Below are 56,055 nucleotides of genomic sequence, written 5' to 3' on the forward strand. Positions count from 1 at the left end.
GGACCCTGCCGCGTTGAGGCCAAGCACTTCGTGAAGGTGGCGGAGGAGACCGCGGACCAGGGTGTCCAGTTCATCGGGATCAACGTCCGGGACCCGCAGAAGGACCTGGCGGTGAACTTCGAGAAGGACTACGGCGTCACGTATCCGAGCTTCCACGACCCGACCGGAAAGCTCATTCTCCGCTTCCCCAAGGGCACCCTGAACCTCCAGGCCATCCCCTCGACGGTCGTCATCGACCGGGACGGGAAGATCGCCGCCCGCACGCTCCAGGCCCTGAACGCGGAGAAGCTGCACACGATGATCGACCCGCTGATCGCGGAGAAGTGATCCGGTGATCACGCTCGCCGCATCCAGCGGGACCGTCGAGGGCGGGGCCCTGCTGGTGGCACTGCCGCTCGCCCTCCTGGCCGGGCTGGTCTCGTTCTTCTCGCCCTGTGTCCTGCCCCTGGTCCCCGGCTATCTCAGCTATGTCACCGGGGTCAGCGGCACCGACCTGGCCGAGGCCCGGCGCGGCCGGGTCGTCGCGGGCGCCTCGCTCTTCGTACTCGGCTTCACCGCCGTCTTCGCCTCCAGCGGAGCGCTCTTCGGCTACTTCGGCCAGGAGCTCCAGGAACACTCCGGCCTGTTCAACAAGATCCTCGGTGTGCTGATGATCCTCATGGGGATCTTCTTCATGGGGCTGCTGCCCGGGGTGACGCAGCGCGAGTTCCGCTTCCACAAGCGGCCGGTGGCCGGACTGGCCGGAGCACCGCTGCTGGGCGCCCTGTTCGGGATCGGCTGGACGCCCTGCATCGGCCCGACGCTCGCCTCCGTACTGACCCTCTCGTTCGACCAGGGCACCGCCGGACGCGGGGCGATACTGACCGTCGCGTACTGTCTCGGACTCGGCGTCCCCTTCGTCCTGGCGGCCGTCGCCTTCCGCAAGGCGCTCGGTGCCTTCGGCTGGGTCAAGCGCCACTACGCATGGGTCATGCGGATCGGCGGCGTCATGATGATCGTGACCGGAATCCTTCTGCTGACGGGCCTCTGGGCGACGCTCATGCAGGAGATGCAGGTCTGGTCCAACGGCTTCACTGTGGGGATCTGAGTTCATGAGCAAGACGAACACCACGGACGAGCGCGAGCAGGAGCGTGAACTCGGCGCCGCCGGGGAACAGCTCTCCACCGCCCCGCGCGAGGAGCGCCCCGAGCGCGAGTCCGGCAGCACCGTGCCCGCGATGGGCGTCATCGGCTGGGCCCGCTGGTTCTGGCGCCAGCTCACCTCGATGCGGGTCGCGCTGATCCTGCTGTTCCTGCTGTCGCTGGGCGCCATCCCCGGCTCGCTGATCCCGCAGAACAGCGTGGACGAACTGAAGGTGCAGACCTTCAAGGAAGCCCACACCACGGTCACGCCGATCTACGAGAAGCTCCAGTTCTTCGACGTCTACAGCTCGGTGTGGTTCTCCGCGATCTACATCCTGCTGTTCATCTCGCTGATCGGCTGCATCGTCCCGCGCACCGGCCAGTTCATCGGCCAGCTGCGCAGCCGCCCGCCGGGCGCGCCGAAGCGCCTGACCCGGCTGCCCGCGTACACGACATGGCGCACCGCGACCGACCCCGAGCAGGTCCGCGAGGCGGCCCTGGCCACCCTGCGCAAGCGGCGTTTCCGCGCGCACGCGGTGGGCGACGCGGTCGCCGCCGAGAAGGGGTACCTGCGCGAGGCGGGGAACCTGATGTTCCATGTCTCGCTCATCGTGATGCTGGTGGCCTTCGGCGCCGGGCAGCTGTTCAAGTCCGAGGGCGGCAAGCTGATCGTCGAGGGTGACGGTTTCTCCAACACGCTCACCCAGTACGACGACTTCAAGTCGGGCTCGCTGTACGACACCGACTCGCTCATCCCGTTCAGCTTCACCCTCGACAACTTCGTCGGCACGTACGCCAAGAGCGGCCCGCAGCGCGGTACGCCCCGGACGTACGAGGCCCGTGTGACGTACTCCGAAGGTGCGTACGGCAAGCCGAAGAAGTCCGTCATCAGGGTCAACGAACCGCTGGTCGTCGACCACACCAAGGTCTATCTCAACGCGCACGGCTACGCCCCCGTCATCACCGTCAGGGACGGCAGGGGCAAGGTCGTCTCGCGGGGCGCCGTGCCGCTGCTGCCGATCGACAACAACGTCACCTCGACCGGTGCGATCAAGGTGATGGACGGCTACCGGGACAAGAACGGCAAGAAGACCCAGCTGGGCTTCCAGGCCTTCTTCGTCCCGACCTTCGCGGGCGACGGCATGGGCACGATGTTCTCCCAGTTCCCCGCCGCCGACTACCCGGTCCTGGCCCTGAACGGCTACCACGGGTCCCTCGGCGTCGACTCCGGGCTGCCGCAGAACGTGTACCAGCTGGACAAGTCCGACATGAAGGAGTTCAAGAACGCCGACGGCGAGCAGCTCAAGGAGCGGCTGCGCCCCGGCGAGACGATGAAGCTGCCCGACGGCGCCGGCTCGATCACCTTCGAGAGCGTCCAGGAGTGGGCCAGCTTCCAGATCTCGCAGCAGCCGGGCACCGGCTGGGCGCTCACCGGAGCCATCGCCGCCATCGCCGGACTCGCCGGGTCGCTGTTCATCCAGCGCCGCCGGGTGTGGGTGCGGGCGGTCCGCGGGGCGGACGGTGTCACCGTCGTCGAGATGGCGGGACTGGGCCGCAGCGAGTCCGCGAAGCTTCCCGAGGAGCTGGCCGATCTCGCGGTCGAGCTCAACCGCACGGCGCCCATCGCGGCCGCCGTCACCAACGGCCCCGCCGTCGCAGACGACTCCGGGTCCGATTCCGTATCACCTGCCGAAGAACCTGCCGAAGGGGCTGAGAAGTGAATCTCGCCGCCGCAACCAACGAGAACCTGGCGCACACCAGCAATGTGCTGATCTATTCGTCGATGGCCGTCTACACCCTGGCCTTCTTCGCGCACATCGCGGAGTGGGTCTTCGGCAGCCGCAGCAAGGTCGGCCGTACCGCCGCGGCGCTGGCCGGGACCGGCGCCACGGCCGCGGACTCCACGGTGAAGGTGCGGGTCGCCGGGAAGAACGGCGCCACCGCCGTCCTGGAGCGCCCCGCGATCGTCACCCGCGCGGCCGCCGGCACCCGGGACGTCCCCGACGGCCCCGGCGCGGCCGGCGGCACGTTCAAGGGCGACATGTGGGGGCGGATCGCGGTCTCGCTGACCGTCGTCGGCTTCCTCGTCGAGGCGGGCGGCGTCGTCGCCCGCGCGCTGTCGGTGGAGCGGGCCCCCTGGGCCAACATGTACGAGTTCTCCATCACCTTCTCCACGGTGGCGGTCGGCGCGTACCTGGTGCTGCTCCTGCTGAAGAAGAACGTCCGCTGGATCGGTCTGCCGCTGGTCACCACGGTCCTGCTGGACCTCGGCATCGCCACCACCACGCTCTACACCAACAGCGACCAGCTGGTGCCCGCACTGCACTCGTACTGGCTGTGGATCCACGTCTCCACCGCCATCCTCTGCGGCGCCGTCTTCTACCTGGGCGCGGTCGGCACGGTGCTCTACCTGTTCCGGGACAGCTACGAGAACCGGATCGCCAGCGGTGGTACGCCGGGGAAGTTCGCCACCTCCGTGATGGAGCGGCTGCCCGCCGCGTCGACCCTGGACAAGTTCTCGTACCGGATCAACGCCGCCGTCTTCCCGCTGTGGACGTTCACGATCATCGCGGGCGCGATCTGGGCGGGCGACGCCTGGGGCCGCTACTGGGGCTGGGACCCCAAGGAGGTCTGGTCCTTCATCACCTGGGTCGCGTACGCCACGTACCTGCACGCCCGCGCCACCGCCGGGTGGAAGGGCCGCAAGGCCGCCTACCTGGCGCTCATCGCCTTCGGCTGCTGGCTGTTCAACTACTACGGCGTGAACATCTTCGTCACCGGCAAGCACTCCTACGCCGGGATCTGAGACCTCGCTACGCGAAACGGCTGCCCGCCCCCGTGCGAAGGGGGAGGGCAGCCGTTCCCGTGCGGGGCCGTGGGCCCGTGGGCCTGTGGAGGACCCGGGAGGTCAGGAGGAAGCCGGCGGGGCGGGGTCCTCCGGGCCGGCGCTGCCCTCGCGGCGCTTGATCTCCTCCTCGCGGCGGCGCAGGTCCGCCTCCCAGTCCTTGAGGAGCGACTCGTCCTTCTTGTTCTCGTCCTTCAGCGCCTTCAGGAACTCCGGATTGTCGTCCGGTGCCACCCACTGGGTGCGGTGGCTGCGGTGCCACTCGGAGGGCGTACGGCCCCCGGTCGGCGCCTGGCGCATCTTGCCGGCGGCGAGCCACACGATCGGACCGACGATCCAGAACAACAGGATGATGAAGACCCAGGCCACCTTGGGCAGATGCTTGGCCTCGTCCTCCGGAGTGTTCAGGCAGTCGATGAACGCGTAGATCGTCAGCGCCAGCGGCAGGAGATAGATCAAGGCCCTGAGCATGGTGGGACGTCCCCCTGGGAGCGGCGGCGGGGCCGGCGGGCCCCGGTGACGCGGCCAGGCTACCGGCTGCGGGTGGACTTGCCGGGCCCGGAGTCGGGGGAGCCCCGGCGGACGGCCGGGGCGGGGATGACAAACTGGACGGCATGGCTTACGACGATCTTCGCTCCCTGCTCCGGGCTCTTGAGCGTGAGGGCGATCTCAAGCGCATCAAGGCCGAGGTCGACCCGCACCTGGAGGTCGGTGAGATCGTCGACCGGGTGAACAAGGCGGGCGGTCCCGCGCTGCTCTTCGAGAACGTCAAGGGCGCCTCGATGCCCCTGGCCATGAACGTCTTCGGCACCGACCGGCGGCTGCTCAAGGCGCTCGGGCTGAAGTCGTACGCCGACATCAGCGACAAGATCGGCGGGCTGCTCAAGCCGGAGCTGCCCCAGGGCTTCATCGGCGTGCGGGAGGCCTTCGGGAAGCTCGGCTCGATGGTGCACGTGCCGCCGAAGAAGGTGAAGGGCGACAGCGCTCCGGTCCAGGAGGTCGTCCTCACCGGGGACGACGTGGACCTCGACCGGCTGCCCGCGCTCTTCACCTGGCCCGAGGACGGCGGCTCCTTCTTCAACCTGGGGCTCACGCACACCAAGCACCCCGAGACCGGCGTACGGAACCTGGGGCTGTACCGGCTCCAGCGCCACGACAAGCGCACCATCGGGATGCACTGGCAGATCCACAAGGACAGCCGCAACCACTACCAGGTCGCCGCGAAGCGCGGGGAGCGGCTGCCGGTCGCCATCGCCTTCGGCGCCCCGCCCGCGGTGACGTACGCCTCGACCGCGCCGCTGCCCGGGGACATCGACGAGTACCTCTTCGCCGGGTTCATCCAGGGCAAGCGGATCGAGATGGTCGACTGCAAGACCGTGCCGCTCCAGGTCCCCGCACAGGCCGAGGTCGTCATCGAGGGGTGGCTGGAGCCGGGCGAGATGCTGCCGGAGGGGCCCTTCGGCGACCACACCGGCTTCTACACCCCGCAGGAACCGTTCCCCGCGCTGACCATCGACTGCGTCACCATGCGCAGGCGGCCGCTGCTCCAGTCCATCGTGGTGGGCAGGCCGCCGACCGAGGACGGGCCGCTGGGGCGGGCCACCGAGCGGTTCTTCCTGCCGCTGCTCAAGATCATCGTGCCGGACATCGTGGACTACCACCTGCCGGAGTCGGGCGGCTTCCACAACTGTGCGATCGTCTCGATCGACAAGAAGTACCCCAAGCACGCCCAGAAGGTGATGAGTGCCGTCTGGGGCGCGCACATGATGTCGCTGACCAAGCTGATCGTGGTCGTGGACGCCGACTGCGATGTCCACGATCTGCACGAGGTCGCCTGGCGGGCGCTGGGCAACACCGACTACGCCCGTGACCTGACCATCGTCGAGGGGCCGGTCGACCACCTCGACCACGCCTCGTACCAGCAGTTCTGGGGCGGCAAGGCGGGCATCGACGCGACGAGGAAGTGGCCCGAGGAGGGTTACACCCGGGACGGGGGCTGGCCCGAGATGGTCGAGTCCGACCCGGAGACGGCGGCGAAGGTCGACCGCCGCTGGAAGGAATACGGACTGTGAGTGCCGCCGACGCAGCGCTGGGCTCCGGCTCCGGCTCCGCAGAGCCGAGCAGCAGGATCAAGGCGTTTCTGCGGCTCGTGATGATCGAGCACTCGGTCTTCGCGCTGCCCTTCGCGTACATCGCCGCGCTGACCGCGATGTTCCGGCTGGACGGGAACATCCACTGGGGCACGCTGCTGCTCGTCACCCTGGCGATGGTCGGGCTGCGTACGTTCGCGATGGCCGCCAACCGGATCATCGACCGGGAGATCGACGCCCGTAATCCGCGTACGGCCAACCGGGAACTGGTCACCGGTGCGGTGTCGGTGAAGTCGGCGTGGACGGGGGCGCTGGTCGCCCTCGCGGTCTTCCTCGGCGCCGCCGCGCTGCTGAACCCGCTGTGCCTGGCGCTCGCGCCGCTCGCGGTCGTGCCGATGGTCGTCTACCCGTACGGCAAGCGGTTCACGAACTACCCGCACGCGATCCTGGGCCTCGCCCAGGCCATAGGGCCGGTCGGTGCCTGGCTCGCGGTGACCGGCAGCTGGTCGTGGGACGCGGTGATCCTGGGGCTCGCCGTCGGTATCTGGATCGGCGGCTTCGACCTGATCTTCGCCTGTCAGGACGTGCAGGCGGACCGGGCCCACGGGGTGCTGTCGGTCCCGGCCCGCTTCGGGATCCCGGCCGCGCTGTGGGGCGCACGGGTCTGCCATGTGATCACGACCGGGATGCTGGTCTGGTTCGGGCTGGCCACGGACGCGGAGTACTTCTACTGGATCGGCATGGCGATCGTCGCCGTGGCCTTCGTCTACGAGCACCGCGTGGTGCGGCCGCACGATCTGTCCCGGCTGAACCGGGCCTTCTTCTCCGTCAACGGCTTCATCGGCATCGCCCTCTTCGCGTGCGCGCTGCTGGATCTGGTGGTGCGCGGCCTCACACCGTGACGGCCCGGGGTGTGCGGCGGGTGCGGCGGAAGGCGAAGGCCGCGCCGACCCCGCCGATCAGCCCGAAGAGGTGCCCCTGCCAGCTGATGCCGGAGTCGGTGGGCAGGACGCCCCAGAGCAGTGAGCCGTAGACCGCGGCGACGACGAGGCCGACCACGATGTCGAGCGGCCGGCGGTCCACGAAGCCGCGGACCAGCAGATAGCCGAAGAGGCCGAAGACGACCCCGGACGCGCCGAGCGTCACGGTGTCCGGCGGTGCGGTCAGCCAGACGCCGAGGCCGCTGACCAGGATGACCGTGAGGACCACGGCGGCGAATCTGCGTATCCCGGCGAGAGCCGCGATGAAGCCGAGGACCAGCAGCGGAACGCTGTTGGAGGCGACATGGTCCCAGCCGCCGTGCAGGAACGCGGACGGCACGATGTCGCGCAGCTCGGCCGGTTCGCGCGGGGTGACGCCGTAGGTGTCCAGGGCGTGTCCGGTCGCCGTGTCGATGCCTTCGAGGACCCACAGCAGGGCGACCCAGCCCGCCATGAGCGCGCCGGCCGTCCGCGCCCGTGCGCCGGTGGTCGTCGTGGTGGCGTTCGTACGGATGTCTCTCATGGCTGGTCCCTGCCCCCGGCTCGCCCGTCACCCTGGGAACGTCCCTCGCCCCCGCGCGGTTCCGGGCGGGGTACGCGGACGTGTTCCGGGTGCGGTGTACGCAGAGGCGCCGGATAGGCTCGCGGGTGTGAAATCCGGGACTTCAGTGACTCAGCGGCAGCGACGGCCTTGGATTGTCGGGGTGTCCGGCGCGTCGGGGACCCCGTTCGCGGCCGCGGTCCTGCGTGGCCTGCTGGCGGGCGGCGAGAGTGTGGACCTGGTGGTGAGCCGTGCCTCGCGGCTGACCCTGCTGGACGAGACAGGCATCGCCTTCCGCGACGCGCACTGGCGGCAGGACCTGCGTGGCTGGCTGGCGCGGGGGGCGGACGGGAAGCCGGACACCTTCGAGGTGGGCGCGGCGGAGCTGGACCGGGTGCGGTACTGGGCGGCCGGTGACCTGGCGGCCGGGCCGTCCTCGGGCTCGTACCCGGCGAAGGGGATGCTGATCGTTCCGGCGTCGACGGCCTGTGTGGCCGGAGTGGCGCTCGGTCTGTCGAAGGATCTGCTCCAGCGGGCCGCGAGCGTGACGCTCAAGGAGCGGCGCACGCTCGTCGTCGCGGTGCGCGAGACGCCGCTGAGCGGTCGGACGCTGAAGCAGATGGTGGCCCTGGACGAGGCGGGCGCCGTGGTGCTGCCCGCCTCTCCGGCGTTCTACGCGGGGGCGACGCACATCCAGGATCTGGTGGACTTCGTCGCCGGGCGGGTGCTGGACGCGGCAGGGGTGCCGCATCAGCTGTACCGCCGCTGGGAGGGAGAGCTCGGTGGCGGCTCTCGCGGCTCGGAGGACTGAGCGCGCGGCCGGCCGGGGAACCGGCCGGGCGGTCGCGCCCGGGGCTGATCCGGTGGGGTCAGCGCTTCTTGGCGGCGCGCGGGTTGCGCGTCTTGTCGACGCGGTGCGCGGCGGTGGGCTGGTGGGCACGCGAGCGGTTGGCCAGGTCCTGCAGCTCGCGCATCCGGGCGTAGGCCATCTCGATCGTGTACACGGTGACTTCACTCCTGAAGATTCGAAAGCGTTTCTTGGATGTTCTGAAAGATTTGCAGGGCGTCGACCCTGCATGCCTTAGATTCTACACGTAAACTCGCGGTACTGCTGAACAATGGAAGGTTCCAGTCATATGGACGCGGTGGACAGGCAGCTCATCCAGGCCCTCAGGGAGAACGGCAGGGCCTCGTACGCCGAGCTCGGGCGGCTCGTCGGGCTCTCCGGGCCCAGCGTCACCGACCGCATCAACCGGCTGGAGACCGCCGGGGTCATCACCGGATATCGCGCCACCGTCGACTCCGCCTCGCTGGGTCTCGGGGTCACCGCGCTGATCGGCATCTCGCTGTCGGACGCCGCCGACCACGAGGACGTCGCGCGCCGGCTGAAGGACCTCGCGGAGATCGAGGACTGCTGGTTCATCGCGGGCGACGACTCGTACATGCTCAAGGTGCGGGTCGGTGACGTGGACGGCCTGGAGAAGACGATCCGCAGGCTCAGCGGCACGAAGGGCGTCTCCCGGACCCGTACCACCATCGTGCTGTCCACCAAGTGGGAGAACCGGGTCGGAGAACTTCCGGAAGAGCCGTAGGCGTACGGTGGGCGGAGTCTGTTACACGGAGATATGGGAGGCGCCCTAGTGGACGCGGGACTCAAGCGCGAGCTGGAGGAGAAGGTCCGGGCCGGCGAGCGGCTGACCCGCGAGGACGGGATCGCCCTCTACGAGTCCGACGATCTGGCGTGGCTCGGCGGGCTGGCCCATGAGGTGCGCACGCGCAAGAACGGCGACGTCGTGCACTTCAACGTCAACCGTCACCTCAACATGACGAACGTGTGCACCGCGTCGTGCGCGTACTGCTCCTTCCAGCGCAAGCCGGGGGAGAAGGACGCGTACACGATGCGCATCGAGGAGGCCGTCCGCCTCGCCAAGGCGATGGAGAACGAGAACCTCACCGAGCTGCACATCGTCAACGGGCTCCACCCCACCCTTCCGTGGCGCTACTACCCGCGCTCGCTCAGCGCGCTGAAGGAGGCCCTGCCGAACGTAGGGCTCAAGGCGTTCACGGCGACGGAGATCCACCACTTCGAGACGATCTCCGGGCTCTCGGCATCCGAGATCCTCGACGAGCTGATCGAGGCCGGTCTGGAGTCGCTGACCGGCGGCGGCGCGGAGATCTTCGACTGGGAGGTCCGCCAGCACATCGTCGACCACGACACCCACTGGGAGGACTGGTCGCGCATCCACCGTCTCGCGCACGAGAAGGGGCTCAAGACCCCGGCGACGATGCTGTACGGGCACATCGAGGAGCCCCGTCACCGCGTCGACCACGTGCTGCGGCTGCGGGAGATGCAGGACGAGACCGGCGGGTTCCAGGTCTTCATCCCGCTGCGCTACCAGCACGACTTCGTGGACATGAAGGACGGCAAGGTCCGCAACAAGCTCCAGGCGCGTACGACGATGGCGACCGGCGCCGAGGCGCTGAAGACCTTCGCGGTCTCCCGGCTGCTGTTCGACAACGTCCCGCACGTCAAGGTGTTCTGGGTGATGCACGGTGTGCAGACCGCCCAGCTCGCGCTCCAGCACGGCGCGGACGACATGGACGGCTCCGTCGTCGAGTACAAGATCACGCACGACGCGGACAACTACGGCACGCCGAACAAGCTCGGCCGTGACGACCTGCTGGACCTGATCCGCGACGCGGGCTTCCGGCCCGTCGAGCGGAACACCCGCTACGAGATCCTGCGCGAGTACCCGGGTCCGGACGCCGGCCGGCGCGAGGAGCCGCAGCCGATGCGGGTCTGAACCATGTCCGCGTGAGGTGATTCCGCCGTACGGGATCACCGGCACGAAAGCCCCGGCCGCCGTCCCGGCCGGGGCTTTCTCGCGTTTCGGACGGGGTTGAGTGTCGACCCTGGTAATGGTTACTCTCGCCGAATGGCACTTACGTTTGAGCTTGACCCCGCGTTCGACCGGTCCCTGCGCGACGGCATCACCGAGCTGTGGGCCGATGTCACCGACGCGGGCGGCGCTGTCGGCTTCGTACCGCCCGCCAGTGCCGAGGAGATCCGGCCGGAGCTGCTCAAGCACCTCGTCTCGATCGTCGAGGGCCGCACCCGGCTGCTCGTCGGCTACGACGGGAACGGCGCCGTCGCCGCCACGGCCTTCCTCGCCCACAACGCGCACCGGCTGATGAACCACTGGATGTGGCTCTACACGGTCATGGTCCACCCCCGTCACCAGGGGCGGGGCTTCGGCCGGGAGCTGATGGCCGCGGCGGCCGACGCGGCCCGCGGGATCGACGGCATCGAGGCCATCCGCCTCACCTGCCGGGGCGGCACCGGGGCCGACCGCTTCTACGCCTCCTGCGGATACAAGGAGGTGGGCCGGGTGCCGGGCGCGATCCGGGTCGCCGACGGGGACGACCGCGACGACATCATCATGCTGCTCCCGCTCCACGGCTGAACCGCCGTGCGCCCGGCCGCCCGGCCCCGGCGGACCCGGCCGCGCGGCTACCCGGTAACCCTGTGAACCCAGTGAATTCGGGGCATGCTTCACTGGACGGGCAGGAATGTGCCGTGAGGCACGCACAACGTATGCAGAGAGAGGGTCAGCCGTGTCCGCTGCCAAGCCGAGCGCAACGATCCGGTACACGGCGTTGCGCCTGTTGATCTTCGTCGGCTGCTTCTTCGTCGCCGGTGTGGCCGTCCACTTCGGTGTGCTGCCGGCCGGGCTCGAAGGGTCCAACTTCGTGTGGGTCATCCTGCTGGGCCTGGTCCTCTCCGCCCCGCTCAGCTTTGTGCTGCTGCGCAAGCAGCGCGACGAGATGTCCGAGCAGCTGATCACCACGGTCGACCGGACCAAGGCCCGCCTTGAGGCCAACCGGACCCGCGAGGACGCCGTTCAGTAGGCGCGGCCGGGCAGTCGCCCCCGGCAGGCGCCCCGGCGCGAGCCGTGCGAGTGCCCCCGGTGCCCCCGGTGCCCCATGAGCGCGCCCGGTGCCGTATAAGCGCCGCGTAAGCTTCCTCACACTCGCGCCCCGCACGCCTCCCACGTGCGCACCGCGTAGGAAACCCCAGCCGGAGCAGACCGCTCCAGTGCTGGGGTTTTCCGCTTTCTCCGGGCGTGCGGGCAGGGGCCGTGCCGCATTCTCGGATCAAAGAAGGCCTTTGAGGTTCTCAAAGTTCAAGTGTTAACGTGTTCGACATGAAGACAGCAGCGCGCCCCTGCCACGCCGCGAGCATCCCGCTCGTGGCGCGCCTGCATGTCGACCTCTGCCGCTGTATGTCCGCGGTCTGTTGCCGCAACGTCTGAAACCGGCATCATGCAGCGGCGCCGCCCCCGGCGCGGGCGCCGCACCCCGTCCCCGTTCGACCGCACGACCGTACGTCTGTCCTCGTACGTCCCCGCTGCGTCCATCAGGAGTGTGTCCGTGTCCGCGAATTCCGCGTCCGCCGCCCCCGAGACCGGTAAGCCCGCCGGTTCCGGGTCCCGCATACCGAAGGTCCCGTTCTGGGCCCAGATCGTCGCCGGTCTGGTGCTGGGTGTCCTGCTCGGCTGGCTCGCCCGCAGCCAGGACATCAGCTGGCTCTACACCACCCTCGACAAGGTCGGCCACATCTTCGTCCAGCTGCTGAAGCTGGCCGTCGCGCCCCTCGTCTTCTTCGCGATCCTGGTGTCGATCACCAACCTGCGCAAGGTCAACAACGCCGCCAGGCTGGCCACCCGCACCCTGCTCTGGTTCATGATCACCTCGCTGATCGCCGTCGCCATCGGTCTCGCGATCGGCCTGATCACCAACCCGGGCTCCGGCACCGGCCTCACGCCGAAGGACGGCAAGCTCCCCGAGGGCAAGGGCTCCTGGCTCGACTTCCTGACCGGCATCATCCCGGACAACGTGATCACGCCGTTCACCGAGCTGAACGTCCTCCAGATCGTGTTCATGGCAGCCGTCGCCGGTATCGCCGCCCTCCAGCTCGGCGACAAGGCCAAGCCGATCCTCACCCTCAGCGAGGCGGTTCTGGAGCTGCTCCAGAAGGCCCTGTGGTGGGTCATCCGCCTCGCCCCGATCGGCACCATCGGCCTCATCGGCTACGCGATAGCGGACTACGGCTGGGACCTCATCGGCAAGTACGCGACGTTCACCGCCGATGTCTACATCGGCTGCGCCCTGGTGATGTTCGGCGTCTACCCGCTGCTGCTCGCCACCGTCGCCAAGGTCAGCCCGCTCCAGTTCTTCAAGGGCGCCTGGCCCGCGATCCAGCTCGCGTTCGTCTCCCGCTCCTCGGTCGGCACCATGCCGGTCACCCAGAAGGTCACCGAGCGCCTCGGCGTGCCGAAGGAGTACGCGTCCTTCGCCGTCCCGTTCGGCGCGACCACGAAGATGGACGGCTGCGCCGCGATCTACCCGGCGCTGGCGGCGATCTTCATCGCGCAGATCTTCGACGTGCAGCTGGGCATCGGTGACTACCTGCTGATCGCCTTCGTCTCGGTCATCGGATCGGCGGCCACCGCCGGCCTCACCGGTGCGACGGTCATGCTGACCCTCACCCTCTCGACGCTCGGCCTCCCGCTGGAGGGTGTCGGCCTGCTGATGGCCATCGACCCGATCCTGGACATGATGCGCACCGCTACCAACGTGGCCGGCCAGGCGCTGGTCCCGGTGATCGTCTCGGCCCGCGAGAAGATCCTCGACCACGAGGCGTACAACTCGGCCTCCTCGTCCCCGGTCGACGAGCTCGGCACGGCCGACGTCCGTGACGCGGAGCAGAAGGTGAGCCTCCCGGTCACCGCGTGACGCCGACGCCCGTACGACGGAGCGCCCCCGGACCCGACGGTCCGGGGGCGCTCCGCTGTCGTCAGGGGGCGTGGAAGACCACCTCGGGGTTGGCCGGGGTGGGGCCGTTCAGCAGGGGGCGGTTCCGGTCGCGCAGGTTCCGGTCGAAGAAGGCGGTCACATAGCCCCGGGTGATCTCCGTCGAACGGGTCGCGGAGATCGGTACCGCGGGGTCCTCCAGCCCGAGCTGTTCGGAGAGTTCGGGGGTGTCGGTGAACGTGAAGTGGCCGGAGCCCGTGACGGTCAGCCAGCGCTTCCAGCCGTCCAGCCGCGCGAAGTCCTCCTTCCAGCTCGTGTCGGCGCTGCCCGGGGAGTGATCGGCGGCGTTGCCGAGCAGCATGAAGGGACGGCCACCGAGACCGGATTCGGGAACGCGCCCGAAGAACGTCCCGTCCATGTTGATCCCGGCGTCCACCCGGAGGTCGGTGGCCATCGTGGAGACCGCCGCGCTGCCGCCGATGGAGTGCCCCGCCGTGCCGACCCGGTGCGGGTCGATCATGTCCGCGTGCCGCCAGGCCCGCGGGTGCGAACCGTTCCGCCGCTCCCCGGTCATCCGGTCCAGTACGAAGGAGAGATCGGTGCCCCGTCCGGCGGAGACGGTGGCGAGGAGTTTCTTCTTGGCCTCCGTGTCCGGTGCCTTCTCCAGGGTGTCGCACGCGGCGCAGGTGAGCACCCGGCCGTCGGGCAGGGACGTCCCGGTCGACTCGTAGGCGTGGTCGACGGTCGCCACGACATAGCCGCGGCTCGCCAGTTCCTCGGCCAGGCCGGTCAGCGTCGCGCGAGGCGTGCCGAAGCCGGGGGAGAGCAGCACCAGCGGGAACCTGCCGCCTGCCGGGCGGGCGTCCTCACGGGCGTGGGTGCGGGTGGCGGCCACCACGGCGGGCGGGATGATCTTGTCCAGATCGCGCTGGGCCAGGAAGAGCCTGGCCTCCTCCGTCGTCATGTACGGGGCCGGGGTGCCGCCGCCGTGCCTGCGGGCGGGGTAGTCCACCGACACCATCAGCTCGCGGGCACCCGCTTCGGGCACCCAGGGATCCTGGCGGGAGTGATCGGTCAGGAGGAACGTGTCACGGCCGACGGAGTACGTGCCGGTCGGACGGGGGAGCGTCGGCGGCGTGACGCCGGTGCCGGTGCCGGTGTTGGTGAGGGCACTCGTGTCGCTCGTGGCGGTTGTCGATGCTGGTCTCGCCGCCGCCGCGGTGGCGGGTGCGGCGAGGGCCGCGGCGGTCGCTAAGGCCATGACCATGACTGCCGTACGGCTGCGAAGGCTGGTCTTCATGCCGTGAACGGTAGGCGGGAGGGGGCGGCCCCCACATCATGCGACGGTGGGACCCGGTGTCAGACCTTGGGTGTACGGGTTCCCTGGGATGTCCCTGGTCGCTGCTGCGGAGGGAGGAGTCGAGAACCGGCCTCCCGGGACCCGGACGCCCGGTCGGCGGACCCCGTTCCGTACGCACGGGGGGCGGACTCCGTTCCGTACGACGGGGGCGGGGCCGCGCCGTACTCTTACCGAGGAGTAGGGCAGCGGGGCGGGAGGAAGTCGGACGTGGGTGCTGTGAAGAGCAAACGGATGCCACGCGCCGTGCGTGAGCAGCAGATGATGGACGCCGCGGTGCGGATCTTCGGGCAGCGCGGATACCGGGCCGCCTCGATGGACGAGATCGCGGAGCTGGCCGGGGTGTCCAAGCCGTTGGTCTACCTGTACCTGAATTCCAAGGAGGACCTCTTCACCGCGTGCATCAGGCGCGAGGCGAAGGCGCTGGTCGACGCGGTGCGGGCGGGTACGGAGCCGGGGCTGGCGGCCGACCGTCAACTGTGGTCGGGCCTGCGGGCGTTCTTCACCCACACCGCGGAGAACCCGGACGGCTGGTCGGTGCTGAACCGTCAGGCGCGTACGCACGGGGAGCCGTTCGCCACCGAGGTCGCCGTGATGCGCGGCGAGATCGTTGCGTTCGTGACGGGTCTGATCGGGGCGGCGGCCCGCGAGGCGCACCACGACCCGGCGCTCCCCGACCGGGATGTGGCGGGGCTCGCGCAGGCTCTGGTGGGTGCCGCGGAGGCGCTCGCCGGCTGGGCGAACGACACCCCGGGAGTCTCGGCGAAGGAGGCCGCGGCCACCCTGATGAACTTCTCCTGGGCGGGCCTGGAGAACCTGATGAACGGCAGCCCCTGGCAGCCGCCTTCGTAGCCCGTGGCCCGTGGCCCGTGGCCCGTGGCCTGTCGGCGGTCGGCGGTCGGCGGTCGCGGCGCCGTGCGCCGTTCGCAGCCCGTCGGCCGCTGGTGGCGTCCTACGCCTTCGGCCTCCGGGGCGGAACACGGGTCCTCACCCGGCCGGCCCGGGACTCCAGGTAGCGCCGCTCGGCGAGGCTGGCGGTGGCCTTCGCGGCACGCCGGTAGTGCTCGTACGCCCCGGCCGTGTCGCCGGTCTTCTCCAGCAGGTGCGCCCGTACGGACAGCAGCCGGTGATGCCCGGCCAGCCGCGTGTCGCCGTCCAGCGTGGACAGCAGGGCCAGCCCGGCCGCCGGGCCCTCGGTCTCGGCGAGCGCGATGGCCCGGTTGAGGGTGACCACCGGATTGGGCGCGATCCGTTCCAGGATCAGATAGAGGGCGTGCACCTGCGGCCAGTCGGTCTCCTTCGCCGTGGCCGCGTCGGCGTGCGTGGCGGCGATGGCGGCCTGCAACTGGTAGGGCCCCAGCGCCGGGACGGCCAGCGACGCCTTGACCAGCGCTGTGCCCTCGTCGATCAGCGCGCGGTCCCACCGCGTACGGTCCTGTTCGTCCAGCGGCACCAGGTCGCCGGCCTCCGTCGTACGGGCCTCGCGGCGGGCGTGCGTCAGCAGCATCAGCGCGAGCAGTCCGGTCACCTCACCGTCCTCGGGCAGCTGTGCCCGCACCGTCCGGGTCAGCCGGATCGCCTCGCGTGCGAGGTCGGCGCGGTGCAGCTCACTGCCGGAGGAGGCGGTGTAGCCCTCGTTGAAGATCAGGTAGAGCACATGCAGGACGACCCGCAGCCGCTCCTCGCGCTCCTCGCCGTCCGGCAGGCGGAAGGAACTTCCGGCGGCCTTGACACGCTGCTTGGCCCGGCTGATCCTGGCCGCCATCGTGGCCTCCGGCACCAGGAACGCATGGGCGATCTCGGCGGTGGTCAGGCCGCCGACCGCCCGCAGCGTCAGGGCGGTCTGGGAGGCCGGGGTCAGCGTCGGATGGCAGCACAGGAACAGCAGGACGAGTGTGTCGTCGGTGTCCGGCACCTCCTCGGGCACCACCTCGGCGGCCGTCGCCGTCTCCCGTTCGCGGCGCGCGTGGTCGCTGCGCATCTGGTCGATGAGCCGCCGGGACGCGACCGTCACCAGCCAGCCGCGCGGGTTGTCCGGCACCCCCTCGGCCGGCCACTGCACCGTGGCGGCGAGGACGGCCTCCTGCACGGCGTCCTCGCATCCCTCGAACTGGCCGTGCCGGCGTACCAACGTGCCGAGGACCTGCGGCGTGAGTTCACGCAGCAGGTCCTCGATGACGGGTGCTCTCATGCCTCCAATTGTCCGTCGGCGAACATCACCTGGCGCACCTCGATACCGAGCCCCTCGATCGCGGCGTCCGGGATCTGCGCCGCCAGCTCGATCGCCCGCTCCTTGTTCTCGCAGTCGATCAGGTAGAAGCCGCCGAGGTACTCCTTGGACTCCAGGAACGGCCCGTCGGTCACCACCGGCTGGCCGTTGCGCACGGACACCACGGCGGCCTGCGACGGGTCGACCAGCGCCTGTGTGGTGATCAGCTCGCCGGACCTCTTCAGCGCCTCGATGAACGTGCCGTGGCCTTCGCCGATCGCCGCCTTCTCCTCGTCGGTCAGCGCGTCCAGCACGGCCGGATTGATGTGCATGCTGAGCAGGAACTTCATCGCGTACTCCTCGTACTTGTGGGGGCCCTTCGACCGTTGGTCGGAGCCGCTGCCGTCGTCTTGACATCCCCCGCCGAGATTCGCACGGGTTTCTTCTTCCGCTGCGACTCGGCGACTCGGCGATCCCGGCGATCCCGGCGATCCCGGCGATGTCAAGAAGCGTCGCGCCGCTCCGACCAACCGGTGACATGTCGAGCGAGCCGACAGAACAGGGAGTTTCGAAGATGCGGGTCAACCGGGCGTGGCTGGGGCTGATGGTCCTCATGCTGCCGAATTTTCTTGTCGCGATGGACGTGACGGCGTTGCTTCTCGCGCTGCCGCGGCTGAGCGCCGACCTGGGGGCCGACAGCGTCCAGCAGCTGTGGATCAGCGACAGCTACGGCCTCATGGTGGCCGGTCTGGTCATCACGATGGGCACGCTCGGCGACCGGATCGGCCGCCGGCGCCTGCTGATGATCGGCGGTGCGGCGTTCGGGGTGCTGTCGGTCGTGGCCGCCCTCGCGACCGACCCCCTGACGCTGATCATCGCGCGTGCGCTGCTGGGCGTCGCCGGGGCGACCCTGGTGCCGTCCACCCTCGCCCTGATCACCAATATGTTCCGCGACGAGCGGGAGCGCGGGCGGGCCATCGCGATCTGGGCGACCTGCCAGTTCACCGGGGGCGCGCTCGGGCCCGTACTCGCCGGATTCCTGCTCCAGTACTTCTGGTGGGGGTCGGTGTTCCTGGTCGCCGTTCCGGCGATGGCGCTGCTGCTGCTCGCCGGCCCGGTCCTGCTGCCGGAGTTCCGCAGCGACAAGGCCGGCCGCGTGGACCTGGCGAGCGTGGGGCTGTCGCTCGTGGCGGTGCTGCTGATGGTCCACGGCGTCAAGCAACTGGCCGTGGAGGGCGTGACCGCTGTGCCCGCCGTGGCCCTCGTGACCGGTGCGGCCGTCGGATTCCTGTTCGTGCGCAGGCAACTGCGGCTGGATACACCATTGTTGGACCTGCGACTCCTTCGTAACCGCCCGTTCACGGCCGTACTCGTGGCGCTGGCCTTCGCCGGTATGGCCATGGCCGGTACGGGTCTCGTGGTGACCCAGTACCTCCAGAGCGTGCTGGGCTTCTCGCCGGTCGAGTCGGCGCTGCTGTTCGCACCGATGGGCCTGGGTGTGGCGGCCGGCACCATGGCCGCTCCGCTGCTGGGCCGGTGGATGAGGACGACGACCGCGATCGCCGGCGGGCTGGCGGGGTCGGCGCTGGGCAGTCTGCTGCTGGCCGGCGTCGGAGGGCCGCACTCCCTGCCGCTGGTGATGACCGGTATCGCCGTACTGGCACTGGGCACCGGCCCGCTGTTCGCGCTGGGCACCGGGCTGGTCGTCGGGTCCGTACCGCCGGAGCGCGCGGGTTCGGCGGCGTCGATGTCGGAGACCAGCAACTACCTCGGTGGCTCACTGGGGCTCGGGCTGCTCGGTGTGGTGGCCGCGGTGGTCTACCGCGGCCGGATGGACGGCACGTCCGACTCACTGGCCGACGCGGTCGCCGCGGGCCGGGACCTCCCCGCGGACCGGGGCGCGGAACTGCTGCACGACGCACGGGAGGCGTTCACCGCCTCGCTGCACGTCACCGGCGTCGTCTCCGCGGCCGTCTTCGCCGGGCTCGCCGTGCTGGTCCTGACCATGCGCCCGGCCGCACGGCCCGCCCAGGCCGTACAGCCCGAGTACGAGGAGACGCGCTCGTAGAACTCGTTCGGCGATCCCTCGGCGGTCCTTCGGCGGCCCCTCGGCGGTCCTTCGGCTACGTATCCCTGGTGAGCGTCCCCGTGAGGTGGAGGCGTCCGCCGCTGCCGCCCCGCAGCTCGAAGGCGCCGCCCGACGCGTCGGCGGCGTACGTCACGGTGGCGGGCAGCAGGACGGGGGCCCTGAAGTCGGCCCGTACGTGCCGGATCAGCTCCGGCTCGCCGGCCTCGGCGAGACACCGGGCCACCGTCCACATGCCGTGCGCGATGGCCCGGGGGAAGCCGAACAGCCGGGCCGTGAGCGGGTACAGATGGATCGGGTTGCGGTCGCCGGAGGCGGCGCCGTACCGGCGTCCGAGATCCCCGGGCAGCCGCCACTCGGCGACCGGGGGCAGGCTGCCGGTGGCCGGTGGAGAGGGACGGACGGCTGGACTCCGGCCGCCGGCATCGGCTTCGGCTTCGGCTCCGGCCCTGGCGCCGGCTTCCGCACCCGTCCCCGTATCCGCATCCCTCCCCGCTCCGGGCGGAGTCGCGTGCCGTGACAGATAGCCGCTGCGCGACTCCCACACCAGCGCACCGGCGACCCGCGCCTCCGTCACCATCGTGACCTCGGTGCCCCTGCGGTGCGGCGTCAACTCCGCGGCGTACGCCGTGAGTTCAAGTGGTTCGTCGGCGCGTGCCGTCCGGTGGCGGGTGATCTCGATCCAGGTGTGGACGAGCCCGACGACGGGCAGCGGGAACGCCCGGCCGGTCATCAGCCGCATGGCGAGCGGAAAGGCCAGGACATGCGGGTACGTGAGCGGCAGCGGGTGGCCGGTGGCTGCCCGGCCGCTCCCGGCGGTGCTGCCGGGCTCGGTGAAGCCGCAGATCCCGAGGTACGTGGCGAGGGGGCCGGGCGCGACGGGGGCGGCCGGGAGGGTGAGCCGGGCGGCGGGCAGCGTGGCGCCGTTCCGCCCGGCCCGCTTGAACGGGGAGGTGACGGCCCCGCGTACCAGGGAGGCGCTCAGGCTCGGCATCGGTGTCACGCCCCCAGCAGGCTCTGGCCGCAGACGCGCAGGATCTGGCCGTTGACGGCGCTGGACGCGGGCTGGGCGTACCAGGCCGTCGCTTCGGCGACGTCGGCCGGAAGGCCGCCCTGCGCGAGGGAGTTCATCCGGCGGCCCGCCTCGCGGATGAGGAGCGGCACGGCGGCGGTCATCTTCGTCTCGATGAACCCGGGAGCGACGGCGTTGACCGTGATGCCGTGCTCGGCGGCGGCGCGCGGCGCCATCGAGCGGACCAGGCCGATGATGCCCGCCTTGGCGGCCGCGTAGTTGGTCTGGCCGTTGTTGCCCGCGATGCCCGCGATCGAGGCGGTGGCGACGATCCGGCCGCCGCGGTTGACCGTGCCCGCCTCCAGGAGCGCGTCCGTCGTGCGCAGCACGCTGTCCAGGTTGACCTCGATGACCGATGCCCAGCGGTCGGCCGGCATGTTGGCGAGGCGGCGGTCGCGGGTGATGCCCGCGTTGTGGACGAGGATGTCGAGCCCGCCGGGGGCCGCGGCGGCGATGCGTTCGGCGGCGTCGGGCGCGGTGATGTCCAGCGGGAGGGCGGTGGCACCGAGCCGGTCGGAGGTGCGGACCAGTTCGTCATGGGCCCGGGGGACGTCCAGGCAGACGACCCGGGCGCCGTCGCGGGCCAGTACGGACGCGACCGAGGCGCCGATGCCCCGGGCGGCGCCGGTGACCAGGGCGGTGCGGCCGGACAGCGGCGCGGCCCAGTCGGCCACCGGATCGGGGGCGGCCGCGGTCAGCTCGATGACCTGGCCGCTGATGTACGCCGACTTGGGGGAGAGCAGGAAGCGGAGCGTGGACTCGGCGGAGGCCACCGCCTGCGGGGCGATGCGCACGAGCTGAACGGTGGAGCCCCGGCCGATCTCCTTGCCCAGGGAGCGTACGAATCCCTCCAGCGCCTGCTGGGCAGCCGCCCGGTGGTGGTCGTCGGGGGACGGAGCCGTACCGAGAAGGACGATGCGGCCGCAGGGTGCGAGGGAGCGTACGACGGGGTGCAGGGCGGCGTGGACATCGCTGAGCCCGGCGGCGGAGGCCACACCCGTCGCGTCCAGGACGATGGCGGCGGGCCGTTCGGCGCGGTCGACGGTCTTCGGCCCGGTGGCGCCGAGCAGCGCCCGGAGCTCGTCCGTGATCGTGGACTCTCCGGCCGTGAGGTGCAGGAGAGGGCCGTCGAGGTCCGGTGTCTCCAGGGTCCAGCGGCGCAGTGGGGCGGGCTGCGGCAGGCCGAGCCCGCGGGTCAGGAAACGGCCGGGTGCTGTGCCGGTGAAGTGCAGATAGCGGTCGGCCATTGTCCGGACTCCCTGCTCGGTCGTAGATTTACTCTTGAGTAAGGTTACTCAAGAGTCAGGAGTAGGTCGAGATGAACCGTCCGGGATCGACCGGCACGAGGCGGTCGCGATGACCGCACGTATCCCTCTCGCTCTCGGCAGCGGGCCGGCGAGTTCGTCGCGGGCGCCGTCCTCAAGCACAGCCGGGACTTCAACCTGGCCCGCGAGACCGTACTCGGCTCGGCCCTGGACCCGCGCACGCCCGCGTACGACATCCAACAGGCCTGCGGAACCGGGCTCCAGGCAGTGATCTCCGCCGCCAACAAGATCGCGCTCGGCGCCGTCGACTCCGCGATCGCGGGCGGCGCGGACACCACCAGCGACGCCCCTCGGGGTCAACGACCAGCTGCGCCGGCTCCTGCTCGCGGCCCGCCGCGCCAGGAGTACGGGAGGACGGATCAAGGCACTCGCCGGCGTACGCCCCCGGCACCTCGTCCGGCGCCACACTCCCTGCCTTCGGTCACCGGCCCCTTCCCCCTTCCGCCTTCCCCCTCCCCTCCGCTTCCCTTCCTGAAGATGCCGGACGGACGACCCGGCGACCGACCCGCCCGACCCCAGTTGAGGAGCCGCACGTGTCCACGCCACCCGCCACACCCACTGCCCCGGTCCTGGTCGAGCCCACGAAGACCAGGGCGGCCGACGGGACGGTACGAGAGGTCTCGGTACCGGCCTTCGCGCCGCGCGTGCTGCGCGGTTCGCTCGCCGAGATCCCCTTCGACAACGCCCGCGAGGCACCCGCCGACGCCGTTCTCAGCCGGAAGCGGACGGACGGAAGCTGGCAGGACGTGACGGCCGCCGAGTTCGCCGAAGAGGTGCGGGCGGTCGCCAAGGGCCTGATGGCGGAGGGGCTCCGGGCCGGGGACCGGATCGCGATCATGGCCCGTACGACCTACGAATGGACGCTGCTCGACTTCGCGTCCTGGGCCGCCGGGCTGGTCACCGTACCCATCTACCCGACCTCGTCGGCCTTCCAGGCCCGCTGGATCCTCCAGGACTCGGGCGCGGTCGCGTGCGCCGTGGAGTCGAAGGAGCAGGCCCGGCTGATCAGCCAGGAGCGCAAGCAGCTGGGCGGTCTGGCCCATCTGTGGCAGCTCGACACCGGGGTGGTCGGCCGGCTCAGGACGCTCGGCAGGGACATCCCCGACGAGGCGGTCGCCGCGCGCCGGGCCACGCGGGAACCGGACAGCCCCGCCACCCTCATCTACACCTCGGGCACCACGGGCCGCCCGAAGGGCTGTGTCCTGACCCACGGCAACTTCTTCGCCGAGGTCGACAACGCGATCGCGCTGCTGCACCCGGTGTTCACCTCGGTGTCCACATACCCGGCGTCCACCCTGCTGTTCCTCCCGCTCTCCCATGTCTTCGGCCGGATGGTGGCGATCGGCTGCATGCGCGCCCGGGTCCGGCTCGGGCATGCCCCGTCCATCGGGACGGAGGACCTGCTCGCCGACCTCGCGGGCTTCAAGCCGTCGTTCCTGCTGGCCATCCCGTACGTCCTGGAGAAGGTCTACAACACGGGCCGGGCCACCGCCGAGAAGATGGGCCGGGCCTCGTCCTTCGACCGGGCGGCCCGGATCGCCCGGCGTTACGGGGAGGCGGTCGAGGCCGCCCAACACGGCGGGGGCCCGGGGCCCGGCCTCGGCCTGCGGGCGGCCCGAGGGCTCTACGACCCGCTGGTCTACCGCCGTATCCGCGCGGCGCTCGGCGGCCATGTCCGGTACGTGATCTGCGGCGGCTCCCCGCTGGGGCACCGGCTCGCGGCGTTCTACGCGGGCGCGGGCATCGAGATCTTCGAGGGCTACGGTCTCACCGAGACCACCGCCGCCCACACGGTGACCCCGCCCCTCAAACCCCGCCTCGGCACGGTCGGCTGGCCGCTTCCGGGGACCTCGGTACGGATCGCGGACGACGGCGAGATCCTGCTGCGCGGCGGCCAGGTGTTCCAGGGCTACTGGAACGCCGAGCGCGGCGGGCCGGTCCCCGTGCTCGACGACGACTGGTTCGCCACGGGCGACCTGGGCGCGCTCGACGAGGACGGCTACCTGACGATCACCGGCCGCAAGAAGGACATCATCATCACGTCCGGCGGCAAGAACGTCACCCCGGCCCCCCTGGAGGACTGGCTGCGCGCCCATCCACTGGTCAGCCAGTGCATGGTGGTCGGCGACAACCGCTCCTTCATCACGGCCCTGATCACCCTGGAGCCGGACGGCCTCCAGCACTGGCGCCAGATGCGCAAGAAGCAGGACATGCCGATGCGGGACCTGGTGAACGACGAGGAGCTTCGGGCCACCCTGCAACGCGCGGTCGACGAAGCCAACCGCCTGGTCTCGCGCGCCGAGTCGATCCGTAAGTTCACGGTCCTGCCCGGCGACTTCACGGAGGCCGGCGGCCATCTGACCCCGTCCCTGAAGCTGAAACGGGACGCGGTCGCACGGGACTTCGCGGCAGAGATCGAGGAGCTGTACCGGAAATAGCGGTTCGCCGCGCGTGCGGGGCCGGCACTCTCGGCAGCCGCGGTCACGCCTGCCGAGAACCTGTCCATGGAGAGGGCTACTTGGCCGTCTGCTCCGGGTCGTAACCGCGGAAGGGGCGGTCGAAGAGCCAGTTGTAGAGCATCTCCCGGCAGATCTCCGGCTGGAAGGCAGGCACCTGATGCCCGGAGTCGGGTACGGCGACCTGCGTCAGGTTTCCGACCCTGCGGACGAATCCCTTGGGGTCCCCCTGCGCCTGGGTCCAGATCAGCCGAGGGGCGCCGCGCCACTCCGCCTGCTCGCCGCGCTGTTTCATCAGGTCGTCCAGGATCTCCTCGGTGCTGCGGTACCCACAGGCGGTGTCGAAGTTCCCGGTGTAGAGCAGGGTCTTGTAGTTCTTCTCGACAAGCTGGGCGTACAGCCCCGAGGCGTCCGCCATGTTGTCGTCCACGAGCGCCTCGGTCACCGGCCCCTTGTCATCCGCGTTCTCCCAGGTGACGTGGGCGGGTACGTTCAGGGACGCCTTCATCTCCGCGCTGTTGAGGTAGGTGCTCAGCGCCCCCATGGGCAGATCGTCCCAGCGCCGCACGTCGTAGACGTCGAAGTTCCCTCCGTACGCCACGGTCCTGTCCACCAAGGCGTTGCCGAGCCGGTTGGCCTCCTTCATGTCCTTTCCCTCGTGGAGGACCTTCTGGAACTCTGCGTAGGAGTTCTCCAGCGATTCCTTCTGGTCCATACCGAGGAACCCGGTGGTGTAGGCATAGTCGATCAGGACCCGGAGGGACAGTTCGGGCTTGATCCAGCCGTTGCCCACGGAGATTCCCATGAGGTTGAGATTCAGCCCCCCGGGTTCGACGGCGTTCTGCTTGTCGATCTCCAGGGCGATCGCCGGGACGTACTTGCCGGCGTAGCTCTCACCGCAGACGTACAGCGGGCACTTCGCGTACTCCGGGTGCAAGCGGAAGAACTCCTGCAGTCCCTGCCAGAACATGTGGCTGAGGGTGCCTTCGTCCGGGACGTACTCCTCCGGCTCGTCGGAGTAGCTGTATCCGGTGCCGATGGGCTGGTCCCAGTAGACGACGTGCGCCTCCTGGTTCCAGGCGGTGGAGGTTACCGACACCGTCCCGGCGGCGTCGTCACCGATGGACAGCGGCCCGTTCTCCAGGAACAGCCCCAGCAACGAGGAGGCGCCGGGACCGCCGTTGAGCCAGATCACCAGGGGCGTCCGTGCGATCAGGTCCTGCTGCTCCTCGACCGGGATATGGGGGTTGCAGGACTGGCTCTCGAAGAACCAGTAGAAGAGGTGGTTCTTCTGCTTCTCCTGCTTCATGCCATCGACGTGAACGTGCCCGGCGTAGGAGCGGACCTTCTTGGTGCCGCCGGTGAAGAGATCGATGCGCTGGGTGTTGAGGATGTTCGACGGAATCGAATCGACGAGGTCTGGAGACATCTTCAGTATCCGTTCATGAGCAGCAGCGGGATCAGGCGTTCAGCGGACGGCGCCGGCCGGACTGTGTGTGGTAGGAGCCGGTGAACAGCCCGTTCGTACGCTCCACTTGTTCCAGGACTCCGATGCGCTGCCCCTGGAGCATCTGCAACGCGGGGAACCGGTTCTTCTCGAACAGCAGGATGTTCAGCGACCCGCCGTACTTGAAGTTCCCGATTTTCTCGCCCTTCGTCACCGGGACCGGACCGTTGACATTCCTGAATTTGTCCAGGTAGTTCACGGAGGCGATCGAGTTGAGGCCGACGGTCACCATTCCGACATAGCCCTCGACCGGGTCGCTTTCCGTGCTCTCCGGGTACTGCGTCTTGATGATCACGTATCCCCGTGGAGTTCGCTTTCGGCGCATGGGAGGAGTGCGCGGCGTGCGCGAGTATCCCCATTTGATTGCCGAGCGGACCCAAGCCTAGGTGGAGCGTGATATTCGAAATGCCGTCGGAGGGGGTGCAGTTGTGGCAGAACCGGGAGCGCGGGGGGCGTACTGACCGACGGTCCGGCGTACCGGCAGATGCTTGGGGGAACAACGCTTGGAGGACACTCGCGTGCGTGCGGGTGGCCCCGGGGCGGAGCGGCTCGGCCGGGCTGCCGGTCCTGCCTCCCACGCGCAGTGGTACCGCAGGGCGCGGGTGGAGATCGGACGGATGGCCGGCCCGCTGCCGGGGCTGTTGGAAGCGTGGGAGTTGCGGCACTCTGGTGGCGTTCAACTCGCGTAGATTCCACGGCACTTCGCACGACGCACCCCACTGCTCGGTTGTCGACCGGAGGATTCCTCACCCATGCGCTCGATCCGCATCAGCCTGCTCGGCCTGCTGTCGCTCCTCGCGGGCCTGCTCGCCGTCACGGCCACCGCCACCCCCGCAGCCGCCGCGCCCAACTTCAAGGCCCCGTACCCCTGCGGCCAGCAATGGACCTACAGCCACCACTCCGCCGAGGTCAGACAGGCCCTCGACTTCGTGCGTACGGATGGCGGCTCCACGGCCGGGTCGCCCGTTCTGGCCTCCTCGGGCGGTACGGCGTACCGCTACTCCCAGCCGAGCGGCGCGGGCAACTACATCGCCATCGATCACGGGGGCGGCTGGCAGACGTACTACTTCCACCTCGCCTCGTACTCCGTGGCCAATGGTGCCCAGGTCGCCCAGGGGCAGCAGATCGGGGTGACCGGCTCCACGGGCAACAGCTCGGGTGCCCACATCCACTACGAGCAGCTCTACAACGGCGTCGGCCAGAACATCGCCATCAACGGCCAGTCGCTCGCCCCGTACCCCGGCTCGTACTACAGCAAGTACCTGATCAGCGACAACGGTTGTGGTGGCAGCGGTGATGGGAAGTACTGGGTCGACACCTTCGCCAACGCCACGGGGTACGCCGCCGCCGACACGGGCGACGCGCAGGGCGTGCTGAACGCGGGTACGAACTACGTCTACTGCAAGGTCTGGGGCGCCCAGGTCGGTTCGGGCAGCAGCTTCAACCACTGGTGGCTGCGGACGGACCTGGACACGGTGTACGCGGGGAAGAGCGGCCGCAACGCGTACGTGTCCGCCTACTACCTCTCCCGCTGGGGCAACGACGAGGCCCGTGACAACAATGGCGCCGTGATCCCGGACTGCTGACTTCACGGGCTGCCTGCCGGTCTGCCCCCCTCTGCCGGGAAGGGGGGGGCAGACCGTGCCGGGTGTTCGGCCCGCACTCGGCAGCGGCGGCGGCAGCGGCGGCGGCGGCAGCGGCGGCGGCGCCGTGCGAGCCCGGCGAAACCCGGTGGACGGGACGGCCCGAACCGTGCGATGTTCCGGCCGTGACCGCGACCACAGCCTCACCCGCGCCCGAGCCCGCGCCCGTGTCCCTCGCCGACGGCCTCGTCCTGCGTCAGGCGCGGCCCGCGGACCTGGAGCAGATCGGCGCGCTCCTCGCCCGGCGTGGCGACCCGGAGGACGCCCTCGATCACCGGCTGGTCGTCATGGACCCCGACGCCGGCTGGTCCGCCTGCGCCGTCGTCGTCGATGGTGACCGGGTCGTCTCCACGGCGACGCTCCTCGACGAGGAGGTACGTATCGGCGGTGTCCGGCTGCCCGCCGGGCAGGTCGAACTGGTCGCCACCGACTCCGCGTACGAGGGACGAGGCCTCGTACGGGCGCTGATGCGGTGGGCCCACGCCCGTTCCGCCGCCCGGGGCCATGTCGTCCAGGCGATGATCGGGATCCCGTATTTCTACCGGCGGTTCGGCTACGAGTACGCCGTCGACATCCCCCGGGCGCTGAGCGTGCGCACCCCGCCGCCAGGCGACGGAACCCCCGTACTCCGCGTCGCCCGGCCCTCCGACATCCCTGCCATGGCCGCTCTCCAGGACATGGCCCAGAACAGCTTCGACGTGACCATGCCGCACCCGGCCGCCCGCTGGCGGTGGCTGCTGGACCACGAGGCGAGCGACGTGCGGGTCCTGGAGCGCTCCGGCGAGGTCGTCGCCACCGGACGCACCACACCCCCCGGCGAACAGGTACTCCTCGCCGAGGCGGCGGCCCTCGACGACGCCGCCGCACGGGACCTGCTGCGCGGGGTCGCGGCTCTGGTGCCGGACAGCCCGCTGCGCGTCGTCGACCGGGCCGGCACCGTGACCGCCGCCGCCTGGCGGGACTTCCTCGACCACGGACCGCGCGATCGGGCGGAGCAGTACTACGTGCGCATCCCGGACACCGCGGTGCTGCTCGACCGGCTGCGGCCGCTGTTCCGGCAACGCCTCGCCGCGGCCGGGACGGACCTCACCGGCCGCGACATCGTCATCTCCACCTTCGGCGCCCACTACCGCATCCCGGTCCGCGCGGACGGCCTCGGCGAGGTGGTGAGCGGCGGCGCCCTGCAGGGTCCCGGATCGGTGGGAGGCGCCGGAGTGGCCCCCGACCAACTGCCCGCGCTGCTGTTCGGTCCGCACGGAATGGAAGGGCTGACCCGGCTCCGGCCCGACGTCTACGCGAGTGACGAGGAGCTGTTCCGGACGCTCTTCCCGCCGCTCACCGCCGACATGCTCACCTACTACCTGCCGTACTGAAAAGGCTGGTCCACCAGGGACTGCGGGCCTGCCTTCAGTGCCCTTCCCGGCGGCCCTGCGGCTCCGCGCCTCCGCCGGCGAAAGGGCCCTCGGTGCCGAAGGCCAGCCGGGCGAAGCGCTCGCCGATACGGCGGTGGGCGGTGGCGTCCGGGTGGAGTTCGTCGGGCAGGGGCAGTTCGGCGTAGTCGGCGGCACCGTAGAGCTCGCGGCCGTCGAGGTAGTACAGGTTCGGGTCCTCCGCCGCCCGCTGCTCCACGATCCTGGCCAGCTCGTCCCTGATGACGTTCAGGGTGAGCTTCCCGGTGGCCGTCTCCGCGGGGTCGCCCGTGGCGCGGAAACTCATCCTCCCGGTGCTCAGGGCGGAGAGGTCCGGCATGCTGGGGCCCGGGGTGTCCTCGTGGATCGGGCACAGGACGGGCGAGACGACGAGCAGCGGTGCGGTCGGGTGGCCGTCGCGGATCGTGTCGAGGAACCCGTGCACGGCGGGGACGAACGCGCGCAGGCGCATCACGTCGGTGTTCACCAGGTTGATCCCGAGCTTGACGCTGATCAGGTCGGCAGGGGTGTCGCGCATCGCGCGGGCGGTGAACGGGTCGAGCAGGGCGCTGCCGCCCAGCCCCAGGTTGATCAGATCCACACCGCCGAGCGAGGCGCCGAGCGCAGGCCATGTGGTGGTGGGGCCGGCGGCGTCGGAACCATGGCTGATAGAACTGCCGTGGTGCAGCCACACCCTGCGGTCCGATGGGGGCGCGGGCTCGACGGGGGAGTCGGTGCGCAGGGCGACGAGTTCGGTGGTCTCGTTGTGGGGCAGCCAGATCTCGACGTCTTTGTCCACGGCCGGCAGCCCGTCGAAGCGGAGCGTGCCGACCGGACCGGGCTGCCGCTCGGCGGTCCTGGCCATCATGTCGATGGTGAGGGTGTTGCCGCCGGTCACACTGGCCCGGTCGGTGAGGCGGCCGTCGATGAGCAGGTCGTACACACCGTCCGGACGGGGCGGCGCCCCCACGTAGACCCGCTTGGTGGGCAGTGCGTCCAGCTCGACGACGGTGGCCCGGGTACGGAAGACCAGGCGTACGCCGGAGGGCTGGGACTCGACCATGGCGAGCTGCCCATCGGCGTACTGCGCACGGGCGCGGGCGGGCAGCCGGTGCGGCAGCAGACCGTGCGCGGTGCGCTCCAGGTCGAGAGCGCCGCGCACGAGGTCAGCGGTGAGGGGAGTGGTGGTCCAGTTGTGCCCGGTGCTCATATCTCAGCCTTGATCAAGGTGTCCGAATCGTTCGTGTGCGTGGCGTGCGGTCGCGGAGCGCACTCATCTCGCGGTCGCGCGGCGGCGGTGATCACGTCGCGGGCCGGTTCCGCAGCAGCGCGTCGAGGCGGTCCACGATCCACTCCCAGGACTCCTGGGAGTCGGGAGCGCTGTGGCTGAAGCCCCCGGCCAGCTCCAGGCTGACGTAACCGTGGAAGACGCTGCCCAGCAGCCGCACGGCGTGCGTCCGGTCCGCCTCCGTCAGGTCGTAGCCGCGCAGGATCGCCCGCATCATCTCGGAGTGCCTGACCCCGGCGCTCGCCGCCGCCGTCTCCGGATCGAGCCGGAACTGTGCTGCGGCGTATCGCCCCGGGTACTCCCGGGCGTAGTCGCGGTAGACGTTCGCGAAGGCTGCCAGGGCGTCCTTGCCCGCTCGCCCGGCCAGGGCGGTCGCGCCCCGGTCGGCAAGCTCCGCCAGCGCGAGCAGCGCGATCCTGGTCCTGAGGTCCTGGGAGTTCTTCAGGTGCGAGTAGAGACTCGCGACCTTGACGTCGAACTGTCTGGCCAGTGCCGAGAGGGTCACCTGGTCGAATCCGGCCTCGTCGGCCAGCTCCGCCCCCGCCAGGACGAGACGTTCCGTGGTCAGCCCCGCGCGTGGTGACATGCCTGCTCCTTCATCTCTGCCTTAAGCGATCATGCATCCACCTAATGCTTATAGGCAACTGGGTCCGGAGCAGGGTACGGCACGGCACGGCACGGCACGGCGGGCATGGCGCGGCAGGCAGGGCAGGTACGGCAGGGCAGGTACGGCAGGGCAGGTACGGCAGGCAGGGCAGAGCGGCGCAGGGTGCGCCGTGGCTAACGGCCGGCGGCAGCCCTGCCGAGGAGCGAGGTCAGGATCTCCTCGGAGTGCGTCCACAGCAGGGCGCCGCCGATCCCCGGTACGACATGGCGATGGGCGCCGGGGATCCGGCCGGCGAGGAACTCCCCGTTGTCGGGGGAGTGGCTGGTGTCCAGCTCGCCGTACCAGATGTCGACCGGGACACCGATCTCCGCGAGGGCGAACGGCCAGCGCCCCATGGCCAGGACCGTATCGCGGGCGTAGCCGGCCGAACCCCGGGCGAAGCCCTCTTCCAGGGCCCGGCGGTACGCGGCCGCGAAGTCGGGCTCCCGGAACACGGCGAGGTCGCACTCCGGACTCCCGCCCATCACCATGCCCCACATCGCGTCGGCGCCGAACCCGGAGAAGAACTCCTCGGCACCGGCCGGATCGGACGCGGCCCGCTCGACGAGTCCGAGCAGATCCGGGGGCAGGACGCTCGCGAACTCCGGGGCCGCGACCTCATCGGCGCCGGACACGACGGCCAGCGCGGAGACGGCACCGGCCTCGGCGCAGGCGATGGCGAAGGGCGCGCCCTGCGAGTTCCCGATCACGGGCGGGCGCCCCAGCCCGCGCAGCTCGGCGAACCGGCCGAGGTCGTCGGCGAAGTCGGAGAAAGTGCGGCCGGGTACGGGGGTGGAGGCGCCGAGCCCCGGACGGTCCACGGAGACGAGGCGCACCCCGAGTGCCTCGGCGACGTCCGGGCCGATGCCGAGCCATCTGCTGGTGGCCGCCCCGGGGCACAGCAGTACGGGCGTGCCGTCCGGTGGCCCCCACTCGGACCACCCGAGCGACCGCCCGTCGGGCAGCCTCACTTCACCGAGCCTGGCGGGACCTTCGCTGTACGTCTTCTTCATGATCGCCATTCTGATGGTGCACACAGGGCATTGCCTGACATTTTTGCCGTGTGCGAGGGAGGCTCACTCCCGTAGCCAGAAGCCCGACCGCTCCACCCACAGGTCCAGCAACCCCGCGTCACCGTCGACCTCGATGCCCGTGTCGGTGGGCGTGCGCCGTCGGTACAGGAGCAGAAGAAGGTCGCTCATCGTGGCGCGTACGGTGACGGCTGCGAGGAAATCCGCCTGTCGTACGACCCGGACAACGCCGTGGCCGAGGGCCTGTACACCGGTCGGCCGCCCTGCCCTGTCCTGGTCAGCCGCCCTGGCCGGCGCTGCCGATGGGGCCGACCGTCACCGGGGAGCCGGAGCCGTCGGTGACGGGGAGCGTGGCGGCGCCGGGCCAGTCGATGGTGACGGACTTCGTCTCGTCCGGCGGGGTCACGACCAGGCCCGTGATGCGGACGCCGGAGCCGCCCGTGTCGTTGAGGGGGTAGGTGATGCCGAAGAACGTGGACTCCCCGTCCTTGAGGGTGCCCGGGCCGGTCTGCTGACCGGCGCGCTCCGCCGACAGCGGCCCCTCGCTGGTCTTCAGGTCGACACCCGCGTACCCGGAGATCGAGCAGTCCCCGCCACCGCTGTTCTTGAACTCCACCACGACGGTGCCCTCGGACTCGTCACTGATGCTCTGGTCCGACGCCGTGATCTCCAGCTCGTCGGTACGGCACTTCCCGGTCCCGTTGGCCGTCTTGGCATCGCCCCCGGCCGTATCCTTCCCGCCGGAGCTCTTCCCGGCGGAGTCCGCCGCGCCGCCCTGATCCGCACCGCCCGAGCCCGAACCGCCGCCCGCCGACGCCGCGTTGGAAGCGGACGACGGGGCGCTCTGTCCCGTGCCGTCCTCGTCGCCCTGGCAGGCGGTCAGCGAGAGGCTCGCGGCAACGGCGAGGGCCGCGAAGGTGAGCTTGTGAACGCGCATCGTTTCTTCCCCAGTATCGGTCGGCGGTGCTGGACAGCCGCCCGCTCGTTCAGGCCGGTACGGGCCGGTACGAGCGGGCATTTCTGATCACCAAGACCCACCGGGACCGGCCCGCCGTTCCGCCCAACCACCCCCTAAGACACGGCTGTTACACGCACAGCCCGGCACAGCACACACCAGCACCCGGCACACCCCGCCCGAAGCCCGCCCCGGGCCCGCCAGGACAACGGTTCCCCCCACCCCTCCCCCGTTCCCCCGTGACCACCGCCCGCTGGGACAGACCCGTGACCCGGCGCACCTTGACCGCGACCGACGGCACACCGGCTCTCAGCCGGCCCCGCCTCCTGCCCCACCTCCGGCCTCACCTCCGGCCTCGCGCCCGTCCTTCTGCCCCGGGGCGGGGTGCGAGGAGGCGGGCGGCGACGAAACGGGCTGTGAGGGGGCGGGCGGCGTCGGAGGCGGTTGGTGTGTGCCGCTGGTGCCGCTGGTGCCGCGCCAGGCGGCGTACAGGCCGGAGACGGCGACCGCGATCGTCGCCAGCGACTCCGGTGCGACGCCGCGCAGGACGAGGGCCGTGCCGGTGCCGAGTACGGCGAGGAATACGACGAGATCCTGAAAACCCTTGGTGCGGTGAGGCATGGTGAAGTCCCCGTTCCTGGTGCGTGACGGCGGATGCCGGTGCCTGACATGGCGTACGTTCACTCTCCGCTGGGCGCGGGGTGCTGCGGGAGGTGCAGCAGTGCTGCCAAGTGACCGGCAGCAGGCGCGGAGAGACGGGGGCGGAACGCGATGAGTGAGCTGAAGCGGGTCGATGAGGGTCTGGAGCCCGAAGTGGCCGCCCTGGCACAGGCGTTGCGCGACCTGTTCCTCGGCATCGGTATCTCGACGCGCCGGTACGCCGCGCGGCGCGCGTACGACTCCTCCACCGTCTCCCGCTATCTCGGCGGGCGTCGGCTGCCCCCCTGGGAGTTCGTGCTGAACCTCCTGAACGACGTGGCCGAGGAGCGTGGCACCGTACCGACCGAGCAGACGATCGGCATGCTCCGCGAGCTGCACACCACCGCGCTGAGAGCGGGGAACAGCCCGGTCCACAAGATGCAGTTGCTGCAACGGCAACTGGCCGAGGCCGACCAGGAGGCCCGGCGGGCCGCCATGCGCGAGCGCCTGCTGGAAGACACCCTCCAGGACCGCGAGCACCGCATCCGCGACCTCCAGATGCGCTACCGCGAACTCCAGGCGGCCCCGGCGCCGTCGGCGCGGGAACCGGGAGACGGCGGCTCGTCGGGGGAGACGTCCGAGGAGCGCGACCGGCTCCGGGCCGAGATCCACGGCCTGCAGGCCGAACTGGGTCGCGTACGGGCCCTGCACCGTCAGGCGGAGGAGCGCTGCGAACAACTGGAGCGCCAGCTCACGGAGGCGGAAGCGGAGGCACAGACGACGGCGGCACAGACGGCGGCGGCACAGACGGCGGCGGCACAGACGGCGGCGGCGCAGACGACGGCGGCGGGGCGCACCGGGGGGCCTGCGCTCGTGTCGGAAGCGCTGGGCCCGAGTGTCTGGAGCGGGCACACGACGGGCAACGTCACGTCGGAGACCTCGCGGAGCAACAACTACTTCGAGGCCGTGCACGGTGACGTCAACGTGGTCACCAGCGGCTGGATGGTGGACGAGGAATACGTCGACTCCCTGACCGTCCGGGTGATGAACGAGGGGAACGGACTTCTGGGGCACGGCTTGCTCGTCGACGCCAGGACGGTGGTCACGTTCGGCTTCGGGCTGCCCTCCGAGCAGCAGCCGGTTCCGGGGACCGTGCTGACCGTGCGGAGCGGTGAGCGGGACGTCCGGGCCGTTCCGACCGAGGTGCATGTGGTCGCCCTTCAGAGGTACCCGATGCGTGTCGTGGCGCTGCGTCTGTCCGATTCCCTTCCCTTTCCCGAGCGGCCGCTGTTCGCCGACCTGCGCCCCGCGCCCGGCAGCCAACTCCTCGTGAGCGGCTACCTGAGGGACGACCGCTACTCGTGCCTCCTGGACGTCAAGGGCCGCACGGGGGAGTCGCTGCGGGTGTCCGGGGAGATCGTGAAGGGTCTTGCCGGTGCCCCCGCGTTCTCCAGCACGGGCGGACTGGCGGGTCTGGTCGCGCTGGGGAACCCGGAGAAGAACGTCGGGCACGTGCTCCGCGCCTCGGCCCTGCTCGACCTGCCCACGGTCGGCATGAGCGCATGGGCGAGGACCGGTGATTGATCAGGCGCAGGCTCAGGGCTGTGACGGGCTACGAGGGTGAGGAGGTGCCCGCCGGGCTCGTGGTCGGGACCGGGCGGTCCAGGTGCTCGCGGGCACGGGGGACGACCGCCGAGTACGACGGGTACCGCGCCGAGGCGGCGGCACTGCCCGGCGTACGAGGTGCCCGCCGGAAGCTGAGGGCCGGGCCTACTGGCGCTTGACCTTGTGGCCGCGGGCGATGGCGAAGCGCTCCCGCCAGGTGGCGTCTTCCGGATACTCCGGGGTATCGGGGTGCTCCGGATATGCCGAGGCGCTCGCCTGCCAGGCCTCCCAGGCCGCCGCCTGTCGGCAGTCCGCGCACTCGGTCTCGTCGCCCGCAGGCCGGAACACGTGCTCCTCGCCCGGCCCCGCGCACGTCATCAACTCCCGTACGGGCGGGGCCGCGGGGTGCCGGGGTGTGACCGCCGGGCCGGACCCCCACCCGGCGGCACCACCACTTCCCGCGGTCTCCCGGCCGCCCGGGGCCTCGGGGAGTTTCTGGGCCAGGCGGTACCGCAGGAACCCCACGGCCGAACGCACCCCGCCCTCCGGCCGCTCGGCCAGCATCGCGTGCCGCAGGTCGCCCGTGCTCAGCCCGCGCTCCAGCCACTTGACGGCCTCCACGGCCAGCGACCGGGCCTCGCGCACGCCGAGGTGCAGCTCGCGGCGGGAGTGGCGCAGGGACAGCAGGACCCCTTCGGCGCGCTGGAGTTGGTGGGCGCGGAACATGTCACCGGTCCCGCCGGGGGCGGCGGGGGGTTCCGCGGCGGGCGCTTCGGAGGGTGGGTGGGGAGTGGTCATATCTCTGTCGTCTTCTACCGGTTGATAGCCACCAGCCTGCCGAGGGGTCGGCCGACCGACCGTCGGAGACTGCTCACTCGGTGGCGAGGACGTGGAGGGCCCCTCTCTCAGGGCGGCTGCCTCGGCGCTCGTCAGGGGGATGTTCGTGAACAGCTGCTCGGTGGTCCAGCGGCCGCCCTCGACCTGGCTCCTCCACTCGTGCACGAAGCCGTTCTCGATCAGCTGCCTCTTCGCCCGCTGGTACGAACGGCCCGTCATGTCCAGCCGGTTGGCCAGCTCGCTCAAAGGGCGGTTCCTGGCGGACTCGGGCAGGCCCTGGACGTACAGGAGAAGGATCTTCGCATCGCTGCTCATCCGCCGCGTACGCACGACGTTGTTCGATGCCTTCGTATAGCCCGAAGAGGGCGCGATAACATGACGCAGCATTTCCGGTTGCCTCGCAGTGGCACTGGTGGTGTAGGCCCTCGCGTGGTGTTGTCGCACCGCCGGGGGCCGCCCCATGCTAAGAGCGCACGGAGCGTGATGACGCCGTTACCGTACCGCATGATTTTCGACGCTTTCCCCATATCCATCCTTTCGAAGTACACCCCTGTACCGGTGTGTACGCCCCTGTGCCTCCGTGGGGCGCCGGACGGGCGGTGGGATACGGTTGCTTCGCAACACAGCGTGGAAGGGACCCCATTGACGCGCGTTGCAATCGCCGGTGGCGGCATCAGCGGCCTGGCTTCGGCACTGTTCCTGGGACGCAGAGGTCACGCGGTGACCGTGTTCGAGCGGGACGGCCACCGGCCGGGTGACGACCTCGACCGGGACTTCTTCGCCTGGCACCGTCCCGGCGTTCCCCAGGCGGTCCAGCCGCACGGCCTCCTCGCCCCCGTGCGCGATGTGCTCCGCTCCGAGACGCCGGATGTGTACGAGGCCATGCTGCGCAGGGGAGCCGGTGAGCGGGACGAGTTGGCGTGGTTCCCCGAGAGACCCCCCGTACGCCCCGGTGACGGGGACCTCGTGACGGTCCTGGCCCGGCGCATCGTGCTGGAAGCGGCGCTGCACGAGGCGGTGGAGCGCGAACCGGGCATCGAGCTGCGGCGCGGGGACCCCGTGGCCGGACTGGTCGTCGAGCGGCCGGGTGACATCCCGAGGGTGACGGGAGTGCGGTCGGCCTCCGGTGCGTACGACGCCGATCTCGTGCTCGACGCGAGCGGCCGGCGCTCGAAGGTGAACGGGTGGCTCGCCGAGGGCGGTTGCCGGGACGCCGTGGTGGAGAACCAGCGGATCGGCATCGCGTACTTCTGCCGCTGGTACCGGCTGCGCGCCGACGCGCCGAGGAATCCCGGGCGGATCATGAACGGTTCGGCCTCGTCCTTCGCCGTCGGCGGGGTCTTCCCCTCGGACAACGGCACCTTCGCGGTGTCACTGACGGTGTCCACGGCGGATCCGACGCGGGCGGTCCTGAAGGACCCGGACGCGTTCGAAAGGGTCGCGAGGACGTTTCCCGCCGTCGCCGCGTGGCTGGCACTGGAGCACGAGGCGCTGTCGGACGTCCTCGCGATGGGCGGCCTCGACAACCGCTGGACATCGCTCGTGGACGGGACGGGGCCGGTGGTCGCCGGGCTCGTCGGCGTCGGGGACTCGGTCATGCACACCAACCCCACGTTCGGCCAGGGGGTGGCGCTGGGCCTGCGGGCAGGACAGTGGATCGCCCGCCACGCCGATGACGCGGCGCGGGACCCGGTGTCGTTCACCGAGGAGTATCACCGGTGGACCGTACGGGAGTTGCGCCCGTGGTTCGATACCCAGGCCGCGTCCGACCTGGCCAGTGAGGCCCAGCTCGGCAGCCCCGCATCCCGCGACCCGGAGCCCCCCACCGGCGCCGCCCGCGAGCGGGCCGCCCGCGCCGCCTGCGCGCTGGAGGACCCCGTGGTCATGCGGGCGCGGGCCCAGGTCCGCCATCTCGTGCTGACGGAGGAGCAGGCCTACGGGACCGAGGAGGTACGGGCGCACGTGGCCCGCTGGCTGGAGCGGCACCCGGACTTCGTACCCGGCTTCGACGGACCGGAGCGCGAGGAGTGGGAGTCGGCCGCGGGGCTCTCCGCCACGAAGGCGGCACGGTCCGCGTAGCTCCGTACGAGCGGGGCGGCCCCGGTCGAGGGCGACCTCGTTCGCGGGCGGCCCCGCTCGAAGCGCCGCCCGCTCGAAGCGCCGCCCGCTCGCAGCGCGGCCTGCTCCCTACTCCGAGTCCAGCACCGCCTTGATCCTGGTGACGGTGTCGCGCAGATGGGGAATCCCGTCCATCTGGACGGCCATGATGCCGCTGGACGTCTTCGTGCCGTCCTTCGTCTTCACCCGGCCTTGCACTCGGTCGCGCCCTTGCGAAGCGCCTTCAGGGCGGCTTCCCAGGGGACCTGGGCGGTCCTGTCCGGTATCGCGTCCAGATCCTCGGCGGCGGGCAGATGCTTCAGGAGGTCCTCACAGGCAGGCCCCATCTGGTCGAAGGTCCCCATGCTCACCTCGTTGACCCGCGCGGCGTCCTCCCGCATCTGCTCGATCTGTTTGTCACCTGGGAAACGATCTCCTTGACGCACAACGTGACGTCGCGGCCCGAGTCCCGAAGCCGCACCCACCGGCCCGCCCGCACCGGCACCGTGTCGTAGACGTAACGGCGCATGAGCCGTTCACCCATGTGCTTGCCACCGGCCTCCACGATTCGTTCGGCCATGGCGACTGGATCGATCTCCAGAGCCTTCGCTTCGTACTCGATGGTCGGCATCCTTGTCTCTCCTTCTCGGTGTCCGGGCTCTGTGTTCCGCGTCCGGAGCCGAGCGCAGGGCTGTCGCCGTGCATCAACCATCGGGCGCGGGCTGCCGTGGCGCGGATTCGTGCGCCGCGCCACGTGAAGCCGGAGGCTGCATAGGATCCAGCTCATGGGCTTCTACGATTCTCGCTGCGCCGTCACCGGTATCAGCCTGCGCGGGACGGATGCCGTGGCCGTCGGGCTGATGGCGAACGAGGGCGGGTACCGGCCGGTCACTCTCGGCATCACCGGCAACTACAACCGGCTCGGCTCCATCGACGGCATCGAGCGGGACCGCAACAGCGACTCGGTGTTCGAGTACTTCTGCCGTCGTGCCTGGAGCGGTGACTTCGTGATGGCCAAGCAGTACGCGGACGCGTACGGCGATCCGCCGCACGACATCGACTCCCTGCTGAGCTATTTCGAGCGGAACGTCAGCGACTCGTCCGAGGAGCGGCCGGCGGCGACCCTGTACGGCCGCCGTGTCTTCTCCGTGCTCATCGCACGGCCGGTGTGGAACGCGCTGGCCGCAGGTGAGTTCGCGCCGGGCGGGGATGCGCCCGAGGTCTGGTTCACGGAGGTCTTCGGCGACGCGCGGGAGCCCGGGGAGCTGTACCGGGGCTGCCTCGCGGAGGTGGCCCGCGACATCCGTGCCCTGGCGGCGGTGAACGGCTTCCTCGGCGCCCGGGGAACGGGCTGGTCGCTCCCCGATGAGGACGAGATCGGCGGTCAGCACTACGCACCCGAGATGCGGGAGTACCTGAGCGAGGCCCGCACGGGCTTCCAGGACGTGCCCTCGGTGCTCCGGGCTCTCGATGTGTACGCCGAGGCGGCCGGCGAGCTGCTCGAAGACGACTGAGGCCTGTGGGAACCGGGGAGAACCCGGTGATCCGCGCCTACCCCTGTGACGGCAGCCCGAGCCTCTCCCGCTCGGCGTAGTAGAGCCGCCTGTGCATGTCTTCCGGGGCAGGGTCGGCGGACAGTTCGGCGAGCTCCTCACCGGAACCGGCGGCAATGGATATGTGCAGGGGTGCGAGCCCCGCGGCCACCTCCACGAACAGTTCGTCATCGTCGAAGGCGATGTCGTACAAGCATGCTTCGGAGAAGGTGCGCCCGCCCAGTTCCCAGTACGTCAACTCCGTGTCGACCTTGATGACCGGAGGCGGCTGCTGGTCCTCCCGCTGCCGCGGGTGCAGCCAGTACCCGTAGAAGTTGCCGTCCTCGTCCTGGGCCACGGCCTTCAGATACATGGCCATCTGCTCGGATGCCGCGCAGTTGGCCATGATGTCCGGATCGGCGCGCTCCTTCTCGCTGAGATAGCTGGTGTCGGTCAGCGGGTGCTGGGCGCTGGGCTCCAAGATCGTGATGCCGAACCGCTCGAAAGGGTGCCCGCGTCCCTCCCACTGCGCTGTCGCCAGGAGCCGTACGTCCTCCGGCACGGGACGTCCGCCCAGCCGCTCCTGCGAGAACTCCTTCAACCGCTCGTCATGCACAGATGAATCCTCTCGCTGCCCAGTGCCACCTCAAGGTTAGGAGGTGCCTCTGACACCTGGTGATCCGCTGGGCGCGAAGTGGCCACGACGGTGAGGTGGCGGAACCGCTGGGGAGCACGTTCGCCCTGGCCACCGGTGGTGGCACCGTCGATACCGTCGATATCCGTACCGGAAAGCGCGCCGGAACGAGTGGAGTTGGGCGCCTTTGGTGCGGGTACGGCGCGTCGGCTGAGGGGCGCGCTCCGGTTCTGATCCCGCGCGCCCGAAAGCGGGCGCAAGCGCCCTCCCGTAGGGCCGTATGTCGGATACCGTCCGAATGTCTGCCAACACAGCGAGGTACGGCGGTCTCCGGGTCGGTCCACGCCTTCGGTCCGTGAGCCTGCCCCGCCGTCATCGCTCTCGGGAGGGAGGGGTTCACCCATGACGCTGGCGAGCGAGGGCGAGGCGCCGGGGCCGGTCCGTTTCTATCTGGCCTGCGACTGGCCGCACTGTGACACCCACACCATGTTCGACCTGGTGGTGGCCGAGCCGGCTCCGCCCATCGAGGAGGACTTCCTGGGCCACCTCATGCATACGGCTCAGGCGTCCGTGGGGCGGGTGAGGGAGTTGGGCTGGACGTATCACGAGGGGATCGGGCACTGGTGCTCGCGCTGCTCGGACCCGGTGGACCGGGCGAGATGGAAGAAGCCGGACTGACCCGGGGCCACTGGCCGACTCGGTGGATTCCTGGGCCGGCCGCCCGTTGGACTCCTGGGCCGATCCGGTGGACTCCTGGGCCGGCCCGGTGGGTGGGCCGGGCTGACCCGGTGGTCTCCTGGGCTCGCTCGGTGGGCACCACCCGGGCCTCTTCCGGTGCCCAGGCCGCCTGGCCGGCGACTCCGCTCGGCCCGCGTGTACGGGGTCGCTGTTCCGTGGCGATCACGGCCCGGTGATCCGGCCGCCCGGTCGGGATCAACGCCGGTTCCGGCGAGCGGAATTGGCCAAGACATGACACCGACTCGGTCTGTAGTCTGAGCGGCTCCACGATCTTTGCGAGCCAGCAGGAGGACCCAGCGTGTCCGACCCCGGCGGTCAGCACCGCCCGACCCCGCCCAGGCCCTCTGACCTGCCGCCCTCTGACCCGCCGCCCTCTGACCCGCCGTCTTCTGATCCGTCGACCGTGACGCCGCCGCGGCCGCCTCATTCGCCGACTCCGCCCCCGTCGTCGACTCCGTCCCCGACCCCCACCCCGCCTTCTGACCCGCCGCCCCCACCGCTGCCTCCCGACCCGCCGACCCCGCAGGGTGGGGGTCACCGAGTGCCGATCATCGCCGCCGTGATCACTGCGGTGGCGACGATCGCCGCCGCAGTGATCGCCGCTGTCGCGGTATCCGGTGGGGATTCCGGCCCGGAAGTGCCGTCGTCGGCCGTATCGCCGGAGACGTCCACGACGGCCTCGGTCACGCCCGATGGGTCGAAGGCGCCCGCGACCGCGTCGGACCCGCCGGTCGCCAAACTGCCGAGCGGGGCGGCGAACACGCCCACGCAGGACGCCCCTCCGCGCGTGATCGCCTCTCCCGACATGGCCGCCGAAGGGGCCGTCGTGACGATCAAGGTCAGTGGCTTCGCCCCGGGCGAGCAGGTCCGTATCAGCTTCCGGGACACCAGCCCGCAGATGGAGGTGGACCTGCGCAATGTGACCGCCGGGCCCGACGGGGGCTTCGTCGCGGAGGTGAAGGTTCCCAGGGACAGGGGCGACGGTTTCGAGGAGTCCAAGTTCCGTGCCTGGAGCGTGGATGACGTGGACGCCAACAACACGGCCGACACCCCGTTCACGTACATCGACTGAGCGATGGCCCGCGCCTCCGCTCCCCGGGGAGTGACACTCCGGCCTCCCGGCCGCGACTGGTAGCTTCACCCACGCACGGTCGGCCATCGCCGGTACCAGGCCCGCCGGAACGGCCGGCCGCCCTTGCCGGTCCACCGGGCGCTGGACCGAAGGACGGAACGGGAGTCTGTCGTGACCACCGCACTGATCATTGGCGACATCCAGCAGGGCATCACGAGTGGCTACCCGTTCACCAGGAGTGTCGTGCCGCCGCTCACCGAACTGCTGCCGCGTGCCCGCGCGGCCGGCGCCCTCGTGGTGTTCGTGCGCTTCGCCCTTCGGCCCAACGGGGCCGACCTGCCCCCGGGCAACGCCCAGCTCCGGTCGTTCCATGAAGCCGGGGACGCCTTCCACGAGGGGGCGACCGGAACCGGGATCGCTCTGCCGGTCGCCGACGAGGACGTCGTCGTGCTGAAGCGCCGTGCCAGCGCGTTCGCCGGCACGGATCTCGACCTCGTCCTCCGCGCGAGCGGCGTCACCGGTCTCGTGATCGCCGGAGTCGCGACCAGCGCGATGGTGGCCGCGACGTGCTACGACGCGGCGGACCGCGACTACCGGGTGACCGTACTGCGGGACGGTTGTGCCGACGGTGACGCCGCCATGCACGATTTCTTCATGGACACCGTCTTCCCCAGCCGGGGATTTGAGGTCATGCCCTGCGCCCGCTGGAATGGCGGACAGGGCTGACCGTGATCACGGTCAGCCACTGACGACGGGGCCACGGTGGCGGTGGCGGCGGTCCGATGTCTTCCGGTCAGGACGACCGTCCGCCGAACTGCCAGTTGTGCACCTCGATGTCGGCGTACCGGTCCGGGGTCAGGACGGCGCGTGCCGTTTCCGGGTCCGGCGCCCGGACCAGCACCGCCGTGCCCAGCCAGGTGGCGCCGTCGTCCGACAGCAGCGGCCCGTAGGCGATCAGCCCCTCCCGGTCGAGCGGCACCGCGAGGTCGGCGGCCTCTCCCGTACCGAGGCCGAGCACCAGGTACCGGTTGCCGTCGTCCGGGCCGCCGGGGAAGTCCCACATGGTGCGCCCCAGGGTGTTGCGCCACCGCCGCAGCAGTACGTCCCGGTAGGCGCCGGCCTGGTAGTTGGGCTCGTCGAAGGCGAACGCGCGGGCGGCGGCGGCATCGGGCAGGTCGACGATGTGCACGCTTCCGGTGGGCGTGTCGCCGTCGTCGGCGAGGGTCGGCCCCCGGGCGATCATCTCCTTCGCGTACCCGTCCATATAGGACCAGTGCTCTTCCAGCAGCTCTTCCCGCAGGGGGAGGGATCCGGGCCGGTCGCGGTGGTAGCAGAGGAACTCCATGCCCAAAGCATCTCTCAGCGGGTGACCGGGTCGAGCGGGTTTGCCGCGATGGCCGCTCGGCAGTTCCTGCGATGGCGCGCGGCAGGCTCATGGGGAAGCGTTCGGCCGTCTCCCGCGGAAGCGCGCGGCAGCCTCATGGGGAAGCGCGCGAGAGGCAGTAACCCTGGCTGCCGATATACTTCGTAGCTCGATATATGCTCGACGTATGACGCGACAGAGCCCGTCCTTGACGGAACCGCAGTACTTCATCCTTGCCGCGCTCATGGACGGCCCGCTGCACGGCTACGGCATCATCAAGGCCGCCGAGCGGGCCACCGATGGGCGGCTCCGCATCGCTGTCGGCACCCTCTACGGCGCGCTGGAGCGGTTGGAGCGGGCCGGGCTGGTGGCGGCCGGTGACGAGGAGATCGTGGACGGGCGGGCGCGGCGCTACTACCGGCTCACGGAGGGCGGTACCGAGGCGCTCGACCGGGAGGCGCTGCGGATGCGGTCGGCGGCGGCTGTCGTCCTCGGGCGCGCGCGGGATGCCGGGGCGGCCCCGGCGTGAACCGTCTGTTGCTCGCGGCCTACCCCGAGCCCTACCGCTCCCGGCAGGGAAAGGAGTTGCTGGCCTGCCTGTCCGAGGCGTACCCCGGCCGTTCCTGGCCCCCGCCGCGCGAGGTCGTCGCCGTGGTGCGGGCCGGGGTGCGGGCCCGCGCCCGTGCCGTCGTCGACGACACGGGCCGGCCGTGGTGGCTGGACGGCATCCACCTGGCCGCTCTCGTCCTCGCCGCGCTGGCGCTGGTGCCGTATCTGCAGGACGTGTGGCACTGGGCGCTGCACACCGATCCCGGCCGTCATGCCATCGCCTTCGACTTCTCCGGCTGGTACCCGTGGGCAGAAGGTCCCGGTACGCGGACACGGCTCCTGCCCTACGGGCTGCTTCCGCTGGTCTGTCTGATCGCCCTGCTGCGGGGCCGGCCGTGGATCGCCCTGCCGGCCGCAGCGGCGATGATCTACGCCGGTGCCACGTTCGACAGCGGTACGTTCTTCGGCGACGAGGGCAAGGCGGGCCTGGGCTACTACGGGCTGGGCGCCCCGATAACGGCCCGCGACCTGGTGCTGTCCGGGACACTGTGCGCCGCGTGCGCCGTCTTGGCGGCTTGCCGTCCCGGCCCGCTGCGGCGTCACTCGTACCGCTGGCTGGTTCCTGTCGTGCTCGCCATGGTCGTGGCCGGGTCCCTGCACATCATCTCGATCAGTCCGGCCTTCCAGCGCGGCCTGTTCGCCCTCGAAGTCGCCGCGCTGATCGCCGCGTGGGTGGCGACGGCCGCCACCGGTGATTACCGGTGGCTGATCCCCGTCGCGGCGTTCGCGTTCATCCGCACACAGACGATCGTCGTCCAGCCGAACGGGTTCATGCGGTCCCTGCCGGACCTGGTCGTGCTCCTTCTCCTCATCGCACCCCTCCCGGCCCTGGCCATCGCAGCCCAGCGCCGGCAGAGCCGGGCGCTCCTCGGCTGAGGGCCCGGATTCCCGGTGGGCCGCCGAGCGGACCGCCCGCCCACCCCGCGCCCGAAGCGGCGCGTGACCGCAACCGCCTCCCACGACAGAGAAAACAATGACTCAGCACGATCCCCCGACCCTGCTCACGCACCAGGACCCCGACCGGCTCCCTGGCACCACGACCGGACCCGGCCCCGCGCGGACGGTACGGCTTCGGCCACGGCTGCGGCTCGCGGCTCCGCTGTGCCTCGTGGGGTTCCTGGCGGTCTATCTGATCGCTGTCCGCACCCCGTTCGGGCAACGGGCGGAGAACGCCCTGTTCGGCGAGAACGGTGCCAACCCGGCGTGGATCTACGACTGGTCGGGGGCGGCCTACGGGTCGTCGGCCCTGCCGCCCCTGGAGCACACCGCGATGCCCACCCTGCTCGTGGGCCTGGCGGTCATCGCGGCCATCGCGCTGGTACGGAGGCGCTGGTGGCAGGGCTGCGTGGCGATCGGGATCGTCGTGGCCACGATCGGCGGGAAGGAACTCACCAGGACGATCCTGCCCCGCCCCGATCTCGTGGACGCGCACGTCTCGCTCATCGAGGCGAGCTTCCCCAGCGGGCACGTGGCCGTCCCCGCAGGGCTGGTTCTCGGCGCCGTCGCCATCGCGTCCCCCCGCACCCGCCCCTACGTCACGGCGGCCGGCATGCTGTGGCTCGCCGTCACCGCAGGCGCCGTCCAGGCCACCTACCACCACCGGCCCAGCGACGTACTGGGCTCCACGCTGCTGGCCTGCGCCTGCTACGGCCTCGCGGCCAGGTTCCTGCCGCCCGCCGCCGCACCCGGCACGCGGCACCCCCGTGCGCTGCCGGCGTTCGCCCTGGCGCTGTCGGCGGCCGGTGCGCTCGTCGCCGGCGCGCGGGACGACTCCGTCACGCAATCGCTGGTCTTCGCGGCGGCGGCCTTCCTGTGCGCGGTCCTGTTCTGGTTCACCGTGAAGCAGGGGCAGGGGCAGGGGCAGGGGCAGGGACAGGGACAGGGGCAGGGGCGCGCCGGGCGCCGCGCACGCTCCCCGCTGGGCTGACCGCCCGGCCCGCTCCAGAGCGTGGGGCCCGCGTCCGCCGCCCGGCCGGTGCGGCGCCCGGCGGCGCGATCCCCGTCGGCACGACCCTTGTCTGATGAACCGTCAGGTACGACGATGGCCCCGCCGGTTCGTATGTGACGCTACGTCAGATGGACTTCGGCGGGGCGCCGTGGACCCCGGTGGAGAGGCGGTGCGAACCCGGCGGACCTCAAGGAAAGGAGGCCGTTCGGTGCCGATACAGCCCACCGGGCCGCTGTCGTACGGGATGCAGCTCCCGATCCAGTCGCAGAGCACCATCTACGCGGAGTCCTGGGAGGCCTCGGCGACCCCCGCCGATCTCGCCCGGATCGCCCGCACCGCCGACCGCAGCGGTTTCGCCTACCTCGCGAGCTGTGACCACGTCGCCATCCCGCGACGGCTCGCCGAGGCCATGAGCACCGTCTGGTACGACCCCGTCGCCACCCTTTCCTTCCTCGCCGGGGTCACCGAACGTGTGCTGCTGATGAGCCATGTCGCCGTCGTCGGGCTGCGCCATCCGCTCGTCACCGCCAAGCAGTACGCCACGCTCGACCACCTCAGTGGCGGCCGGCTGATCCTCGGGGTCGGCGCCGGCCATGTGCAGGAGGAGTTCGACGTCCTCGGCGCGGACTTCACCGGGCGCGGGGGCGTGCTCGACGAGACCATCGACGCGCTGCGGGCGGCGCTCGGGCCGGAGGAGTACCCGGAGTTCGCGGGGGAGCGGTTCTCCTTCGCCGGGCTGGGGCAGCTGCCGCGTCCGGCCCAGGAGCGCGTGCCCGTCTGGGTGGGCGGATCCTCGCCCGCCGCGATGCGCCGGGCCGCCGTGCGGGGTGACGGGTGGCTGCCGCAGGGAGGCTCGCGGGAGGTGCTGCCCACGCAGATCGCCCGGGTCCACGCCCTGCGGGCCGAGGCCGGGGTCGCGGAGCCGCTCGTCGTCGGGGCGATCACCGAGCCGCTGTACGTCGGTGAGCCCGGGTGGTCCGTGGGGCGGCGGACCCTGAGCGGGAAGCCGGAGGCCCTCGCCGAGTCGCTCCGGGTGTACGCGGACATGGGCGTGCACCAGATCCAGGTGCGGTTCCGGAGCCGCTCGGCAAGTGAACTCCTCGACCAGATGGCGGCGTTCGGCGCCGATGTCGCACCGCTACTCGACACCTAGGGAGACCGGTCATGGGCAAGCTGGACGGGCGCGTCGTCATCGTCACGGGTGCGGCGCGTGGGCAGGGTGAGCAGGAGGCGCGGCTCTTCGCGGCCGAGGGCGCGCGGGTGGTGATCGCCGATGTGCTGGACGAGCAGGGCGAGGCGCTGGCGAAGGAGCTGGGCGAGGGCGCGGCCCGGTTCGTGCATGTGGACGTGAGCCGCGAGGAGGACTGGCAGGCCGCCGTCACCGCGGCGAAGGAGGCCTTCGGGAAGATCGACGGGCTGGTCAACAACGCGGGCATCCTGCGCTTCAACGAACTGGTGTCCACGCCGCTGGAGGAGTTCCAGCAGGTGGTCCAGGTCAATCAGGTCGGCGCCTTCCTGGGGATCAGGACCGTCGCGCCGGAGATCGGGGCGGCGGGCGGCGGCACCATCGTCAACACCGCCTCGTACACCGGGCTCACCGGCATGGCGTTCGTGGGCGCCTACGCGGCCACCAAGCACGCGGTGCTGGGGCTGACGAAGGTGGCGGCACTGGAACTGGCGTCGAAGGGGATACGGGTCAACGCCGTCTGCCCGGGGGCCGTGGACACCCCGATGACCAATCCGGCGGCGCTGGACCCGTCCGCCGACCCGGAGGAGTCGAAGGCGGCCGTCGCCGAGCTGTACAAGAAGCTCGTGCCGCTCGGGCGGATCGGGCGGCCGGAGGAGGTGGCGGCGCTCGCCCTGTTCCTGACCTCGGACGACTCCTCGTACATCACCGGTCAGCCGTTCGTCATCGACGGCGGCTGGCTGGCCGGCGTCAGCCTCTTCTGACAGGGCTCCTGACAGGGCTCCCGATAAGGCTCCTGGCAAGGCTTCCGGCAAGACTTCCGGCAAAGATTCTGACGAAGCGTCAGGTATTGACGGGTCGGAGCGTCGGTGGAACAGTCGGTCGCATCACAATCTGACGGTGCGTCAGAAATACTTGAGGACGGTGAACCTCCGTGGAATTCGGGCTCTTTGTTCAGGGGTACGTGCCCGCCGCGCGTGCCAAGGTCGACCCCGAGGCAGAGCACAAGGCACTGATCGAGGAGACCGAGTACGTCATCCAGGCGGACAAGTCCGGCTTCAAGTACGCCTGGGCCTCCGAGCACCACTTCCTGGAGGAGTACTCGCACCTCTCCGCCAACGACGTCTACCTCGGCTACCTCGCGCACGCCACCGACCGGATCCACCTGGGGTCCGGCATCTTCAACCCGCTCGCGCCGGTCAACCACCCGGTGAAGGTGGCCGAGAAGGTCGCCATGCTCGACCACCTCTCCGAGGGCCGCTTCGAGTTCGGGTCCGGGCGCGGGGCCGGGAGCCACGAGATCCTCGGGTTCATGCCGGGCATCACCGACATGAACCACACCAAGGAACTCTGGGAAGAGACCATCGCCGAGTTCCCCAAGATGTGGCTCCAGGACGAGTACGCCGGCTTCCAGGGCAAGCACTGGTCGCTGCCGCCCCGCAAGATCCTGCCCAAGCCGTACGGGAAGTCGCACCCGGCCATGTGGTACGCGGCCGGGTCGCCGTCCTCGTACGCGATGGCGGGCAAGAAGGGGCTCGGCGTGCTGGGCTTCAGCGTGCAGAAGGTCTCCGACATGGAATGGGTCGTCGAGTCCTACAAGAACGCGGTCAAGGACGCCGAGCCGATCGGCGGCTTCGTCAACGACAACGTGATGGTCACCTCGACCGCGATCTGTGCCGAGACGCACGCCAAGGCGGTCGAGATCGCGGTGGGCGGCGGGCTGAACTACCTCCAGTCGCTGCTGTTCCGCTACCACGACACGTTCCCGCGGCCCGAGGGGATTCCCGAGTGGCCCGAGCTGCTTCCCGAGTACAGCGAGGAGATCATCGAGCTGCTGATCGCGGAGGAGCTGATGATCTGCGGCGACCCGGACGAGGTGCTGCGGCAGTGCAAGCGGTGGGAGCAGGCGGGTGCGGACCAGCTGAGCTTCGGGATGCCGATCGGGATCAGTCCCGAGGACACGAAGAACTCGATCAAGCTCATCGGTGAGCACGTGATCCCGAAGATCGACACGGACCCGGTGCACCGGACCACGCGGTTCCGGAACGCGGCGGCCTGACCCCGGGGGCTCCGCCCCGGCCAGGACCGGGCGGCGTCTTCCCGGACCGTCGCCCGTGGGCCGGGGTGCGTACCGCGGCCGAAAGCGTACGCACCCCGGCCGCAGTACGGCCGCATTCCCGCCGCACCCCGACGACGTACCTCCGTCGTCCCCGGCCGCACCCCGACGATGTACCTCCGTCGTCCCCGGGCCGCACCCGGGCCGCGCCCCGGCCCGACCGGCACCTGCCACCCACCGGCCACCGCGCCACCGACCGGCACCACCGCAGCCACCGGCACCATCACCACCGACCGACCACCACCACCACCAGCGAGAGCCGCACCCAGAAGGGACCCCGTCATGCTCGACCACCTCATCCGCGGAGCGACCGTCGTGGACGGCACCGGCGGACCCGCCTACCGCGCCGACCTCGGCATCCGCGACGGCCGCATCGCCGTCATCGCCGAACCCGGCACCCTCACCGAGGAGGCCGTGACCAGCGAGGACGCCACCGGCCTCGTCCTGGCACCCGGCTTCGTCGACCCGCACACCCACTACGACGCCCAGCTCTTCTGGGACCCCTACGCCACGCCCTCCATGAACCACGGCGTCACCACCGTCGCCGGGGGCAACTGCGGCTTCACCCTCGCGCCGCTGCACCCCGAGCGCCCCGAGGACGCCGACTACACGCGCCGGATGATGTCGCGGGTGGAGGGCATGGCCCTCAAGGCGCTGGAGGAAGGTGTCGACTGGTCCTGGTCCAGCTTCCGCGAGTACCTGGACGCGCTCGAAGGACGCATCGCGGTCAACGCCGGGTTCATGGTCGGGCACTGCGCCCTGCGCCGCCATGTCATGGGTCCCGACGCCGTCGGCGGACAGCCCACCGGCGAGCAGATGACCGCCATGCTCGCGCTCTTCCACGACGCCATGGACGCCGGGGCCTGGGGGCTGTCCACCACACAGTCCTCCACCCACGCCGACGGGGACGGTCAGCCGGTCGCCTCGCGGCACGCGCTGCCCGAGGAGCTGCTCGCGCTCTCCCGTGCGGTCGGCGAACACGAGGGCACGCAGCTCGAAGCGATCGTCGCGGGCTGCCTCGACCAGTTCTCCGACGAGGAGATCGACCTCTTCGTGGACATGAGTGCCGCCGCCGGACGGCCCCTCAACTGGAACGTGCTCACCATCGACGCCGCCGTGCCCGAACGCGTACCGCGTCAGCTGATCCCCAGCGAACGCGCCCGCCGCGCGGGCGGCCGGATCGTCGCGCTCACCATGCCGATCCTCACCCCGATGAACATGTCGCTCGGCACCTTCTGCGCCCTCAACCTCATCCCCGGCTGGGGCGACATCCTCGCCCTCCCCGTCCCCGAACGCATCGAGCGGCTCCGTGACGCGGACACCAGGGCCGAGATGCTGCGCCGCGCCGACAGCAAGGAGGCCGGGGTCTTCCGCCGGCTCGCGAACTTCGGCCGGTACGTCATCGGGGACACCTACAGCGCCGCCAACGAAGGCCTCAGCGGCCGGGTGGTGAACGACATCGCCGCCGAACGCGGCCTGGACCCCTTCCACTGCCTGGTCGAGATCTGCGCCAACGACGACCTCCGTACGGTGCTGTGGCCCATGCCCACCGACAACGACCCGGCCTCCTGGGCGCTGCGGCAGCAGACCTGGGAGCACGAGGACGTGATGCTCGGCGGCTCCGACGCGGGGGCCCACCTGGACCGGATGTGCGGAGCTCCGTACACCACCCGCTTCCTCGGCGACTGTCTGCGCGGCCGCAAGCTCGTGCCTCTCACCACCGCCGTCAGGATGCTCACCGACGACCCCGCCCGGCTCTTCGGGCTGCGGGAGCGGGGCCGTATCGAGGAGGGCTTCCACGCCGACCTCGTGCTGTTCGACCCCGAGCGCATCGACGCCGGACCCGCCACCCTCGTACACGATCTGCCGGGCGACAGCCCCCGCCTCGACTCCAAGGCGATCGGCATCGTGTCCGTACGCGTCAACGGGGTGGAGACGCTGCGCGAGGACAAGGTGACGGGGGCGGTGCCCGGTACGGTGCTCCGCTCCGGCCGCGACACCCGGACGGTGAGCACCGCATGAGCAGCGGTACGGAGAGCGGTACGGAGAAGAAGGGCACGGGCCGCACCGGGCAGCGGCTGTTCATCGGCGGGGAGTGGGCCGAGCCCGCGGACGGGTACTACGAGGTGATCAACCCCGCCACCGAGGAGGTCGTCGGCCTCGCCCCCGAGGCGAGCCGCGCGCAGGTGTACGAGGCGGCCGGGGCGGCCCGCGAGGCGTTCGCCACCTGGTCGCGCACCCGCCCCGAGGAGCGCGCCGCGATCCTCGACCGCGCCGCCGACCTCATCCAGCGCGACTTCGCCGCCCACGCGGCTCTGGCCCGGGAGGAGAGCGGCGCCACCACGGGTACGGCCCGGGGCATGCAGGTCGCCGTGGGGGCCGCGCGCTTCCGCCGGTACGCCCGGGGTGCCCTGGAACCGGTGGAGGAGGCGGTCGCCCCGCAGATCAACGAGGCCGGGCCGATGGGGCGGGCCGGGGTCTTCGGCGCGCTCGCCGTGCGCCAGCCGGTCGGCGTCGTCACCTGCATCACCTCGTACAACAATCCCTGGGCCAACCCGGCGGGCAAGGTCGCCCCCGCGCTCGCCATGGGCAACACGGTGGTCGTCAAGCCCGCCCCGCAGGACCCGCTCTCCGTCTACCGGATGGCCGAGGCCCTCGCGGAGGCCGGGATTCCGCCGGGGGTCGTCAATGTCGTCACCGGTTCCGGCCCGGAGGCGGGCGAGGCGGCCGTGGACTCGCCGGACGTGGACATGGTCAGCTTCACCGGCTCCACGGCCGTCGGGCAGCGCATCGCCGAAGTGTGCGGGCGCGGCATGAAGCGGCAGCTGATGGAGCTGGGCGGCAAGGGCGCCGCGCTCGTCCTCGACGACGCCGATCTGGACTCGGCGGTCGCGGGCATCGGGACGACGTTCTCGTTCTACAGCGGACAGATCTGTACGGCTCCGACCCGCGTCCTGGTCCAACGGGGCCTCCACGACCGGCTGATCGAGAAACTCGCCGGGTACGCGGCGCGGCTGCCGGTCGGCGACCCGGCCGACAGGGGCACGGTGGTCGGCCCGGTCATCTCCGCCGCCCACCGGGACCGCATCGAGGCGTATGTGGAGCTGGGCCGCAAGGAGGGGGCGCGGGTGGTCACGGGCGGCGAACGGCCCGACCGCACCGGGCACGGCTTCTACGTCGCCCCCACGCTCCTGGCCGGCTGCACCAACGACATGCGGGTCGTCCGCGAGGAGATCTTCGGACCGGTCGTCGTGGTCGTCCCCTTCGACGACGAGGAGGAGGGCATCGCGCTGGCCAACGACAGCGACTACGGGCTCCTCGACTACGTCTGGTCCGGGGACGTGGCGCGGGCCTTCCGGGTGGCCCGCCGGCTGCGTGCGGGCGGGGTGGGCGTGAACACGATCGGCCGGAACATGGAGGCGCCGTTCGGCGGGTTCAAGAAGAGCGGGGTGGGACGCGATGTCGGTTCGTACGCCCTGCACGCCTACAGCGAGACGCAGGCGATCGTCTGGCCGGGATGAGGTGTTCGACAGAACGGCCGGAGAAGGGACGGAGAGGCGCCGGCGAAACGCCGCAGGGTCATGCCGGACTGCGGCACCTCCTTCACCTGGACGGTGAAGGCCTTCGGCCCGCGCGTCGGCTGGATGTGCGGCTGGGGTCTGGTCATCGCGACGATCATCGTCCTGTCGAACCTGGCGGGCGTCGCCACCTCGTACTTCTGGCTGCTCGCGGGCGAGATCACCGGCAGCGGGCAGGTCGCCGCCCTGGACGACAACAAGGCCGTCCACATCCTCACCTGTCTGGTCCTCATCGCCGCCGCCACCGCCATCAGCTACCGGGGTATGACCGCCACCAAGGGGGTGCAGTACGCCCTGGTCGGACTCCAGCTCGTCGTCCTCGCCCTGTTCGTGGTGATGGCCCTGCAGAAGGCGGACAGCGGAGACTTCGCCTCGTCCGTCGACTTCTCGTGGTCCTGGCTGAACCCCTTCGCCGTCCAGTCCTTCGCGGCCTTCACCGCCGGACTCTCCCTGTCCATCTTCATGTTCTGGGGCTGGGACGCGTGCCTGACCGCCAATGAGGAGACGACCGGCAGCGAGAAGACCCCCGGGCGGGCCGCGCTCATCGCGATGGTCGTCCTGGTCGGCTCCTACCTGGCCACCGGCATCGCCGCCCAGATGGCCGTCGGCTCCGGCGGCTCCGGTCTCGGCCTCGCCAACCCGGACACCTCCGACAACGTCTTCGCCGCGCTCGCCGGTCCGGTCATGGGCCCCGGCCTCGGCGTCCTGCTCTTCGTCGCGGTGCTCGCCTCGGCCGCCGCCAGCCTCCAGACCACGTTCATCCCGGTGGCCCGTACGGTCCTCGCGATGTCCTCGTACGAGGCACTGCCCGCCTCGTACGCCCGGGTCCACCCGCGCTTCAGGACCCCGGGCCGGGCGACCGTGACGGCGGGCATCGCGACCGGCGCCTTCTACACGGTGATGACCCTGGTCAGCGAGCACGTCCTGGTCGACACCATCTACGCGCTCGGCCTCATGATCTGCTTCTACTACGCGCTGACGGCCTTCGCCTGCGCCTGGTACTTCCGGGCCGAACTGACGCGATCCGCCCGCGACCTGGTCTTCAAGGGCCTCTTCCCGGTCGCCGGCGGCATCCTGCTCAGCGCCGTCTTCTGCAAGACCCTCTATGACATGTGGGACCCGGCCTACGGCTCGGGCTCCTCGGTGTTCGGCGTCGGCTCGGTGTTCGTCATCGGGGTGGGGCTGCTGCTGCTCGGCGTGGTGCTGATGACCGTGATGGGCCGCCGCAGCCCGGCGTTCTTCCGCGGCGAGGTGCTGACGAAGGAGACGCCGGCCCTGATCGTGGCGGACTGACCGCGGAGGGGAGTGGCTGGGAAGCATCGGACGCGGGGCCCCGGGCGGCCCTCGTTCCCGATCGCTCCCGGGCTCCGGGCAGCCGCCCCTCAGCCCTGGTTGCTCCTCGGCTCCGGTCGCTCCCGCAGCTCCGCGCGCCGCTCAGTCCTCATCGCCCAGGAACACCGGGTTGGTGAGGGCGGCGAGCGGACCGGGCAGCCCCGGCACGGCGACCGGGTGCCGGACCTCCGCGCGGACGTACGCCGCGTACGCGGGAGTGGTGCGCCACTCCACGGCGCCCGCTCCCGACGCGGGGAGCGCGGCCGTGAACAGCGTGCCCTGGTCGGTGACGAAGTGCGCGGTGCAGCCGGGCGTCCCGGCGACCTCCAGCCGCACGGTGACGGGGGTGTCCGCGTCGACCGGCAGCCGCTCGCCGATGCCCGCGTGCCGACCGCGCCCTCCCGAGGCGCCGAAGGAGAGGGAGACGGCGGACGATTCGGCGACGTAGGAGCGGCCGGCCCGGATGCCCGCGGTGATCGCGTCCCGGGACAGCTCCTCGGCCAGGACGACCGTCTGCGGCAGCCCCACGGTGTCGGGCTCGCGGTGGGCGTCACTGTTGCCCATGGCGGGGATCCAGGGCTTCGAGGACCGTACCGACGCGACGAGGGCGTTGTCCCACTCGGCGAGGGAGATCTCGTCCTCCGGGGTGTAGGGCCCGTTCCACACCTCGACCGCGTCCGCCTCACCGAAGCCGAACTTCCAGTGGCAGCCGATGCAGGTGGCGTGCGGATGCGCGGGCACGACCAGGCCGCCGGCCCGGCGGACCGCCTTCGCGTAGTGGCCGAAGCGGTTGTCGCGCGCGCGGTAGCGCCAGTCGACGAAGGTCCCCGGATCGGTGCCGAGCGCGAGGACGTGACCGTTGCGGGTGGTGATCTCCTCGCCGGTGAGGATCAGCAGGTCGTCGCCCCACAGGCCGTCCCAGGCGCCGTGCGCGGATGTGGTGTTGTGCTCGCTGCTGTTGATGAAGTCGAGCCCGGCGGCCCGCGCGGCGGCGGCGATCTGGGCCGGGGTGCGCCTGCCGTCCGAGTGCACGGAGTGCAGATGGCAGTCGCCCCGGTACCAGGCCCTGCCCCGGCCCCTGGCCCGCTCGGGCGGGTACACCGGCTTCGGGGTGCTCCCGGAGGGGCCGAAGCGCAGCGTGACCGTGACCTCGTACGGGAGTCCCTCGGGGGCCACGGTGTACGGCCCCAGCGCGATGTGCCAGGTCCCGGCCCCTACCGGACCCGCGAGATAGCCGGGGGTCGCCTCGTCCGCCCGGATGAAGAAGGAGGTGCGCGCACCGCCGGACCAGCCGCGGAACCCGTGCCCTCCCAGCTCCGTACCGCGTTCGTCGAAGATGCCGATGTCGAGGGCGTTGCCCTGGGTGCCGGCCGGGACGGGTGTCCTCGTGTACGTGTACGAGACGGCGATCTCGCGTACGCCCCGGGGGACTTCGACGGGCAGATAAACGAAGTCGGGCGACCCGGTGGGCAGGGTGCCGCGCACGGTTCTGGTCCGTTCACCGTCCGCGGTGCCGTCCCTGCCGCTGTCGGATGCCTGGGCGAAGCTCACAGGTCCCCACGTTAGGGCGGAGGCGGCCGTCCCGAGCAGGAGGCCGCGCCTGGCGATCGGGGCATTCGGGGTCTGCGATCCGGTCATACGAGGGCTCCCCTGGGTCGGGCGGGACACGGGCGACGTACTCGGACTCTCGTATTGGGCCGTGAACTCCACACGAACGGAAGGGGAGTTGCGGCCAAGGTGCTGAGGAGGGCGCGGGGGCGCGGCATCCCGCGCGATACTCGGCTTTCGACGTCGTACCGCATACGTTGGGGCCGTCAGCGGACGACGACGGAGGTGTTCTCGATGCGGATCGCCACAACGATCTTCCTCACCGATGAGACGGTCACGCCGGTCAGGCTCGCACGCGAGCTGGAGCAGCGGGGATTCGCCGGGCTGTATCTGCCCGAGCACACCCATATCCCGGTGAGCCGGGAGACCCCGTACCCGGCGGGCGGGGAGCTGCCCCCGGAGTACGGCCGCACCCTGGATCCCTTCGTCGCCCTCGGCCAGGCCGCCGCCGTGACCGAACGCCTGACGCTCGGCACGGGCATCACCCTGGTCGCCCAGCACGACCCGATCGGCCTGGCGAAGCAGATCGCCACGCTCGACCACCTCTCCGGCGGCCGGTTCACGCTCGGCGTCGGCTTCGGCTGGAACGTGGAGGAAGCCGCGGACCACGGGGTCGACTGGTCGACGCGGCGGGCGCTGGGGCGCGACCGGATGGCGCTGATGCGGGCCCTGTGGGCGGACGAGCCGACGGCGTACGAGGGCGAGTTCGGCTCGGTCCGGGCGAGCTGGGCGTACCCGAAGCCGGCCCAGGACCCGCGCGGCCCGGTCAACGGCCCCCGCACCCT

At 70.8% G+C, this 56,055-nt stretch carries 54 protein-coding genes and 3 pseudogenes (2 of these 57 cut by a window edge); 34 read left to right on the plus strand and 23 right to left on the minus strand.

The features are described from left to right. The 4 genes in view from OHA98_RS03970 to ccsB are tightly spaced (at most 4 nt apart) and all read left to right on the plus strand, a layout consistent with a single transcriptional unit that may run on beyond the window. Positions 1-327 carry the 3' portion of a TlpA disulfide reductase family protein gene (locus OHA98_RS03970; RefSeq protein ID WP_266922705.1) on the plus strand. It extends 276 nt beyond the left edge of the window, so the window shows 327 of its 603 coding nt (coding positions 277-603); its start codon lies off the left edge, out of view; the stop codon is at positions 325-327. Between the two features lie 4 nt (positions 328-331). Then, a complete protein-coding gene (locus OHA98_RS03975; RefSeq protein WP_266922706.1) occupies positions 332-1,087 on the plus strand; it encodes a cytochrome c biogenesis CcdA family protein in 756 nt (251 codons plus the stop codon). 4 nt (positions 1,088-1,091) lie between these two features. Beyond that, complete coding sequence (locus tag OHA98_RS03980) at positions 1,092-2,843, plus strand: cytochrome c biogenesis protein ResB (protein WP_266922707.1); 1,752 nt, start codon at positions 1,092-1,094, stop codon at positions 2,841-2,843. Next, complete coding sequence (gene ccsB, locus OHA98_RS03985; protein ID WP_266922708.1) at positions 2,840-3,928, plus strand: c-type cytochrome biogenesis protein CcsB; 1,089 nt, start codon at positions 2,840-2,842, stop codon at positions 3,926-3,928. The genes OHA98_RS03980 and ccsB overlap by 4 nt, the downstream gene beginning before the upstream one ends. A gap of 102 nt (positions 3,929-4,030) precedes the next feature. Here ccsB and OHA98_RS03990 read toward each other — a convergent pair whose 3' ends face one another. Then, complete coding sequence (locus OHA98_RS03990; protein WP_266922709.1) at positions 4,031-4,438, minus strand: PLD nuclease N-terminal domain-containing protein; 408 nt, start codon at positions 4,436-4,438, stop codon at positions 4,031-4,033. A 143-nt stretch (positions 4,439-4,581) separates the two neighbouring features. Between OHA98_RS03990 and OHA98_RS03995 the strand changes: the two genes are divergently transcribed. Beyond that, positions 4,582-6,039 (plus strand): menaquinone biosynthesis decarboxylase, encoded by a 1,458-nt coding sequence (locus OHA98_RS03995; RefSeq protein ID WP_266922710.1) that lies wholly within the window; start codon positions 4,582-4,584, stop codon positions 6,037-6,039. Further along, a complete protein-coding gene (mqnP, locus tag OHA98_RS04000) occupies positions 6,036-6,959 on the plus strand; it encodes a menaquinone biosynthesis prenyltransferase MqnP (protein ID WP_266922711.1) in 924 nt (307 codons plus the stop codon). The genes OHA98_RS03995 and mqnP overlap by 4 nt, the downstream gene beginning before the upstream one ends. Here the strand turns inward: mqnP and OHA98_RS04005 are convergent. Next, positions 6,949-7,560: a rhomboid family intramembrane serine protease gene (locus OHA98_RS04005; protein ID WP_266922712.1), complete on the minus strand. Its 612-nt coding sequence runs from the start codon at positions 7,558-7,560 to the stop codon at positions 6,949-6,951. The genes mqnP and OHA98_RS04005 overlap by 11 nt on opposite strands. Before the next feature lie 145 nt (positions 7,561-7,705). Here OHA98_RS04005 and OHA98_RS04010 point away from each other — a divergent pair, with 145 nt between their 5' ends. Then, positions 7,706-8,389: a UbiX family flavin prenyltransferase gene (locus OHA98_RS04010; protein WP_266922713.1), complete on the plus strand. Its 684-nt coding sequence runs from the start codon at positions 7,706-7,708 to the stop codon at positions 8,387-8,389. A gap of 58 nt (positions 8,390-8,447) precedes the next feature. Here OHA98_RS04010 and OHA98_RS04015 read toward each other — a convergent pair whose 3' ends face one another. Beyond that, on the minus strand, positions 8,448-8,582 hold the full coding sequence (locus tag OHA98_RS04015) for a hypothetical protein (protein ID WP_266922714.1): 135 nt from the start codon (positions 8,580-8,582) through the stop codon (positions 8,448-8,450). A 132-nt stretch (positions 8,583-8,714) separates the two neighbouring features. Here OHA98_RS04015 and OHA98_RS04020 point away from each other — a divergent pair, with 132 nt between their 5' ends. The 5 genes from OHA98_RS04020 (at position 8,715) to OHA98_RS04040 (ending at position 13,374) form a co-directional block, all read left to right on the plus strand. Beyond that, complete coding sequence (locus tag OHA98_RS04020) at positions 8,715-9,170, plus strand: Lrp/AsnC family transcriptional regulator (protein ID WP_030588629.1); 456 nt, start codon at positions 8,715-8,717, stop codon at positions 9,168-9,170. Positions 9,171-9,218: 48 nt separating this feature from the next. Then, a complete protein-coding gene (mqnE, locus tag OHA98_RS04025) occupies positions 9,219-10,382 on the plus strand; it encodes an aminofutalosine synthase MqnE (RefSeq protein WP_266927701.1) in 1,164 nt (387 codons plus the stop codon). Between the two features lie 132 nt (positions 10,383-10,514). Beyond that, positions 10,515-11,042 carry a GNAT family N-acetyltransferase gene (locus OHA98_RS04030; protein ID WP_266922715.1) on the plus strand — a complete coding sequence of 176 codons (528 nt, stop codon included), beginning with the start codon at positions 10,515-10,517 and terminating at the stop codon, positions 11,040-11,042. Between the two features lie 151 nt (positions 11,043-11,193). Continuing rightward, complete coding sequence (locus tag OHA98_RS04035) at positions 11,194-11,487, plus strand: DUF4229 domain-containing protein (RefSeq protein WP_266922716.1); 294 nt, start codon at positions 11,194-11,196, stop codon at positions 11,485-11,487. 522 nt (positions 11,488-12,009) lie between these two features. After that, positions 12,010-13,374, plus strand: a complete 1,365-nt coding sequence (locus OHA98_RS04040) for a dicarboxylate/amino acid:cation symporter (RefSeq protein ID WP_266922717.1) — start codon at positions 12,010-12,012, stop codon at positions 13,372-13,374. 61 nt (positions 13,375-13,435) lie between these two features. Here the strand turns inward: OHA98_RS04040 and OHA98_RS04045 are convergent, their stop codons facing one another. After that, positions 13,436-14,692 (minus strand): alpha/beta hydrolase, encoded by a 1,257-nt coding sequence (locus OHA98_RS04045; protein ID WP_266922718.1) that lies wholly within the window; start codon positions 14,690-14,692, stop codon positions 13,436-13,438. Between the two features lie 291 nt (positions 14,693-14,983). Here OHA98_RS04045 and OHA98_RS04050 point away from each other — a divergent pair, with 291 nt between their 5' ends. Then, positions 14,984-15,601: a TetR/AcrR family transcriptional regulator gene (locus OHA98_RS04050; RefSeq protein ID WP_266927702.1), complete on the plus strand. Its 618-nt coding sequence runs from the start codon at positions 14,984-14,986 to the stop codon at positions 15,599-15,601. A 100-nt stretch (positions 15,602-15,701) separates the two neighbouring features. Here the strand turns inward: OHA98_RS04050 and OHA98_RS04055 are convergent, their stop codons facing one another. Both OHA98_RS04055 and OHA98_RS04060 read right to left on the minus strand, forming a co-directional pair. After that, a complete protein-coding gene (locus OHA98_RS04055) occupies positions 15,702-16,940 on the minus strand; it encodes an RNA polymerase sigma factor (RefSeq protein WP_266922719.1) in 1,239 nt (412 codons plus the stop codon). Beyond that, positions 16,937-17,308 (minus strand): YciI family protein, encoded by a 372-nt coding sequence (locus tag OHA98_RS04060; RefSeq protein ID WP_266922720.1) that lies wholly within the window; start codon positions 17,306-17,308, stop codon positions 16,937-16,939. Before OHA98_RS04060 ends, OHA98_RS04055 begins: the two co-directional genes overlap by 4 nt. 224 nt (positions 17,309-17,532) lie before the next feature. Between OHA98_RS04060 and OHA98_RS04065 the strand changes: the two genes are divergently transcribed. After that, a complete protein-coding gene (locus tag OHA98_RS04065) occupies positions 17,533-19,026 on the plus strand; it encodes an MFS transporter (RefSeq protein ID WP_266922721.1) in 1,494 nt (497 codons plus the stop codon). A gap of 55 nt (positions 19,027-19,081) precedes the next feature. On the opposite strand, the gene OHA98_RS04070 is transcribed toward OHA98_RS04065, so the two are convergent. Then, positions 19,082-20,038, minus strand: coding sequence for a MaoC/PaaZ C-terminal domain-containing protein (locus tag OHA98_RS04070; protein WP_266927704.1), 957 nt, complete (start codon positions 20,036-20,038; stop codon positions 19,082-19,084). 5 nt (positions 20,039-20,043) lie between these two features. Beyond that, a complete protein-coding gene (locus OHA98_RS04075; RefSeq protein WP_266922722.1) occupies positions 20,044-21,363 on the minus strand; it encodes a 3-oxoacyl-ACP reductase in 1,320 nt (439 codons plus the stop codon). 147 nt (positions 21,364-21,510) lie between these two features. On the opposite strand from OHA98_RS04075, the pseudogene OHA98_RS04080 reads away from it, so the two are divergent. Then, positions 21,511-21,838: pseudogene (locus OHA98_RS04080) on the plus strand (beta-ketoacyl synthase N-terminal-like domain-containing protein); the annotation flags it as partial. 136 nt (positions 21,839-21,974) lie between these two features. Further along, on the plus strand, positions 21,975-23,879 hold the full coding sequence (locus OHA98_RS04085) for a long-chain fatty acid--CoA ligase (RefSeq protein WP_266922723.1): 1,905 nt from the start codon (positions 21,975-21,977) through the stop codon (positions 23,877-23,879). Between the two features lie 76 nt (positions 23,880-23,955). Here the strand turns inward: OHA98_RS04085 and OHA98_RS04090 are convergent, their stop codons facing one another. Next, positions 23,956-25,326 carry a hypothetical protein gene (locus tag OHA98_RS04090; RefSeq protein WP_266922724.1) on the minus strand — a complete coding sequence of 457 codons (1,371 nt, stop codon included), beginning with the start codon at positions 25,324-25,326 and terminating at the stop codon, positions 23,956-23,958. Between the two features lie 31 nt (positions 25,327-25,357). Beyond that, positions 25,358-25,699 (minus strand): phosphatidylserine decarboxylase, encoded by a 342-nt coding sequence (locus OHA98_RS04095; RefSeq protein ID WP_266922725.1) that lies wholly within the window; start codon positions 25,697-25,699, stop codon positions 25,358-25,360. A 457-nt stretch (positions 25,700-26,156) separates the two neighbouring features. Between OHA98_RS04095 and OHA98_RS04100 the strand changes: the two genes are divergently transcribed. Together OHA98_RS04100 and OHA98_RS04105 are read left to right on the plus strand one after the other, a co-directional pair. Beyond that, positions 26,157-26,990, plus strand: coding sequence for a M23 family metallopeptidase (locus OHA98_RS04100; protein WP_266922726.1), 834 nt, complete (start codon positions 26,157-26,159; stop codon positions 26,988-26,990). A gap of 182 nt (positions 26,991-27,172) precedes the next feature. Further along, positions 27,173-28,420, plus strand: a complete 1,248-nt coding sequence (locus OHA98_RS04105) for a GNAT family N-acetyltransferase (RefSeq protein ID WP_266922727.1) — start codon at positions 27,173-27,175, stop codon at positions 28,418-28,420. Between the two features lie 34 nt (positions 28,421-28,454). On the opposite strand, the gene OHA98_RS04110 is transcribed toward OHA98_RS04105, so the two are convergent. The 6 genes and pseudogenes from OHA98_RS04110 to OHA98_RS04135 form a co-directional block, all read right to left on the minus strand. Continuing rightward, positions 28,455-29,666: a GDSL-type esterase/lipase family protein gene (locus tag OHA98_RS04110; protein ID WP_266922728.1), complete on the minus strand. Its 1,212-nt coding sequence runs from the start codon at positions 29,664-29,666 to the stop codon at positions 28,455-28,457. A gap of 91 nt (positions 29,667-29,757) precedes the next feature. Next, on the minus strand, positions 29,758-30,330 hold the full coding sequence (locus OHA98_RS04115) for a TetR/AcrR family transcriptional regulator (RefSeq protein WP_266922729.1): 573 nt from the start codon (positions 30,328-30,330) through the stop codon (positions 29,758-29,760). A gap of 194 nt (positions 30,331-30,524) precedes the next feature. After that, positions 30,525-31,412: an alpha/beta fold hydrolase gene (locus tag OHA98_RS04120; RefSeq protein ID WP_266922730.1), complete on the minus strand. Its 888-nt coding sequence runs from the start codon at positions 31,410-31,412 to the stop codon at positions 30,525-30,527. 54 nt (positions 31,413-31,466) lie between these two features. Continuing rightward, positions 31,467-31,679: pseudogene (locus tag OHA98_RS04125) on the minus strand (hypothetical protein); the annotation flags it as partial. Positions 31,680-31,698: 19 nt separating this feature from the next. Next, positions 31,699-32,358 (minus strand): DUF4232 domain-containing protein, encoded by a 660-nt coding sequence (locus OHA98_RS04130; protein WP_266922731.1) that lies wholly within the window; start codon positions 32,356-32,358, stop codon positions 31,699-31,701. Positions 32,359-32,685: 327 nt separating this feature from the next. After that, positions 32,686-32,997, minus strand: coding sequence for a hypothetical protein (locus tag OHA98_RS04135; protein WP_266922732.1), 312 nt, complete (start codon positions 32,995-32,997; stop codon positions 32,686-32,688). A 150-nt stretch (positions 32,998-33,147) separates the two neighbouring features. Here OHA98_RS04135 and OHA98_RS04140 point away from each other — a divergent pair, with 150 nt between their 5' ends. Next, on the plus strand, positions 33,148-34,599 hold the full coding sequence (locus OHA98_RS04140) for a hypothetical protein (protein ID WP_266922733.1): 1,452 nt from the start codon (positions 33,148-33,150) through the stop codon (positions 34,597-34,599). 186 nt (positions 34,600-34,785) lie between these two features. Here OHA98_RS04140 and OHA98_RS04145 read toward each other — a convergent pair whose 3' ends face one another. Then, on the minus strand, positions 34,786-35,844 hold the full coding sequence (locus OHA98_RS04145) for a hypothetical protein (protein ID WP_266922734.1): 1,059 nt from the start codon (positions 35,842-35,844) through the stop codon (positions 34,786-34,788). A gap of 255 nt (positions 35,845-36,099) precedes the next feature. On the opposite strand from OHA98_RS04145, the gene OHA98_RS04150 reads away from it, so the two are divergent. Continuing rightward, a complete protein-coding gene (locus OHA98_RS04150; RefSeq protein ID WP_266922735.1) occupies positions 36,100-37,536 on the plus strand; it encodes an NAD(P)/FAD-dependent oxidoreductase in 1,437 nt (478 codons plus the stop codon). 221 nt (positions 37,537-37,757) lie between these two features. On the opposite strand, the gene OHA98_RS04155 is transcribed toward OHA98_RS04150, so the two are convergent. Continuing rightward, a complete protein-coding gene (locus OHA98_RS04155) occupies positions 37,758-37,919 on the minus strand; it encodes a hypothetical protein (protein WP_266922736.1) in 162 nt (53 codons plus the stop codon). Between the two features lie 59 nt (positions 37,920-37,978). Continuing rightward, a pseudogene (locus OHA98_RS04160) lies at positions 37,979-38,185 on the minus strand (adenylate cyclase); the annotation flags it as partial. Positions 38,186-38,339: 154 nt separating this feature from the next. Here OHA98_RS04160 and OHA98_RS04165 point away from each other — a divergent pair. Next, a complete protein-coding gene (locus OHA98_RS04165; protein ID WP_266922737.1) occupies positions 38,340-39,068 on the plus strand; it encodes a hypothetical protein in 729 nt (242 codons plus the stop codon). 37 nt (positions 39,069-39,105) lie between these two features. Here the strand turns inward: OHA98_RS04165 and OHA98_RS04170 are convergent, their stop codons facing one another. Then, complete coding sequence (locus OHA98_RS04170; RefSeq protein WP_266922738.1) at positions 39,106-39,702, minus strand: hypothetical protein; 597 nt, start codon at positions 39,700-39,702, stop codon at positions 39,106-39,108. A gap of 420 nt (positions 39,703-40,122) precedes the next feature. Here OHA98_RS04170 and OHA98_RS04175 point away from each other — a divergent pair, with 420 nt between their 5' ends. Further along, a complete protein-coding gene (locus OHA98_RS04175; protein WP_266922739.1) occupies positions 40,123-40,398 on the plus strand; it encodes a hypothetical protein in 276 nt (91 codons plus the stop codon). Between the two features lie 594 nt (positions 40,399-40,992). On the opposite strand, the gene OHA98_RS04180 is transcribed toward OHA98_RS04175, so the two are convergent. Beyond that, on the minus strand, positions 40,993-41,226 hold the full coding sequence (locus OHA98_RS04180) for a hypothetical protein (protein WP_266922740.1): 234 nt from the start codon (positions 41,224-41,226) through the stop codon (positions 40,993-40,995). 19 nt (positions 41,227-41,245) lie between these two features. On the opposite strand from OHA98_RS04180, the gene OHA98_RS04185 reads away from it, so the two are divergent. Both OHA98_RS04185 and OHA98_RS04190 read left to right on the plus strand, forming a co-directional pair. Further along, positions 41,246-41,530 carry a hypothetical protein gene (locus tag OHA98_RS04185; protein ID WP_266922741.1) on the plus strand — a complete coding sequence of 95 codons (285 nt, stop codon included), beginning with the start codon at positions 41,246-41,248 and terminating at the stop codon, positions 41,528-41,530. Between the two features lie 171 nt (positions 41,531-41,701). Beyond that, positions 41,702-42,256, plus strand: coding sequence for a cysteine hydrolase family protein (locus tag OHA98_RS04190; RefSeq protein WP_266922742.1), 555 nt, complete (start codon positions 41,702-41,704; stop codon positions 42,254-42,256). A gap of 67 nt (positions 42,257-42,323) precedes the next feature. On the opposite strand, the gene OHA98_RS04195 is transcribed toward OHA98_RS04190, so the two are convergent. Then, positions 42,324-42,875 (minus strand): YciI family protein, encoded by a 552-nt coding sequence (locus OHA98_RS04195; RefSeq protein WP_266922743.1) that lies wholly within the window; start codon positions 42,873-42,875, stop codon positions 42,324-42,326. Positions 42,876-43,080: 205 nt separating this feature from the next. On the opposite strand from OHA98_RS04195, the gene OHA98_RS04200 reads away from it, so the two are divergent. The 9 genes from OHA98_RS04200 to OHA98_RS04240 all read left to right on the plus strand — a co-directional run bounded on the left by OHA98_RS04200 (position 43,081) and on the right by OHA98_RS04240 (position 53,623). Continuing rightward, positions 43,081-43,422 carry a PadR family transcriptional regulator gene (locus tag OHA98_RS04200; RefSeq protein ID WP_266922744.1) on the plus strand — a complete coding sequence of 114 codons (342 nt, stop codon included), beginning with the start codon at positions 43,081-43,083 and terminating at the stop codon, positions 43,420-43,422. Continuing rightward, on the plus strand, positions 43,419-44,378 hold the full coding sequence (locus OHA98_RS04205) for a hypothetical protein (protein WP_266922745.1): 960 nt from the start codon (positions 43,419-43,421) through the stop codon (positions 44,376-44,378). Before OHA98_RS04200 ends, OHA98_RS04205 begins: the two co-directional genes overlap by 4 nt. Positions 44,379-44,475: 97 nt before the next feature. After that, positions 44,476-45,429, plus strand: a complete 954-nt coding sequence (locus OHA98_RS04210; protein ID WP_266922746.1) for a phosphatase PAP2 family protein — start codon at positions 44,476-44,478, stop codon at positions 45,427-45,429. A gap of 229 nt (positions 45,430-45,658) precedes the next feature. Continuing rightward, positions 45,659-46,603: an LLM class F420-dependent oxidoreductase gene (locus tag OHA98_RS04215; RefSeq protein ID WP_266922747.1), complete on the plus strand. Its 945-nt coding sequence runs from the start codon at positions 45,659-45,661 to the stop codon at positions 46,601-46,603. An 11-nt stretch (positions 46,604-46,614) separates the two neighbouring features. Next, on the plus strand, positions 46,615-47,400 hold the full coding sequence (locus tag OHA98_RS04220; RefSeq protein ID WP_266922748.1) for an SDR family NAD(P)-dependent oxidoreductase: 786 nt from the start codon (positions 46,615-46,617) through the stop codon (positions 47,398-47,400). Between the two features lie 170 nt (positions 47,401-47,570). Further along, positions 47,571-48,695 (plus strand): LLM class flavin-dependent oxidoreductase, encoded by a 1,125-nt coding sequence (locus OHA98_RS04225; protein WP_266922749.1) that lies wholly within the window; start codon positions 47,571-47,573, stop codon positions 48,693-48,695. Between the two features lie 339 nt (positions 48,696-49,034). Then, positions 49,035-50,774, plus strand: coding sequence for an amidohydrolase family protein (locus OHA98_RS04230; protein WP_266922750.1), 1,740 nt, complete (start codon positions 49,035-49,037; stop codon positions 50,772-50,774). Next, on the plus strand, positions 50,771-52,273 hold the full coding sequence (locus OHA98_RS04235; RefSeq protein WP_266922751.1) for an aldehyde dehydrogenase family protein: 1,503 nt from the start codon (positions 50,771-50,773) through the stop codon (positions 52,271-52,273). Before OHA98_RS04230 ends, OHA98_RS04235 begins: the two co-directional genes overlap by 4 nt. Before the next feature lie 60 nt (positions 52,274-52,333). After that, a complete protein-coding gene (locus tag OHA98_RS04240) occupies positions 52,334-53,623 on the plus strand; it encodes an APC family permease (protein WP_266922752.1) in 1,290 nt (429 codons plus the stop codon). A 141-nt stretch (positions 53,624-53,764) separates the two neighbouring features. On the opposite strand, the gene OHA98_RS04245 is transcribed toward OHA98_RS04240, so the two are convergent. After that, on the minus strand, positions 53,765-55,300 hold the full coding sequence (locus tag OHA98_RS04245; RefSeq protein WP_266922753.1) for a CehA/McbA family metallohydrolase: 1,536 nt from the start codon (positions 55,298-55,300) through the stop codon (positions 53,765-53,767). Positions 55,301-55,504: 204 nt separating this feature from the next. Between OHA98_RS04245 and OHA98_RS04250 the strand changes: the two genes are divergently transcribed. Then, positions 55,505-56,055, plus strand: the 5' portion of a protein-coding gene (locus OHA98_RS04250) for an LLM class F420-dependent oxidoreductase (protein WP_266922754.1). The gene runs 295 nt beyond the window's last position; only the first 551 of its 846 coding nucleotides appear in the window; its start codon is at positions 55,505-55,507; the stop codon falls past the right edge of the window.

The organism is Streptomyces sp. NBC_00654, from assembly GCF_026341775.1.
Lineage (GTDB): Bacteria > Actinomycetota > Actinomycetes > Streptomycetales > Streptomycetaceae > Streptomyces.

What these genes read in the sequence shown, in the direction of transcription:
- OHA98_RS04045 (WP_266922718.1), bottom strand. Translation starts at nt 14,692, where the DNA reads ATGAAGACCAGCCTTCGCAGCCGTACGGCAGTCATGGTCATGGCCTTA.
- OHA98_RS03990 (WP_266922709.1), bottom strand. Translation starts at nt 4,438, where the DNA reads ATGCTCAGGGCCTTGATCTATCTCCTGCCGCTGGCGCTGACGATCTAC.
- OHA98_RS04165 (WP_266922737.1), top strand. Translation starts at nt 38,340, where the DNA reads ATGGGCTTCTACGATTCTCGCTGCGCCGTCACCGGTATCAGCCTGCGC.
- OHA98_RS03980 (WP_266922707.1), top strand. Translation starts at nt 1,092, where the DNA reads ATGAGCAAGACGAACACCACGGACGAGCGCGAGCAGGAGCGTGAACTC.
- OHA98_RS04110 (WP_266922728.1), bottom strand. Translation starts at nt 29,666, where the DNA reads ATGAGCACCGGGCACAACTGGACCACCACTCCCCTCACCGCTGACCTC.
- OHA98_RS04175 (WP_266922739.1), top strand. Translation starts at nt 40,123, where the DNA reads ATGACGCTGGCGAGCGAGGGCGAGGCGCCGGGGCCGGTCCGTTTCTAT.
- OHA98_RS04230 (WP_266922750.1), top strand. Translation starts at nt 49,035, where the DNA reads ATGCTCGACCACCTCATCCGCGGAGCGACCGTCGTGGACGGCACCGGC.
- OHA98_RS04210 (WP_266922746.1), top strand. Translation starts at nt 44,476, where the DNA reads ATGACTCAGCACGATCCCCCGACCCTGCTCACGCACCAGGACCCCGAC.
- OHA98_RS04155 (WP_266922736.1), bottom strand. Translation starts at nt 37,919, where the DNA reads ATGGGGACCTTCGACCAGATGGGGCCTGCCTGTGAGGACCTCCTGAAG.
- OHA98_RS04220 (WP_266922748.1), top strand. Translation starts at nt 46,615, where the DNA reads ATGGGCAAGCTGGACGGGCGCGTCGTCATCGTCACGGGTGCGGCGCGT.
- OHA98_RS04075 (WP_266922722.1), bottom strand. Translation starts at nt 21,363, where the DNA reads ATGGCCGACCGCTATCTGCACTTCACCGGCACAGCACCCGGCCGTTTC.
- OHA98_RS04115 (WP_266922729.1), bottom strand. Translation starts at nt 30,330, where the DNA reads ATGTCACCACGCGCGGGGCTGACCACGGAACGTCTCGTCCTGGCGGGG.
- OHA98_RS04240 (WP_266922752.1), top strand. Translation starts at nt 52,334, where the DNA reads ATGCCGGACTGCGGCACCTCCTTCACCTGGACGGTGAAGGCCTTCGGC.
- OHA98_RS04060 (WP_266922720.1), bottom strand. Translation starts at nt 17,308, where the DNA reads ATGAAGTTCCTGCTCAGCATGCACATCAATCCGGCCGTGCTGGACGCG.
- OHA98_RS04140 (WP_266922733.1), top strand. Translation starts at nt 33,148, where the DNA reads ATGAGTGAGCTGAAGCGGGTCGATGAGGGTCTGGAGCCCGAAGTGGCC.
- OHA98_RS04235 (WP_266922751.1), top strand. Translation starts at nt 50,771, where the DNA reads ATGAGCAGCGGTACGGAGAGCGGTACGGAGAAGAAGGGCACGGGCCGC.
- OHA98_RS04120 (WP_266922730.1), bottom strand. Translation starts at nt 31,412, where the DNA reads ATGGCGATCATGAAGAAGACGTACAGCGAAGGTCCCGCCAGGCTCGGT.
- OHA98_RS04135 (WP_266922732.1), bottom strand. Translation starts at nt 32,997, where the DNA reads ATGCCTCACCGCACCAAGGGTTTTCAGGATCTCGTCGTATTCCTCGCC.
- OHA98_RS04030 (WP_266922715.1), top strand. Translation starts at nt 10,515, where the DNA reads ATGGCACTTACGTTTGAGCTTGACCCCGCGTTCGACCGGTCCCTGCGC.
- OHA98_RS04065 (WP_266922721.1), top strand. Translation starts at nt 17,533, where the DNA reads ATGCGGGTCAACCGGGCGTGGCTGGGGCTGATGGTCCTCATGCTGCCG.
- OHA98_RS04050 (WP_266927702.1), top strand. Translation starts at nt 14,984, where the DNA reads ATGCCACGCGCCGTGCGTGAGCAGCAGATGATGGACGCCGCGGTGCGG.
- OHA98_RS04145 (WP_266922734.1), bottom strand. Translation starts at nt 35,844, where the DNA reads ATGCTGCGTCATGTTATCGCGCCCTCTTCGGGCTATACGAAGGCATCG.
- OHA98_RS04070 (WP_266927704.1), bottom strand. Translation starts at nt 20,038, where the DNA reads ATGCCGAGCCTGAGCGCCTCCCTGGTACGCGGGGCCGTCACCTCCCCG.
- OHA98_RS04195 (WP_266922743.1), bottom strand. Translation starts at nt 42,875, where the DNA reads ATGGAGTTCCTCTGCTACCACCGCGACCGGCCCGGATCCCTCCCCCTG.
- OHA98_RS04200 (WP_266922744.1), top strand. Translation starts at nt 43,081, where the DNA reads ATGACGCGACAGAGCCCGTCCTTGACGGAACCGCAGTACTTCATCCTT.
- OHA98_RS04020 (WP_030588629.1), top strand. Translation starts at nt 8,715, where the DNA reads ATGGACGCGGTGGACAGGCAGCTCATCCAGGCCCTCAGGGAGAACGGC.
- OHA98_RS04130 (WP_266922731.1), bottom strand. Translation starts at nt 32,358, where the DNA reads ATGCGCGTTCACAAGCTCACCTTCGCGGCCCTCGCCGTTGCCGCGAGC.
- OHA98_RS03995 (WP_266922710.1), top strand. Translation starts at nt 4,582, where the DNA reads ATGGCTTACGACGATCTTCGCTCCCTGCTCCGGGCTCTTGAGCGTGAG.
- OHA98_RS04090 (WP_266922724.1), bottom strand. Translation starts at nt 25,326, where the DNA reads ATGTCTCCAGACCTCGTCGATTCGATTCCGTCGAACATCCTCAACACC.
- OHA98_RS04005 (WP_266922712.1), bottom strand. Translation starts at nt 7,560, where the DNA reads ATGAGAGACATCCGTACGAACGCCACCACGACGACCACCGGCGCACGG.
- OHA98_RS04055 (WP_266922719.1), bottom strand. Translation starts at nt 16,940, where the DNA reads ATGAGAGCACCCGTCATCGAGGACCTGCTGCGTGAACTCACGCCGCAG.
- OHA98_RS04100 (WP_266922726.1), top strand. Translation starts at nt 26,157, where the DNA reads ATGCGCTCGATCCGCATCAGCCTGCTCGGCCTGCTGTCGCTCCTCGCG.
- OHA98_RS04245 (WP_266922753.1), bottom strand. Translation starts at nt 55,300, where the DNA reads ATGACCGGATCGCAGACCCCGAATGCCCCGATCGCCAGGCGCGGCCTC.